General features: G+C 63.4%; 55 protein-coding genes and 1 tRNA gene (1 of these 56 only partly in view). 34 read left to right on the forward strand and 22 right to left on the reverse strand.

The annotated features are described in order from the left end of the window. The 11 genes from M3P36_RS12200 to radC all read right to left on the reverse strand — a co-directional run. Nucleotides 1-520, reverse strand: partial view of a bifunctional folylpolyglutamate synthase/dihydrofolate synthase gene (locus tag M3P36_RS12200; protein WP_249703879.1) — the beginning only. The gene continues 818 nt to the left of window position 1, outside the view; only the first 520 of its 1,338 coding nucleotides appear in the window; its start codon is at nucleotides 518-520; the stop codon falls past the left edge of the window. A gap of 5 nt (nucleotides 521-525) precedes the next feature. Continuing rightward, on the reverse strand, nucleotides 526-1,374 hold the full coding sequence (accD, locus tag M3P36_RS12205; RefSeq protein WP_249703881.1) for an acetyl-CoA carboxylase, carboxyltransferase subunit beta: 849 nt from the start codon (nucleotides 1,372-1,374) through the stop codon (nucleotides 526-528). A 160-nt stretch (nucleotides 1,375-1,534) separates the two neighbouring features. Continuing rightward, entirely contained in the window at nucleotides 1,535-2,317 is a 783-nt protein-coding gene (trpA, locus tag M3P36_RS12210) for a tryptophan synthase subunit alpha (RefSeq protein WP_249703883.1), read from the reverse strand. A gap of 3 nt (nucleotides 2,318-2,320) precedes the next feature. Next, complete coding sequence (locus tag M3P36_RS12215; protein WP_249703885.1) at nucleotides 2,321-2,713, reverse strand: endonuclease domain-containing protein; 393 nt, start codon at nucleotides 2,711-2,713, stop codon at nucleotides 2,321-2,323. 47 nt (nucleotides 2,714-2,760) lie between these two features. Then, complete coding sequence (gene trpB / locus M3P36_RS12220; RefSeq protein WP_249703887.1) at nucleotides 2,761-3,975, reverse strand: tryptophan synthase subunit beta; 1,215 nt, start codon at nucleotides 3,973-3,975, stop codon at nucleotides 2,761-2,763. Between the two features lie 10 nt (nucleotides 3,976-3,985). Next, complete coding sequence (locus tag M3P36_RS12225; protein ID WP_249703890.1) at nucleotides 3,986-4,627, reverse strand: phosphoribosylanthranilate isomerase; 642 nt, start codon at nucleotides 4,625-4,627, stop codon at nucleotides 3,986-3,988. Between the two features lie 9 nt (nucleotides 4,628-4,636). Then, the gene (locus tag M3P36_RS12230; RefSeq protein WP_249703892.1) at nucleotides 4,637-5,008 is read right to left on the reverse strand and encodes a bleomycin resistance protein; all 372 of its coding nucleotides are present in this window, start codon (nucleotides 5,006-5,008) and stop codon (nucleotides 4,637-4,639) included. 1 nt (nucleotide 5,009) lies between these two features. Further along, nucleotides 5,010-5,684 (reverse strand): orotidine-5'-phosphate decarboxylase, encoded by a 675-nt coding sequence (gene pyrF, locus M3P36_RS12235; RefSeq protein WP_249703894.1) that lies wholly within the window; start codon nucleotides 5,682-5,684, stop codon nucleotides 5,010-5,012. Beyond that, nucleotides 5,681-6,037: a DUF1049 domain-containing protein gene (locus M3P36_RS12240; RefSeq protein WP_249703896.1), complete on the reverse strand. Its 357-nt coding sequence runs from the start codon at nucleotides 6,035-6,037 to the stop codon at nucleotides 5,681-5,683. The genes pyrF and M3P36_RS12240 overlap by 4 nt, the downstream gene beginning before the upstream one ends. A gap of 101 nt (nucleotides 6,038-6,138) precedes the next feature. Further along, nucleotides 6,139-7,449 (reverse strand): adenylosuccinate lyase, encoded by a 1,311-nt coding sequence (purB, locus tag M3P36_RS12245; protein WP_249703898.1) that lies wholly within the window; start codon nucleotides 7,447-7,449, stop codon nucleotides 6,139-6,141. Between the two features lie 98 nt (nucleotides 7,450-7,547). Next, a complete protein-coding gene (gene radC, locus M3P36_RS12250; RefSeq protein ID WP_249703900.1) occupies nucleotides 7,548-8,267 on the reverse strand; it encodes a RadC family protein in 720 nt (239 codons plus the stop codon). Between the two features lie 68 nt (nucleotides 8,268-8,335). On the opposite strand from radC, the gene M3P36_RS12255 reads away from it, so the two are divergent. The 8 genes from M3P36_RS12255 (at nucleotide 8,336) to M3P36_RS12290 (ending at nucleotide 14,948) form a co-directional block, all read left to right on the forward strand. Beyond that, nucleotides 8,336-11,554, forward strand: a complete 3,219-nt coding sequence (locus M3P36_RS12255; RefSeq protein ID WP_249703902.1) for an intermembrane phospholipid transport protein YdbH family protein — start codon at nucleotides 8,336-8,338, stop codon at nucleotides 11,552-11,554. A 47-nt stretch (nucleotides 11,555-11,601) separates the two neighbouring features. Further along, complete coding sequence (locus tag M3P36_RS12260; RefSeq protein ID WP_249703904.1) at nucleotides 11,602-11,796, forward strand: YnbE family lipoprotein; 195 nt, start codon at nucleotides 11,602-11,604, stop codon at nucleotides 11,794-11,796. A gap of 8 nt (nucleotides 11,797-11,804) precedes the next feature. Beyond that, nucleotides 11,805-12,203, forward strand: coding sequence for a YdbL family probable chaperone protein (locus M3P36_RS12265; RefSeq protein ID WP_249703906.1), 399 nt, complete (start codon nucleotides 11,805-11,807; stop codon nucleotides 12,201-12,203). Between the two features lie 138 nt (nucleotides 12,204-12,341). Next, complete coding sequence (locus M3P36_RS12270; protein WP_249703908.1) at nucleotides 12,342-12,659, forward strand: AtpZ/AtpI family protein; 318 nt, start codon at nucleotides 12,342-12,344, stop codon at nucleotides 12,657-12,659. A gap of 81 nt (nucleotides 12,660-12,740) precedes the next feature. After that, nucleotides 12,741-13,499, forward strand: coding sequence for a F0F1 ATP synthase subunit A (locus M3P36_RS12275; RefSeq protein WP_249703992.1), 759 nt, complete (start codon nucleotides 12,741-12,743; stop codon nucleotides 13,497-13,499). Nucleotides 13,500-13,546: 47 nt separating this feature from the next. After that, nucleotides 13,547-13,771 carry a F0F1 ATP synthase subunit C gene (locus tag M3P36_RS12280; RefSeq protein WP_048885460.1) on the forward strand — a complete coding sequence of 75 codons (225 nt, stop codon included), beginning with the start codon at nucleotides 13,547-13,549 and terminating at the stop codon, nucleotides 13,769-13,771. Nucleotides 13,772-13,870: 99 nt separating this feature from the next. Continuing rightward, nucleotides 13,871-14,365, forward strand: coding sequence for a F0F1 ATP synthase subunit B family protein (locus tag M3P36_RS12285; RefSeq protein WP_249703910.1), 495 nt, complete (start codon nucleotides 13,871-13,873; stop codon nucleotides 14,363-14,365). Continuing rightward, a complete protein-coding gene (locus M3P36_RS12290) occupies nucleotides 14,358-14,948 on the forward strand; it encodes a F0F1 ATP synthase subunit B family protein (RefSeq protein WP_249703913.1) in 591 nt (196 codons plus the stop codon). Before M3P36_RS12285 ends, M3P36_RS12290 begins: the two co-directional genes overlap by 8 nt. Before the next feature lie 17 nt (nucleotides 14,949-14,965). Here M3P36_RS12290 and gloB read toward each other — a convergent pair whose 3' ends face one another. From gloB to rpsA, 3 genes are all read right to left on the reverse strand, one after another. After that, nucleotides 14,966-15,727, reverse strand: a complete 762-nt coding sequence (gene gloB / locus M3P36_RS12295) for a hydroxyacylglutathione hydrolase (protein ID WP_249703915.1) — start codon at nucleotides 15,725-15,727, stop codon at nucleotides 14,966-14,968. Nucleotide 15,728: 1 nt separating this feature from the next. Further along, complete coding sequence (locus M3P36_RS12300; protein WP_249703917.1) at nucleotides 15,729-16,133, reverse strand: GFA family protein; 405 nt, start codon at nucleotides 16,131-16,133, stop codon at nucleotides 15,729-15,731. Nucleotides 16,134-16,234: 101 nt separating this feature from the next. Then, nucleotides 16,235-17,953 (reverse strand): 30S ribosomal protein S1, encoded by a 1,719-nt coding sequence (gene rpsA / locus M3P36_RS12305; RefSeq protein ID WP_249703919.1) that lies wholly within the window; start codon nucleotides 17,951-17,953, stop codon nucleotides 16,235-16,237. 288 nt (nucleotides 17,954-18,241) lie between these two features. Here rpsA and M3P36_RS12310 point away from each other — a divergent pair, with 288 nt between their 5' ends. After that, the gene (locus tag M3P36_RS12310; RefSeq protein WP_249703922.1) at nucleotides 18,242-18,766 is read left to right on the forward strand and encodes an Mpo1 family 2-hydroxy fatty acid dioxygenase; all 525 of its coding nucleotides are present in this window, start codon (nucleotides 18,242-18,244) and stop codon (nucleotides 18,764-18,766) included. Here the strand turns inward: M3P36_RS12310 and M3P36_RS12315 are convergent. Further along, on the reverse strand, nucleotides 18,732-19,367 hold the full coding sequence (locus tag M3P36_RS12315) for a (d)CMP kinase (RefSeq protein WP_249703924.1): 636 nt from the start codon (nucleotides 19,365-19,367) through the stop codon (nucleotides 18,732-18,734). The two genes, M3P36_RS12310 and M3P36_RS12315, sit on opposite strands and share 35 nt — an antisense overlap. A 144-nt stretch (nucleotides 19,368-19,511) precedes the next feature. Between M3P36_RS12315 and M3P36_RS12320 the strand changes: the two genes are divergently transcribed. Further along, on the forward strand, nucleotides 19,512-19,832 hold the full coding sequence (locus tag M3P36_RS12320; RefSeq protein WP_249703993.1) for a DMT family transporter: 321 nt from the start codon (nucleotides 19,512-19,514) through the stop codon (nucleotides 19,830-19,832). On the opposite strand, the gene aroA is transcribed toward M3P36_RS12320, so the two are convergent. Continuing rightward, a complete protein-coding gene (aroA, locus tag M3P36_RS12325; RefSeq protein ID WP_249703926.1) occupies nucleotides 19,829-21,169 on the reverse strand; it encodes a 3-phosphoshikimate 1-carboxyvinyltransferase in 1,341 nt (446 codons plus the stop codon). The genes M3P36_RS12320 and aroA overlap by 4 nt on opposite strands. A gap of 223 nt (nucleotides 21,170-21,392) precedes the next feature. Here aroA and M3P36_RS12330 point away from each other — a divergent pair, with 223 nt between their 5' ends. The 10 genes from M3P36_RS12330 to M3P36_RS12375 all read left to right on the forward strand — a co-directional run bounded on the left by M3P36_RS12330 (nucleotide 21,393) and on the right by M3P36_RS12375 (nucleotide 28,102). Next, a complete protein-coding gene (locus M3P36_RS12330) occupies nucleotides 21,393-21,719 on the forward strand; it encodes a TIGR02300 family protein (protein WP_249703928.1) in 327 nt (108 codons plus the stop codon). A 114-nt stretch (nucleotides 21,720-21,833) separates the two neighbouring features. Further along, nucleotides 21,834-21,909: transfer RNA gene (locus tag M3P36_RS12335), tRNA-Ala, on the forward strand. A gap of 119 nt (nucleotides 21,910-22,028) precedes the next feature. Next, nucleotides 22,029-23,498 carry a signal recognition particle protein gene (gene ffh, locus M3P36_RS12340; RefSeq protein WP_249703930.1) on the forward strand — a complete coding sequence of 490 codons (1,470 nt, stop codon included), beginning with the start codon at nucleotides 22,029-22,031 and terminating at the stop codon, nucleotides 23,496-23,498. A 35-nt stretch (nucleotides 23,499-23,533) separates the two neighbouring features. After that, a complete protein-coding gene (gene rpsP, locus M3P36_RS12345; RefSeq protein ID WP_249703932.1) occupies nucleotides 23,534-24,058 on the forward strand; it encodes a 30S ribosomal protein S16 in 525 nt (174 codons plus the stop codon). A 5-nt stretch (nucleotides 24,059-24,063) separates the two neighbouring features. Further along, the gene (gene rimM, locus M3P36_RS12350; protein WP_249703933.1) at nucleotides 24,064-24,570 is read left to right on the forward strand and encodes a ribosome maturation factor RimM; all 507 of its coding nucleotides are present in this window, start codon (nucleotides 24,064-24,066) and stop codon (nucleotides 24,568-24,570) included. Nucleotides 24,571-24,575: 5 nt separating this feature from the next. Continuing rightward, nucleotides 24,576-24,860 (forward strand): hypothetical protein, encoded by a 285-nt coding sequence (locus tag M3P36_RS12355; protein ID WP_249703935.1) that lies wholly within the window; start codon nucleotides 24,576-24,578, stop codon nucleotides 24,858-24,860. After that, a complete protein-coding gene (gene trmD, locus M3P36_RS12360; protein WP_249703937.1) occupies nucleotides 24,857-25,567 on the forward strand; it encodes a tRNA (guanosine(37)-N1)-methyltransferase TrmD in 711 nt (236 codons plus the stop codon). Before M3P36_RS12355 ends, trmD begins: the two co-directional genes overlap by 4 nt. A 243-nt stretch (nucleotides 25,568-25,810) precedes the next feature. Beyond that, a complete protein-coding gene (gene rplS, locus M3P36_RS12365; protein ID WP_249703938.1) occupies nucleotides 25,811-26,182 on the forward strand; it encodes a 50S ribosomal protein L19 in 372 nt (123 codons plus the stop codon). Between the two features lie 125 nt (nucleotides 26,183-26,307). After that, nucleotides 26,308-27,333, forward strand: a complete 1,026-nt coding sequence (locus M3P36_RS12370) for an aspartate-semialdehyde dehydrogenase (protein WP_249703941.1) — start codon at nucleotides 26,308-26,310, stop codon at nucleotides 27,331-27,333. A 19-nt stretch (nucleotides 27,334-27,352) separates the two neighbouring features. Beyond that, on the forward strand, nucleotides 27,353-28,102 hold the full coding sequence (locus M3P36_RS12375) for an alpha/beta fold hydrolase (protein WP_249703942.1): 750 nt from the start codon (nucleotides 27,353-27,355) through the stop codon (nucleotides 28,100-28,102). Nucleotides 28,103-28,188: 86 nt separating this feature from the next. Here the strand turns inward: M3P36_RS12375 and rplI are convergent, their stop codons facing one another. The 3 genes from rplI to rpsF are packed head-to-tail and all read right to left on the reverse strand — an operon-like array spanning nucleotide 28,189 to nucleotide 29,403. Then, nucleotides 28,189-28,800, reverse strand: a complete 612-nt coding sequence (gene rplI / locus M3P36_RS12380; protein WP_249703944.1) for a 50S ribosomal protein L9 — start codon at nucleotides 28,798-28,800, stop codon at nucleotides 28,189-28,191. 13 nt (nucleotides 28,801-28,813) lie between these two features. After that, the gene (gene rpsR / locus M3P36_RS12385) at nucleotides 28,814-29,038 is read right to left on the reverse strand and encodes a 30S ribosomal protein S18 (protein WP_249703946.1); all 225 of its coding nucleotides are present in this window, start codon (nucleotides 29,036-29,038) and stop codon (nucleotides 28,814-28,816) included. Continuing rightward, nucleotides 29,038-29,403, reverse strand: coding sequence for a 30S ribosomal protein S6 (gene rpsF, locus M3P36_RS12390; RefSeq protein ID WP_249703948.1), 366 nt, complete (start codon nucleotides 29,401-29,403; stop codon nucleotides 29,038-29,040). The genes rpsR and rpsF overlap by 1 nt, the downstream gene beginning before the upstream one ends. Before the next feature lie 195 nt (nucleotides 29,404-29,598). Here rpsF and M3P36_RS12395 point away from each other — a divergent pair, with 195 nt between their 5' ends. Next, nucleotides 29,599-30,120, forward strand: a complete 522-nt coding sequence (locus tag M3P36_RS12395; protein ID WP_249703950.1) for a DUF3237 domain-containing protein — start codon at nucleotides 29,599-29,601, stop codon at nucleotides 30,118-30,120. A gap of 73 nt (nucleotides 30,121-30,193) precedes the next feature. Then, entirely contained in the window at nucleotides 30,194-31,150 is a 957-nt protein-coding gene (locus M3P36_RS12400) for a DUF808 domain-containing protein (protein ID WP_249703952.1), read from the forward strand. Here M3P36_RS12400 and M3P36_RS12405 read toward each other — a convergent pair. Then, nucleotides 31,147-31,449 (reverse strand): hypothetical protein, encoded by a 303-nt coding sequence (locus tag M3P36_RS12405; RefSeq protein ID WP_249703953.1) that lies wholly within the window; start codon nucleotides 31,447-31,449, stop codon nucleotides 31,147-31,149. The genes M3P36_RS12400 and M3P36_RS12405 overlap by 4 nt on opposite strands. An 81-nt stretch (nucleotides 31,450-31,530) precedes the next feature. Further along, complete coding sequence (locus tag M3P36_RS12410; RefSeq protein WP_249703956.1) at nucleotides 31,531-32,952, reverse strand: glutamate ligase domain-containing protein; 1,422 nt, start codon at nucleotides 32,950-32,952, stop codon at nucleotides 31,531-31,533. A 55-nt stretch (nucleotides 32,953-33,007) separates the two neighbouring features. Between M3P36_RS12410 and M3P36_RS12415 the strand changes: the two genes are divergently transcribed. From M3P36_RS12415 to dnaN, 5 genes are all read left to right on the forward strand, one after another. Then, the gene (locus M3P36_RS12415) at nucleotides 33,008-33,826 is read left to right on the forward strand and encodes an LD-carboxypeptidase (protein ID WP_249703958.1); all 819 of its coding nucleotides are present in this window, start codon (nucleotides 33,008-33,010) and stop codon (nucleotides 33,824-33,826) included. Between the two features lie 45 nt (nucleotides 33,827-33,871). Continuing rightward, nucleotides 33,872-34,807 (forward strand): ACP S-malonyltransferase, encoded by a 936-nt coding sequence (gene fabD, locus M3P36_RS12420; protein WP_249703960.1) that lies wholly within the window; start codon nucleotides 33,872-33,874, stop codon nucleotides 34,805-34,807. Between the two features lie 48 nt (nucleotides 34,808-34,855). Continuing rightward, nucleotides 34,856-35,245 carry a GxxExxY protein gene (locus M3P36_RS12425; RefSeq protein ID WP_249703962.1) on the forward strand — a complete coding sequence of 130 codons (390 nt, stop codon included), beginning with the start codon at nucleotides 34,856-34,858 and terminating at the stop codon, nucleotides 35,243-35,245. A gap of 58 nt (nucleotides 35,246-35,303) precedes the next feature. Further along, complete coding sequence (gene fabG, locus M3P36_RS12430; protein WP_249703964.1) at nucleotides 35,304-36,068, forward strand: 3-oxoacyl-[acyl-carrier-protein] reductase; 765 nt, start codon at nucleotides 35,304-35,306, stop codon at nucleotides 36,066-36,068. A 283-nt stretch (nucleotides 36,069-36,351) separates the two neighbouring features. After that, nucleotides 36,352-37,479 (forward strand): DNA polymerase III subunit beta, encoded by a 1,128-nt coding sequence (dnaN, locus tag M3P36_RS12435; RefSeq protein ID WP_249703966.1) that lies wholly within the window; start codon nucleotides 36,352-36,354, stop codon nucleotides 37,477-37,479. Between the two features lie 164 nt (nucleotides 37,480-37,643). Here the strand turns inward: dnaN and M3P36_RS12440 are convergent, their stop codons facing one another. After that, nucleotides 37,644-38,963, reverse strand: coding sequence for an FAD-dependent oxidoreductase (locus M3P36_RS12440; RefSeq protein WP_249703995.1), 1,320 nt, complete (start codon nucleotides 38,961-38,963; stop codon nucleotides 37,644-37,646). Between the two features lie 202 nt (nucleotides 38,964-39,165). On the opposite strand from M3P36_RS12440, the gene M3P36_RS12445 reads away from it, so the two are divergent. The 7 genes from M3P36_RS12445 (at nucleotide 39,166) to M3P36_RS12475 (ending at nucleotide 50,403) form a co-directional block, all read left to right on the forward strand. After that, complete coding sequence (locus tag M3P36_RS12445; RefSeq protein WP_249703968.1) at nucleotides 39,166-42,033, forward strand: EAL domain-containing protein; 2,868 nt, start codon at nucleotides 39,166-39,168, stop codon at nucleotides 42,031-42,033. A gap of 83 nt (nucleotides 42,034-42,116) precedes the next feature. After that, nucleotides 42,117-44,282: a putative bifunctional diguanylate cyclase/phosphodiesterase gene (locus M3P36_RS12450; RefSeq protein WP_249703971.1), complete on the forward strand. Its 2,166-nt coding sequence runs from the start codon at nucleotides 42,117-42,119 to the stop codon at nucleotides 44,280-44,282. Nucleotides 44,283-44,335: 53 nt separating this feature from the next. Then, nucleotides 44,336-46,156 carry a translation elongation factor 4 gene (gene lepA, locus M3P36_RS12455; RefSeq protein ID WP_249703973.1) on the forward strand — a complete coding sequence of 607 codons (1,821 nt, stop codon included), beginning with the start codon at nucleotides 44,336-44,338 and terminating at the stop codon, nucleotides 46,154-46,156. 387 nt (nucleotides 46,157-46,543) lie between these two features. Then, a complete protein-coding gene (locus M3P36_RS12460; RefSeq protein WP_249703975.1) occupies nucleotides 46,544-47,464 on the forward strand; it encodes an IS1595 family transposase in 921 nt (306 codons plus the stop codon). A 543-nt stretch (nucleotides 47,465-48,007) separates the two neighbouring features. Then, entirely contained in the window at nucleotides 48,008-48,640 is a 633-nt protein-coding gene (locus M3P36_RS12465; protein WP_249703978.1) for a hypothetical protein, read from the forward strand. 64 nt (nucleotides 48,641-48,704) lie between these two features. Then, nucleotides 48,705-49,553 carry a hypothetical protein gene (locus M3P36_RS12470; protein WP_249703979.1) on the forward strand — a complete coding sequence of 283 codons (849 nt, stop codon included), beginning with the start codon at nucleotides 48,705-48,707 and terminating at the stop codon, nucleotides 49,551-49,553. Further along, a complete protein-coding gene (locus M3P36_RS12475) occupies nucleotides 49,540-50,403 on the forward strand; it encodes a hypothetical protein (protein ID WP_249703981.1) in 864 nt (287 codons plus the stop codon). Before M3P36_RS12470 ends, M3P36_RS12475 begins: the two co-directional genes overlap by 14 nt. The last annotated feature ends 5 nt before the right edge of the window (nucleotides 50,404-50,408 follow it).

Genomic DNA, 50,408 nt, shown 5'->3' on the forward strand with positions numbered 1-50,408 from the left:
GATCCACCCCAAGGCTGGCGATCCCGCAGGCGGCGGGGCGCACCATCACGTTGGTGGCATCGAACCGGCCGCCAAGCCCTACCTCGATCACGCAGGCATCGGCGGGGATGCGGGCGAAGGCGAGCAGGGTGGCGGCGGTCGTCACCTCGAAGAAGCTGGGGCCAAGGTCGGCTGACAGGTCGAGCACTTCCTTGAGCAGTTCTGCCAGCAAATCATCGGAAATCAGCGAACCGCTCACACGAATCCGCTCGTTATAGCGGACAAGGTGCGGCTTGGTGGCGACGTGGATCGTCAGGCCCTGGGCCTCCAGCATGGCCCGCAGGTAGGCGCAGGTGGAGCCCTTGCCGTTGGTGCCCGCCACATGGAACACCGGCGGGAGGCTGCGTTCCGGATTGCCGAGGCGGCCCAGGATCTCGTGGATCACTTCCAGCCCGATGCGCCCCTGCGGCAGGGACAGGGTGGACAGCCGGTCGAGTTGCGCCTGGACCGCAGGATCGCCGGACGAAGCGAAGTCTTTCACGGGTGTTAGGCCGCTTTCGCCGGGCTCAGGTAATCGAGCAAACGGCCCAGCGTATCGCGCAGGTCCTTCCGGTGCACCACCATGTCCACCATGCCGTGCTTGTGCAGGTATTCGGCGCGCTGGAAGCCTTCGGGCAGCTTCTCGCGGATGGTTTCCTGGATCACCCGCTGGCCGGCAAAACCGATCAGGGCGCCGGGCTCGGCAATGTGGACATCGCCCAGCATGGCATAGCTGGCGGTCACGCCGCCGGTCGTAGGATCGGCTAGCACGACCACATAGGGCAGGCTCGCTTCCTTCAGCCGCCGCGTCATCACCGTGGCGCGGGGCATCTGCATCAGCGACAGGATGCCCTCCTGCATCCGCGCACCGCCGGCAGCGGTCACGCAGATGAAGCCGCAGTTTTCATCCAGCGCGCGGCTTGCGGCGGCGACAAAGGCATTGCCCACGGCCATGCCCATCGATCCGCCCATGAAAGTGAAGTCCTGCACGCCCAGCACGGTCTTGTGCCCTTCTATCCGACCAAGGGCAGCGGTGAAGGCATCGGTGTGCGTGCTGGCGGCGCGCGCGGCTTTCAGCCGGTCAGCATAGCGCTTGCTGTCGCGGAACTTCAGCGGGTCTTCCGCCACCACCGGATCGGGCAGCAGGGTGAAGCCGGGGTCGAGCAACTGGTCGAGCCGCACGTCGGCACCGATGCGGCCGTGATGGTCGCACCGGGTGCAGACGCTGAGATTCGCCTCGTACTCGCGGGTGAACAGCATTTCCTGGCACCGGGGGCACTTCACCCACAGGTTGTCAGGGGTTTCGCGCTTGGTGCCGAAGGGCAGGGCGCTGCGGACGCGGGATAGCCAACTCATGAGGGGCCTTTAGCCGAGATTCGGGTGAATTCCATCCCCTCCCGCCTGCGGGAGGGGCAGCGAAACTTGCCAGCTTGCTGGCTAGTCGCAGCGGGTTGGGTTGGGACGCAGCGGCGCAGGCCCACCCCCGGCCCCTCCCGCAGGCGGGAGGGGAGATTGCCTACTTGCGCGCGCCGTGCACGGCATTGGCAAGACTGGTGGTGAGTTCTTTCAGGAATTGCGGCGCGTGGTTGCCGTGCTCGCCGATCAGATCGACGAAGGCGGAGCCGACCACCACGCCGTCTGCTACCCGCGCGATGGCCTCGGCCTGATCAGGGCGACGCACGCCGAAGCCCACCACGATGGGCAGGTCGGTGGACTGGCGGATGCGCGCGACATTTTCCTCGATCGATTCGAGTGCGGCTTCCTGCTTGCCGGTGATCCCCGCCACGCTGACATAGTAGAGAAAGCCGGACGAACCATCGAGCACCGTGGGCAGCCGCGCGGCATCGGTCGTGGGCGTGGCAAGGCGGATGGGCGAGATACCCTTGGCGCGCAGTGCGGGGCCGAGGTCAATGTCCTCCTCCGGCGCGAGGTCCACGCAGATCACGCCATCGACACCTGCAGATGCGGCGGCATCGGCAAACCATTCGGGCCCGCGCCGCACCATCGGGTTGGCATAGCCCATCAGCACCAGCGGAATGGTCGGGTGCCGCTCGCGAAAGTCGGTCGCCATGCGCAGCACGTCGGCCGTCTTGGTGCCCGCGCCAAGGCTGCGCAGGTTCGCCGCCTGGATGGCCGGGCCATCGGCCATCGGATCGGTGAACGGCATGCCGAGCTCGATCACATCGGCGCCGCCCTCGACCAGCGCATCGAGATTGGCAGCGGTATCGCCATCGCCTGCGGTAATGAAACACACGAGCGCGGGACGGTTGGCAGCAAAGGCGGTTTGGAAGCGGGTCATCACTTAAGCCCTCTCACCTTTAGGGGAGAGGGTTGGGAGAGGGGGCTGTACACGCAGCCTGGCCAGTGTCTCCGAAATCCTGATCAAAACGCCATCCATATTCGTCATCACATCCCGATTTGCAAAGCGCAGCACCGCATAGCCTTGCTGCTCAAGAAAGCGAGTCCTAGCCGCGTCATAATCGATCGTGGTCGCGTGAGTGTCACCATCCAGTTCGATGACCAGCTTGGGATCATTGCCGGCAAAATCGGCGATATAGGTGCCAATCACCTTTTGTCGGCGGAACTTGACGGTCTCGAAGCGCTTGGCTCGGAGTGCGAGCCACAGGCGGGTTTCCGGTTCGGACATCTGCTTGCGATTCTCGCGAGCCCGCTTCGTGAGTTCTCCGTCGCGCATTTTCCCCTCTCCCAACCCTCTCCCCTGAAGGGGAGAGGGCTATTGGATCACATCTCCACTCCCAGTGCCTCGGCCACGGTAAAGATGTCCTTGTCGCCGCGCCCGCACAAATTCGCGCATATGATCGCGTCTTTGGGCATGGTCGGCGCAACCTTCGCAACCGCCGCGATGGCATGGCTGGGTTCCAGCGCGGGGATGATGCCTTCGGTGCGGCACAGCAGCTTGAAGCCTTCCAGCGCCTCCATGTCGGTGATCGAGGTGTATTCCACGCGCCCGGTTTCCTTCAGCCAGGCATGTTCGGGGCCGATACCGGGGTAGTCGAGACCCGCCGAAATCGAGTGGGCTTCAGCGATCTGGCCGTCTTCATCCTGCAGCAAGTAGGTCTTGTTGCCATGGAGGATGCCGGGGAACCCGCCCGCCAGGCTGGCGGCGTGCTGCTTGTCCAGCCCATGTCCCGCCGCTTCCACGCCGAGCATCTTGACGTCCGCATCATCCAGGAACGGGTGGAACAGGCCGATGGCGTTCGATCCGCCGCCGATTGCTGCCACCAGCAGGTCGGGCAGGCGGCCGGTGCGTTCGAGCAATTGCTCGCGCGCTTCCTTGCCGATCACGCTCTGGAAATCGCGCACGAGTTCGGGATAGGGGTGCGGGCCTGCCGCCGTGCCGATGATGTAGAAGGTGTCGTGCACATTGGCGACCCAGTGGCGCAGCGCCTCGTTCATCGCGTCCTTCAGCGTGGCTGCCCCGCTGGTGACGGGGACAACCTCTGCCCCCAGCAGCTTCATGCGGAACACGTTGGGCGCCTGCCGCGCCACGTCGGTCGCGCCCATGAAGATGGTGCAGGGCAGGCCGAACCGCGCGCAGACGGTGGCCGTGGCCACGCCGTGCTGGCCCGCCCCGGTTTCGGCGATGATGCGCGTCTTGCCCATGCGGATGGCGAGCAGGATCTGGCCGACGCAGTTGTTGATCTTGTGCGCGCCGGTATGGTTGAGCTCGTCGCGCTTGAACCAGACCTGCGCGCCGCCGAGTTCTTCCGTCAGCCGGGGCGCGAAATACATCGGGCTGGGGCGGCCGACATAGTGCGCCAGCAGGTCGTCGAATTCCGCCTTGAACGCCGGGTCTTTCTTGGCGGCGGTATATTCGCGCTCAAGATCGAGGATCAGCGGCATCAGCGTTTCGGCGACATAGCGTCCGCCGAACTGGCCGAAATGGCCGCGCTCGTCGGGCTGGTTGCGGAAGGAATTGGGTTTCTGCTCGGTCATGTCATCAACTCTATAGGGCGCGGGCGGCTTGGCAGAAGGCCTCAATCTTGTCGATATCCTTCACGCCGGGCGCGCTTTCTACCCCGCTCGACACATCGACAAGCGGGGCTTTGGTCTGCCGTGCGGCCTCTGCCACATTGATCGGGTTGAGCCCGCCCGCAAGGCCCCAGGGCAGGGGACCCCGGTAGGCAGCAAGCAGCGACCAGTCGAAAGAAAGGCCCATACCGCCCGGCATCTGGCCCTTGGGCGTCTTGGCATCAAACAGCAGGAAATCCGCTGCCTCGTAAAAGGCCGAGGCGCGGGCGACGTCCGCCGCTTCGGATACGGAAAGCACCTTCCACACCGGCAGGCCGAATTGAGCGCGCACCTCTGCCGCCCGCTGCGGGGTTTCGTGGCCGTGGAGCTGGATCGCATCGAGCCTGCCCGCCGCCACGGCTTCTGCCAGCACGGCATCGCTTGCATCGACGAACACGCCAGCCTTGCGGATTGCCGGACCGGCCTGCGCGGCGAGGCGCGACACCTGTTCCGACGAAACGAAACGCGGCGAGGGGGCATAGAAATTGAACCCGCACCACTCCGCCCGCGCAGCCAGGCAGGCGGCGAGCGTGTCGGCAGTGGAAATGCCGCAGATCTTGATCAGGGGCGAGTGCATCGGCGCGCCCTACAGGCTTGAGGGGTTCTGCACCAGCCGCAGCAGCGTGCCATCGGGATCAATCAGATAGGCGATGGTGAGCCCGCTGATATCGCGCTGTGGCGGGACGAGGCGGGGTATGCCTTCGCGCGCTTCCGGCAGCCCGGCGGCGCGGATATTCTCCACCATCGCGTCCAGGTCATCCAGCCTCAGGCAGCAGGAGTGGTTGTTCTGCTCAGGGACCAGATCGGGCCAGGGGAAAAACTCCAGCGTCATCCCGCCACTTTCAAGGATCAGCCAGTGGCCCGAACGGTAGGAGGCAGCAAAGCCGAGCTTGCTGTAAAACCGCTCGGTCTTGAGGAAATCGCGGCTCGGCAGGTTGGGTGTGGCATGGTCGGCCACGTCAAAGCGTCGCCTCGATCTCCCGCGCGGCCTGCACCGGGTCCTCGGCGCGGCTGATCGGGCGGCCGATGACCAGGACGCTGGCGCCATCATCACGCGCTGCACGCGGGGTGACGACGCGCTTCTGGTCACCCACGGCGGAACCGGCTGGGCGCAAGCCGGGGACGACGAAATAGCCCTTTTTCCACTGGCGATGGACTTCGCCGATCTCGTGGCCGGAACAGACAATGCCATCAAGCCCGGCAGCCTCGGCCAGTTCCGCCAAGCGCAACACGTGGTCGTGCGGGGTGCCGGAAACACCCGTGCGCTGCAGGTCGCGCTCGTCCAGGCTGGTAAGCATGGTCACGGCCACGACCTTGCAATGCTCGCCCGCAGCAGCCTTGGCATCTTCCATCATCGCACGTCCGCCCGAAGCGTGGACGGTAACGATGGCGGGTTCGAGCACATGGATCGCCTGCATGGCACCGGCCACGGTGTTGGGAATGTCGTGCAGCTTCAGGTCGAGGAAGATCGGCAGGCCCACGCTGGCGATTTCATGCACGCCGTGGTGGCCGTGGGCGCAAAAGAATTCCAGCCCCAGCTTGAAGCCGCCGACGTGGCCCTTGACCTTTTCGGCCAAGGCTTTGGCGGCATCGAGCCGGGGCAGGTCGAGCGCGAGATAGACCGGGTTGCTCATGGCAGCGGAGCGCCGGGGTGCGGGGTGGGTGTGGGCGGCGCGGTTGGTTCAGGGTCAACCACGGCCACTTCATCCACCACGACAGTGGGCTGCTGCACCGGCGTGGCGGCAGCCGTGCGCGAGGCAACTTCAAGCGCGGCGATCCGGCGATGAAGCTGCCACTTTGCTGCCCGGTGATAGAGCCACATGGGCACGAACCCGATCGCAAACGACAGCATGACGATGGCGGGCAGCATCGTATCGACCAACAGGTTGTCCCAGATGCGGACCGTGACCGGCACCCAGTTGGCATAGGTGAAAATCGCCAGGGCAACCAGCAGCAGCACCCAGATGACCGTTCGCACGACTTGCATGGCGGATTCCCTCTTGTCTTTTGCGGGTTCGTTCTTCTGGCGCGATGCTAGGCCCTAAGGCTGCGCCTGTGAAGCGGTTTGGTTTTTGGCCAAAAACCCAGTTATCCGAAGACTCTGGCGAAGATCGTATCCACCGCCTTGAAGTGGTAGTCGAGGTTGAACTTTTCCTCCAGCTCGGCCTCGATCATCGCGGCGCGGACTTCCTCGTCGGCCTTGAGCAGTTCGAGCAGTGACAGCGCGCCATCCGATTCCCACACCTTCATCGCGTTGCGCTGGACCAGCCGATAGGCGTTGTCGCGGGTGATGCCCGCTTGCGTCAGTGCCAGCAGCACCCGCTGCGAGTGGACAAGGCCGCCCATCTTGTCGAGGTTCTTCTGCATCCGCTCGGGGTAAACCAGCAGCTTGTCCACCACGCCGGTGAGGCGGGCGAGGGCAAAATCAAGCGTGATCGTGGCATCGGGGCCGATGAAGCGCTCGACACTGGAGTGCGAGATGTCCCGCTCATGCCACAGCGCCACGTTCTCCATGGCAGGCAGGGCATAGGCGCGGATCATGCGGGCTTGCCCGGTCAGGTTCTCGGTCAGGATCGGGTTGCGCTTGTGCGGCATGGCACTGGAACCCTTCTGGCCGGGTGAGAAATATTCCTCGGCCTCCAGCACCTCGGTGCGCTGCAAGTGGCGCACTTCAACCGCCAGCCGCTCGATCGAACTGGCGACCACGGCCAGCGTGGCGAAATACATGGCGTGACGATCGCGCGGAATAACCTGGGTCGAAACCGGCTCAACCGCCAGGCCCAACTTTTCGGCGACATATTCTTCCACCGCAGGATCGATATTGGCGAAAGTGCCGACCGCGCCCGAAACGGCACAGGTGGCAATCTCGGCGCGGGCATTGATCAGCCGGGTGCGGCAGCGGGCGAATTCGGCATAGGCCTGGGCCAGCTTGAGGCCGAAGGTCGTCGGCTCGGCATGGATGCCGTGGCTGCGGCCGATGGTGGGGGTGTACTTGTGTTCTTCGGCCCGGCGACGGATCGCGGCGAGCAGCGCGTCCATGTCTTCCAGCAGCAGGTCGGTGGCGCGGGCAAGCTGCACCGCCAGCGTGGTGTCGAGCACGTCGGAACTGGTCATGCCCTGGTGCATGAAGCGCGCTTCCGGCCCGACCTGTTCTGCTACCCAGTCGAGGAAGGCGATGACATCGTGCTTGAGCACTGCTTCCTTGGCATCGATCGCGGGCACGTCGATCACCGGATCGGTCTGCCACCAGTCCCACAGCGCCTTGGCGGCAGACTGTGGCACCACGCCAAGGTCGGCCAGCTTCTGCGTGGCATGGGCCTCGATCTCGAACCAGATGCGGTAGCGGGCTTCCGGCTCCCAGATCGCGGTCATGGCGGGGCGGGCGTAACGGGGGACCATGGGCGGGGCCTTCTTGCAAGCGTCTATCGGATGCGGCGCGGCTAGGGCGAGAGGCGGCGCTTGGCAAGGGGGCGGGGAGGCATTGTGGCCGATGTCCCCTAGATCAGCCCCTTGGCTTTCAGCGAAACCTGACCTTCGCGACCGACGATCACATGGTCGTGTACGGTGATGCCGAGCAGGCGTCCGGCCTCGGCGATGCGGTTGGTCACCTGGATTTCGGCGCGGCTCGGCTCCGGGTTGCCGCTGGGGTGGTTGTGGACCAGGATCAGCGCACTGGCCCCGATGTCGAGGCCACGCTTGATCACCTCGCGCGGGTGGATCGATGCCTCGTCGATCGTCCCGTCGTGCGCCACGTGGTCGAGCAGCAGGCGGTTCCTCACATTGAGATAAAGCACGCGCACCCGTTCGTGGGTCAGGTGCGCCATGTCGATGGTGAGATAGTCCATCAGTGCCTGCCACGATCCCAGCACCGGCTGCTGCTGCACTTCGCTGCGGGCCATGCGGCGGGCGGCGAGGCCGGCAATCTTGATCGCGCCGACGCCGGCATCGGACAGGCCCTTGACCTGCTTCAGCGCCGCCGGTTCGGCATTGAGCACGCCCGACAGCGAGCCGAAGCGGGCGAGCAGGGTCTTGGCCATCGGCTTGGTGTCGCCCCGCGCATTGGCCCCGAACAGCAGGTATTCGAGCACTTCGTAATCGGCCAGGGCCTCCGGTCCGCCAGTCAGCATCCGTTCGCGCAGGCGGGCGCGGTGGCCCGATCCGCCGTGCTGCACGGGCGGGCCTGCATTCTCGAAAAGATCCCCGTCGCCCGCGTCCAACCGCTTGCCCCCCGATGTCTGCCAAATCCATTGCCTTTGCCGTGCCCCTCGCGCAAGTGTCCCGACGAATGGCGCGTGAATTGGATCAGGAAGGCGAGCAGGCCCCGCGGCGGCGCGGACGGCGGATCGCGCGGCGCATGGCGCAGGCGCTCGGCGTTGTGCTTGCCATGGCTGTGGCGGGCGTTGTCTTGCTGTGGAGCCAGCGTGAGACCCTGGCCGACGATTATATCGAGCAGGCGCTGATCGAATTCGGAGTGGAGGCGACCTACGAGGTCGAGAGCATCGGACCCGAAACGCAGGTGTTGCGCAATATCGTGGTGGGTGATCCGGACAGACCGGATGCCACCATCGACCGTGCAATTGTGCAAATACGCCTTACCTTCGGCTTACCGCAGATCGCGTCGGTCACGCTGGACACGGTGCGGCTGTGGGGGCGGGTGGTTGACGGGCAGCCCAGCTTCGGCGCGCTCGATCCGCTGATCTTCACCGACAGCGATGAACCGTTTGCCTTGCCGGACCTCGACCTGACAGTGATCGACGGTCATGCGCTGATCGAGGGCGATTACGGCCCCATCGCGCTCTCGCTTGACGGCTCGGGGCATTTGCAGGGCGGGTTTGGGGGTGAACTTGCTGTAGTTGCTCCCCGCCTTGCCTTGGCTGGATGCACGGCAGAGCAGGCTACGCTCTACGGCAGCGTGGCGATTACCGACCGGCGGCCGGGTTTTGCCGGACCTCTGCGGTTCGATCAGCTCGACTGCGCCGGGCAGGGGGTTTCCGTTGCCGGCGGGGCGGCCGAACTGGAGCTGACTGCAGATGCCGAGCTTACGGCAATCGACGGCGAGGGCAGCCTGCGGTCTGGCGCTGTGACAGCTCCTTCAGCCCGCCTCGCCGCACTGGAGGGCGACCTGCGCCTCGCCCTGCGCGATGGCAATGTCACCAGCACTTTCGACCTTGAAGGGCGCCAGATTGAAACCTCCGCATTGCGCCTGGCCACGCTGGCAATTGAAGGCACCTTGCGAAGCCGCGATGCGTTCGAACGGATCGAACTGGAAGCGAGCCTGGATGGCCGCAACCTGCAACCGGGCTCAGACATGGCGGCCATACTGGATGATGCCGCAGGTGCTGCCGAAGGAACACTGGCGGCCCCGCTGCTCGCCCGCATGCGCCAGCAACTGGCGGTGCAGATACAGGCCAGCCGCCTGACCGGGAACTTCACCCTGCGGCAGGATCGCGACCGCCTTGCCGTTGTCGTGCCCGAGGCGCGGCTGCGTGGGCGCGGGGGTGATGTCCTGCTGCTGCTCAGCCGCGCGCAGCTTGGCTTCACCGATAGTGGCGTGCCGCTGTTCTCGGGCAATTTCTCCACCGGCGGGGCGGGCCTGCCGCAGATCGCCGGACGGATGGAGCAGGACGAAGGCGGCGCGCTCGAACTGCGCGCGCGGATGGCGGAGTATACCGCAGGCGATGCCAGTCTTACCGTGCCCGACCTGCGCGTCAGCCAGCGCAGCAACGGGGCCCTGGCGCTGGACGGGCGGATCGAGGCGAGCGGGGCCTTGCCCGGCGGTTTTGCACGCGGGCTGGAACTGCCTTTGTCGGGCACCGTCTCGCCTTCCGGCGCTGTTGCGCTGTGGAGCGCCTGCACCGCAGTGCGGTTTGACCAGTTGCAGCTATCCGGACTGCTGCTCGAAGGCCGCGCGCTGACCCTGTGTCCACCCACCGGCTCTTCCATCCTGCGCTATGATGCCGGGGGACTCAGCGTGGCGGCAGGGGTGCCCTCGCTGCAATTGACCGGCACTCTGGGCGAGACCCCCGTGCGCCTGTCGAGCGGCGCGGTTGGCTTTGCCTGGCCGGGGGCGCTGTCGGCCAAGGCAATCGCAGTGGAACTGGGCGAGCCTGTAACAGCCACCCGCTTCACCATTGCCGACCTCTCGGCCCGCCTGGGTGACGAGATCGCCGGCACCTTCACCGGCACCGACGTCCTGCTCGCTGCCGTTCCGCTCGACATCCTGCAGGCGGGCGGCGACTGGCGCTTTGCCGGGGGCGAGTTGCAGCTCACGAACGTGGCCTTCCGGTTGGAGGACCGGCAGGAGACCGACCGTTTCAAGCCGCTCGGCGCTCAGGGCGCCGTGCTGACGCTGGCCGACAATGCGATCCGCAGCCGGTTCGATCTCGCCCATCCTGCCAGCGGTACGAAAGTGGCCGGGATCGACCTTACGCACGATCTCGGCAGCGCCATCGGCCATGCGGACATCGCCGTGCCTGGCGTAAGCTTCAGCCCTGCTTTCCAGCCACGGGACATTACCGAACTTGCCTATGGCGTGGTCAGCGTTGTTGAAGGCACGGTCACGGGCAGCGGGCGCGCGGGCTGGTCGCCCGAGGCAATCACCAGCAGCGGAACCTTCTCGTCCGACGGCATCAACCTTGCCGCTGCCTTCGGCCCGGTACAGGGCGCGCGCGGCACTGTCGCGTTCACCGACCTGATCGGCCTTACCACGGCGCCCGCCCAGCGCATCGCCATCGACTCGGTCAATCCTGGCATTGAGGTAAACGACGGCGTAGTGCTGTTCTCGCTGACCGGGGGAACCCAGCTGGACCTGGAAAGCGCGCAGTGGCCGTTCCTGGGCGGGCAGCTTTCGATGCAGTCGCTGGTAATGAACATCGGGGTGGCCGAGGTACGGCGCTATGTGTTCCAGATCGAAGGGCTGGAGGCCGCCCGCCTGGTCGAGCGGATGGAACTGGCCAATATGTCGGCCAGCGGGACCTTCGACGGGATATTGCCGATTGTGTTCGACGAGATGGGCAACGGCAGGCTGGAGGGCGGGATGCTCTCGGCCCGGCCGCCCGGCGGACATGTATCCTATGTCGGGCAACTGACATATGAAGACCTGTCGCCGATGGGCAACATGGCTTTCCAGGCCCTGCGCGATCTCGACTACAATACGATGGAAGTGGGCCTCAACGGCCCGCTGACCGGCGAACTGGTGACCCGTGTCCGGCTCGACGGGGTGCGCCAGGGTGCCACTGCGCAGACCAATTTCATCACCCGCCGCATTGCCCAGTTGCCGATCCGCGTGGTGGTGAACCTGCGCGCGCCGTTCTACCAGATGATCTCGTCGATGCGGTCGCTCTACGATCCATCCTCGGTGCGTGATCCTCGCGGGTTGGGCCTGATGACCGACGACGGCCAGCGCCTGCGCAGTGCCATTCGCGGCGAGGATGTGCCGCCGGAAGCGGATCCCGATTTCGATGAACCCTCTATTCAGCCCCCCGAAAGCGAGGCCCAGCCATGATTGCCGCGAAATTGACCAAGGGCCCTGCTAGAGCCCATAAGGCTGCCATGAGGGGCAGGCTGATGGACAGGGCAAGGCTGGTGGTGTTGCTGGGGGCGATCCCGTTGGCTGGGTGCATCACGCTTGAAGCGCCCGACCAGCCGATCGTGATCGAACTCAATATCAACATCACGCAGGAAGTGATTTACCGCCTGGCGGACGATGCGAACAATGCGATCGACGAGAACGCCGACATATTCTGATGGAGCATATGATGATCATCGACAGCAAGTACCGCAAGGTTCTGGGAACGGCCGCCACCGCACTTCTGCTGGCGGGCCTTGCTACCCCCGTGCTGGCGCAGCGCGATCCTGCCTATGCCGCCGCGCGCGAAGCGGGCCAGGTGGGCGAGCGGGTCAACGGCTATCTCGGTATTGTCGGCAATGCGACGCCGGAACTGCAGCGTGTGGTGGACGATATCAACAACCAGCGCCGCCAGGTCTATACCCAGCGCGCCCAGGCCGAAGGGGCCACGCTGGAGCAGTATGCGCTGACCGCGGGCTGCCTTGCGATTGCCCGCACGACGCCCGGAGAAAAGTACCAGGCACCCGATGGCACCTGGCAGACCCGCACTGCGGCTGCGCCCGTTCGCGATCCCCGCTGCCCCTGATCTGGTTACGATTTCCCGCTAACCGCGCCTAACTCGTCCCCACCCGGTTGACTTGGATATGCCCCCCGCCTAAGGGGGCGGCGCCCATGGCAGGGTGCTGGTTTGCCCATGCCAAATCCTTCGTTTAAGGGACTTGGCATGAGCGACGAGAAACCTGTCCGGGAACCCATCGAGGAGGATGCGCGAATCGACGCGCTCGAGGCGCGGCTCAAAGCCGCCCAGGGCCGCGAGGAGGAGCGCAACCGTCCGCAGATGACGGGGGCCGATGCGAATTATCGCAGCGGCAACCGCGCATTGGCGGATCTTCTCGGAGGGCTCCTGGGGGGAGCGGTGATCGGTTATGCCATTGGCTATCTGACCGGAACCAACCCATGGGGCCTGTTGATCGGCCTGTTCCTCGGAATTGTGGTCGCCTTCAGGAATATCATCCGGATTTCGAGCCGACCCTCCGAATAGGGGGAGCCGGTTTTGCGAGTTTAAGGAAGCGAAGAACAAGTGGCAGCGCAACTGGCTCCTGAACCGGCGAAAGTCGATCCGATGCACCAGTTCACCGTGGAGCCGATGTTCGGTTCCGCGGGCTGGGAAGCCGCAGGCTTCAACATCGCCTTCACCAATTCGGCCATGTGGATGGTGATCGCCGCGGTCGTGCTGTGGATGTTTATGCTTGGCGGCATGAAGCGCCAGCTCGTCCCCGGTCGCTGGCAGATGGCGGTGGAGAGCTTCACCGGCTTCATCGACAACCTGGTCGAAGCGAACATCGGCAAGGAGGGCAAGAAGTATGTGCCCTATGTCTTCAGCCTGTTCATGTTCATTCTGTTTGCCAACCTGCTCGGCCTGATGCCGCTGGGCCTGGTGGGCGTGCACCCCTTTACCTTCACCAGCCACTTCACCGTAACCGGCGTGCTCGCGATCATGAGCTTCGCCATCGTGCTGATCGTGGGTTTCTGGAAGCACGGCCTGCACTTCTTCAGCCTGTTCGTGCCCAAGGGTACGCCGCTGGTCATGGCGATCATCATCGCGCCGATCGAATTCATCTCGTTCCTGTTCCGCCCCTTCAGCCTGGCCCTGCGACTGTTCGTGGCGATGATGGCCGGGCACGTGCTGCTGGAAGTGCTGTCCAGCTTCGTCATCAGCGGGTGGGGTGCGGGCCTTGGTTTCGGCGTGTTGGTCGGCATCCCCAGCTTCGTCCTGATGATCGCCATCTGCGCCCTCGAAATCCTGGTTTCCGGTATCCAGGCATATGTCTTTGCGCTGCTGACGTCGCTCTACATCAACGACGCCGAGCACCTGCACTGAGTTTCTCAACATCTACTTCCAACGAATTCACTTGAAAGGATAATCTCATGGATCTCGAAGCTGCCAAGATGGTCGGTGCGGGCCTCGCCGCAATCGGTGCCGGCATGGCCGCGCTGGGCGTGGGCAACGTTTTCGGCTCGTTCCTGGAAAGCGCGCTGCGCAACCCGGGTGCTGCCGACGGCCAGCAGGGCCGCCTGTTCATCGGTTTCGCCGCGGCGGAACTGTTGGGCCTGCTCGCCTTCGTCGTCGCGATGATCATCCTGTTCGTCTGACGATTGCTTTTCCCGACCGGGCGCTTGGCAATTTGCTGAGTTGCCCGGCCGGGCCAGACCTGCCGCCACTCTTTTCGCGCTGACAGACGGAATCCGTCCATGCCACAGATCGCCCAATTGCCCGAAATCTGGTCCAGCCAGCTGTTCTGGCTGCTGATCATTTTCGGCCTCGTCTATGTCGTGGTCGGCAAGACCATGCTGCCTAAGGTCATGGACACCGTGGGCCAGCGCGACAGCCAGATCGCCAGCGACCTGGCTGCGGCTCAGGCTGCGCGCGATGCGGCTGACGAGCAGGAAGCGGCATGGCGTGCTCGTGAGAACGCCAACCGGGCTGCGGCGCAGGGCGTGGTAGCGGAGGCCAAGGCCAAGGCCGCCTCTGCAACCGAAACCCGCCTCAAGACCGCGCAGGTTTCAATCGACGCGATGTCGGCCGAAGCCGAGGCGCGGATCGAAGTTGCCCGCAATGAAGCGGCTGTGGAGATTGAAACAGTAGCTGCCGAAGCCGCACAGGATATCACCGCGCGGCTTGCCGGGGTGAAAGTGACCAAGACTGCGGCAGCAGCCGCCGTGAAGAAGGCGATGGCTCATGGCTAATCTGTCCGACACCCCCGTCGCCGGTCCCCAACAGTCCGAACTGCAGGAAAGCGAGGCCTTCACCGGCGTCGCTTCCGATCCGGCTATTGCGCATCCCCAGCCAGAACTGCTCGGCCTCCAGCCCTACCAGTGGGTTTCGCTGTCGATGGCAGCCCTGTTGCTGATCGCCTTTGCCGGCCTCAAGGTCCACAAGACCATTGCTGGCGGTCTCGACGGCAAGATCGCCGAGATCCGTCGCAATCTCGATGAAGCCAAGGCCCTGCGCGCTGAGGCCGAAGCACTGCGCGCCGAATATGCCGCAAAGATCGCGGGCGCGGAAACCGATGCTGCGGCAATGCTCGACAATGCGCGCGTCGAAGCCGATGCCATCGTGGCCAAGGCCGAAACCGATACAGCCGCGATGATCGCGCGGCGCGAACAGATGGCCCGCGACAAGATCGGTGCAGCTGAACGCCAGGCCGTGGCCGACCTGCGCGCCCGCGCTGCCGACGCTTCGACCGCTGCCGCCGCTGCCCTTATCGCCGAGCGCCACGATGCCGCCGCCGATGCCGCCATGGCCGACAAGGTGATCGCCGCGATCTGACGTTTTGGCGGACGGCGCTAGAAGCTGTCTTTCGCCGCCCTAAGCTTGGCAAACGTCTCCTCTGCCGAAGCCCCACCCCAGCGGTTGCGCATGTCCTCGTTGTCGGCGCGCAGGAAGGGGTTAGTCTCCAGCTCGCGGGCGAGCGGGAAGGGCACGGTCGGCTGGTGCCGGGCGCGGGCCGACGCGATGTCATCGGCGTAGAGTTGCAGGGCCACGTTGTCGGGATCGGCATGGAGTGCGAAGCGGGCGTTCGCCTGGGTATATTCGTGCGCGCAGTGCATCATCGTTTCCGGCGGCAGATCGCGCAACCGCCTGAGCGACTTCCAGAACTGCTGCGGCGTGCCCTCGAACATCCGCCCGCAACCCAGCGCGAACAGGGCATCGCCCACAAAGGCCAGGCCAGCGTCGGGCAGGTGATAGGCGATATGGCCCATGGTATGCCCGCCGACATTCAGCACTCGCGCTTGGTGCTCGCCAAGCATGACCGTGTCGCCCTGGTCCACCGTGCGGTCGATCCCTTCGATCTTCGCCGCATCGCCAGCAGGCGCGGTGATGGTGCATCCGGTCGCGGCCTTGATCGCCGCGTTGCCGCCCGCATGGTCAGGGTGCCAGTGGGTGTTCCAGATCTGCGTGATGCGCCAGCCCTTCATATCCGCTTCGAGCATGCAGGCCTTGGCATCGGGGGTATCGATGCACACGGTCTCATGGCTGTCGGTATCGTGCAGCAGGTAGCCGTAGTTGTCGGACAGGCAGGGGAACTGGTGGACGGATAATGACATTCTAGCCTTCCCTTCCGGCTTGAAAATGCGCCATTTCTACCGGCAGGTCGATCCAGTGATGGCGGCTCTGCTCATAGACCGAACGCAACGGTTGGCCCAGCGCGGGGTTGGCAAAGGCTCCGGCCATCACCCCGATTCTGTCGGGCGTGCGGCTGGCGCGGGCGTAGACCGAACTGCCGCAAAGGGGACAGAACCCGTTGGTGAAACTGTAGCCGTTGTCCGTCGGGCGGGTGAATTCGCGCGCCTCGCCAGACAGTGTCACTGCCTGTGCGGGATAATAGGCGATCGATCCGAATTGCGATCCGCTGCGCCGCTGGCAATCGACGCAATGGCACATGACCAGCGCACCTTCCGCGCCGGGGGCAATTGTGGCTGTGAGGGCGCCGCACTGGCATTGGGCAATCATGCCGTCATCTTATACGCGGACCGGCCCCCAAAAGAAAAGGCCCGCCCGCTCTGTTGAGCGGACGGGCCATATCCTTGTGCCGCAAGTGCGACGGGTCGGGCTTACTCGCCCTTCTTGAGCGCGGCGCCCAGGATGTCGCCCAGCGAGGCACCCGAGTCGGACGAACCGTACTGTTCCACGGCCTGCTTCTCTTCGGCGATCTGGCGCGCCTTGACCGAGAAGTTCGGCTTCTTGGAACGGTCGAAGCCGATCACCAGGGCATCGAGCTTCTGGCCGACCTGGAAGCGGTCCGGACGCTGTTCGTCACGGTCGCGGCCGAGGTCCGAGCGCTTGATGAAGCCGGTCGCGCCGTCATCACCAACCTGCACTTCGAGCCCGCCATCGCGCACTTCGAGAACGGTGACAGTGACGACCTCGTTCTTCTTCACGCCGCCAGCGCCGCCGCCAGCAGCCGAAGTCGCGCCGCCGGCTGCCGGAGCACCCTTTTCGAGCTGCTTCATGCCGAGCGAGATGCGCTCCTTCTCGATATCCACGTCGAGCACGATGGCGTTGACCATCTCGCCCTTGCGGTGAAGGGCGAGGGCGTCTTCACCCGAAATGCCCCAGGCGATGTCGGACATGTGGACCATGCCGTCCACGTCGCCCGGCAGGCCGATGAACAGGCCGAATTCGGTGGCGTTCTTGACTTCGCCTTCGACCTGGCTGCCCACGGGGTGCGTTTCGGCGAATTCTTCCCACGGATTGCGCTGGGCCTGCTTGAGGCCGAGCGAAATGCGGCGCTTGTCGGAATCGACCTCCAGCACCATCACTTCGACTTCCTGCGAGGTCGAGACGATCTTGCCCGGGTGGACGTTCTTCTTGGTCCAGCTCATTTCCGAAACGTGGACCAGGCCTTCGATGCCCGCTTCCAGTTCCACAAAGGCGCCGTATTCAGTGATGTTGGTCACCACGCCGCTGATCTTGGCGCCGACCGGGTACTTGGCGGCAACGCCTTCCCACGGATCCGATTCCAGCTGCTTCATGCCCAGGCTGATGCGCTGGGTATCGGCATTGATGCGGATGATCTGGACCTTCACGGTCTGGCCGATCTCGATCACTTCGCTCGGGTGGTTGACGCGCTTGTAGCTCATGTCGGTGACGTGAAGCAGGCCATCGATGCCGCCCAGGTCAACGAAGGCACCGTAATCGGTGATGTTCTTGACCACGCCATCGGTGATCTGGCCTTCGGCCAGGCCTTCGATCAGCTCGCTGCGCTGTTCGGCGCGGGTTTCTTCCAGCACGGCGCGGCGCGAAACCACGATGTTGCCGCGGCGGCGATCCATCTTGAGGATCTGGAACGGCTGCGGCATGTCCATCAGCGGGGTGACATCGCGCACGGGGCGGATATCGACCTGCGAACCGGGCAGGAAGGCCACGGCGCCATCGAGATCGACCGTGAAGCCGCCCTTGACGCGGCCGAAGATGCGGCCTTCGACGCGCTTGCCTTCGCCGAATTCGTTTTCGAGCTTGTCCCAGGCGGCTTCGCGGCGGGCGCGATCGCGGCTGAGCATTGCTTCGCCGTCGGCGTTCTCGACGCGGTCAACGAAGACTTCGACTTCGCCGCCGACAACCAGGCCATGCTCGTCTTCGCCGCGCGAGAATTCGCGCAGGGAGATGCGGCCTTCGGACTTGAGGCCCACGTCGATGACGGCAAAGCCGTTTTCAATGGCGGTGACAGTGCCCTTGACTACGCGGCCTTCGAAGCCGCCCTCGGCGCCGCCGAGCTGCTCATCAAGGAGAGCCGCGAAATCATCGCGGGTGGGGTTGGCAGTAGATGCCATAAGGTTGGAATTCCCGTATCATCAATTTACCGGCCAGGCGGTTGTATCCGCCGGTCTTTCTCCGCCTGTCGCACCATTGCGAAGGGCGGGCCAAGAGGCCGAACTGCCGCGAAGACCGAATGCCTTTCGCGGCATCCCGCGAGCCAGCCGGTAAAAGCGGGCCCAATGGACAGGCGCGCGCCTAGGCGAAAGGGGGCGCGAAAGCAAGGGAAAGCGGTCGATATTGCCTCGTACGGTTGACTTGGAAGCCGCGCTGGCCTGTTCTGCGGGATGAAAGAGGACCTGCCGATGTCACCCCTTGCCAAATGCCTCGTCCGCTATGGCGAATTCCACCGCGATGGCCGCAATGTTCTGACCCATGCCCTGGGCATACCCATGATTGTGCTCGCAATTACGGTGCTGCTTGCAAGACCGGCTTTCGAAATGCCGCTGCTGGGCTTTGCCGCAAGTCCTGCCATCGTTGCGGCCGCGCTCGCCGCGCTGTGGTATCTGCAACTCGATACCAAGTTCGGCCTGCTGATGACAGTGCTGCTCGCGGTGTTCATCTCGCTGGGCAAGGCGATTGCTGCCATCTCTGACGCCGCATGGCTGGGCGGCGGAATTGCCCTGTTCGTGGCGGGTTGGGCCTTGCAGTTCCTTGGCCATCACTACGAGGGAAGGAAGCCTGCTTTCGCCGACGATCTTCGCAGCTTCCTTGTCGGCCCGCTGTTCATGGTGGTGGAAGCTCTTTTCGCGCTGGGATTGGCAAAAAACTCAAGTGCGAGGTCGAGGCTACCGGCTAGGGGCAGGGCTGCTGCCCGGTGGCGGCGTTGACCGCTTCGATCGCCGCCGCAATCGCCTGGTCCTTGTCCAGTTCGGACGTATCGAGAACCACGGCATCTGCCGCCGCCACCAGCGGAGCTGTCGCACGGGTCCGGTCGCGTTCGTCCCGCTTCCTCAGGTCGGCTTCGATCTCGGCCAAGGTGTGGCTTTCACCGCGCTGCTGCATTTCGCTCCACCGGCGCAGTGCCCGCGCCTCCACACTGGCGGTGACGAAAAGTTTTACCTCGGCAGCGGGGCAAATCACCGTGCCGATGTCGCGCCCGTCGAGCACCGCTCCGCCGGGCAGGGCGGCATAGTCCCTCTGCCGCGCCAGCAGCGCCGCGCGCACTGCCGGATGGACCGAAACCCGGCTCGCCAGCCCGCCGGTCGCTTCGCTGCGCAGATCGGGATGGCCGAGCAGTTCCTCCGGAAAATTGCAGGCGGCCAGGGCATCGGCTTCGCTGTCCGGATCGCCGCCATTCAGCGCGACCTGATAACCGACCGCGCGATAGAGCAGCCCTGTGTCCATGTGCGGCAGGCCGAAATGACGCCCGAGCGCCTTGGCTATGGTGCCCTTGCCCGAGGCGGTTGGTCCGTCGACTGCGATGATCATCGTACGGCCTCTAGCGGGCAAATGCCGGGTTGAGAACAGCCAAGGCCCACCCTATCTGTCCGGCCAGAGGCCACGTCCTCTCGCGCAACCATTCGCGATCAAGTCCGGGACGGCCCGGCAGCAATCTTTCACAAGGAGGCTGTCCTGGCCTGGATATTCTTGTTTTTCGCCGGCCTGCTGGAAGTGGTCTGGGCCTATTCGATGAAGCTGTCCGACGGCTTCACCAAGCCGGGACCGGCCGTGGTGACGATCGTGGCGATGATATTCAGCTTCGGCCTGCTGTCGCTGGCGATGCGCTCGCTGCCGCTGGGCACGGCCTATACGATCTGGACCGGAATCGGCGCGGTCGGGGCCTTTATCGTCGGCATCGTGGTGATGGGCGAGGCCCTGACCGCCACGCGCGTGCTTGCCGCCTTGCTGATCGTTTCGGGGCTGGTGCTGATGAAGATATCAAGCCCCGTTTAGGCGCCGAGGCTTTCCATTAAGGCGATGAAGTTGGGGAAGCTCGTCGCGATGGGGCGGATGTCGTCAACCAGCACGCCTGCTTCGCTGGCCATGCCGGCAACCGCCATCGACATGGCGATGCGGTGATCGAGGTGGGTCTTGGCACGGCTGTTGGCGCTGCCGCGCAAGGGGGAGCCACCAGTCCCGTGAATGACCAGCCCGTCCTCGCGCTCTTCCACGCGGGCACCAGCGCCGGTCAGCGCCTCGGCCATGGCAGTGAGCCGGTCGCTTTCCTTTACGCGCAGCTCGTCGAGGCCGCTCGTCGTGGTCGTGCCCGATGCTAAGGCTGCAGCGACGAATAGCACGGGGAATTCGTCGATCATGCTGGGCGCAAGTTCGGGATCGACCGCGATGCCGGTCAGCGCCGAGTGCCGCACCCGCAGGTCGGCCACCGGCTCGCCGCCCACTTCACGCGGGTTCACTTCCTCGATGCTGCCTCCCATCTGTCGCAACACTGCGAACAGCCCGGCGCGGGTGGGATTGAGGCCGACATTCTCGATCAGCACGTCGCTGCCGGGGACGATCAGCGCAGCAACCACGAAGAAGGCGGCCGACGAGGGATCGCCCGGCACCACGATTGTCTGCGGCTTGAGCTCCGCCTCGCCCCGCAGGGTGATGATCCGCTCGCCATCCACCTCTTCTACAGTCAGGTCCGCACCAAACCCCTTGAGCATCCGCTCCGAATGGTCGCGCGTGGGCACGGGCTCGATCACCGTGGTTATCCCGGCGGTGTTGAGCCCGGCCAGCAGCACCGCGCTCTTCACCTGGGCACTGGCTACCGGCAGGCGGTAGGTGATCGGCACTGCGGGGCAGATACCGCGCAGGGTCAGCGGGAGGCGGCCGCCTTCACTTGCGTCGAATTCCGCGCCAACCATGGTCAGCGGCTCGATCACCCGGCCCATCGGGCGCTTCGACAGGCTGGCGTCACCAACGAAAGTGGCAGTAATCGCGTGGCTGGCAACAAGGCCCATGAGCAGGCGCGTGGAGGTGCCGGAATTGCCCATGTCGAGCGGCTCGGCCGGTTGCAGCAGGCCGCCCACGCCAACGCCGTGGATCGACCATGTACCGTCAGCCTCGCGGTTGATCGTTGCGCCCATCGCCCGCATGGCGGCGGCCGTGGCCAGCACGTCCTCGCCTTCCAGCAGGCCCGACACCCGCGTCTCCCCCACGGCCAGCGCGCCCAGCATCAGCGATCGGTGGCTGATCGACTTGTCACCCGGCACACGGATCGTGCCCGTCAGCGGACCGGTGGCATTGAAACGGCGCGGTTGCGGGGAGGTGGAAGACGAAGCGGACAAGGCGTGGACTTTCGCAACAGAGCGGGGCGCGGCGTCCTTGCCAGCGCCATGTCCCCATGGCAAGGCGCGCGACCTGTGCCACATGCTGCCCCATGCTGGAGGGCCTGCCCCGCGATGCGCCACTTGATTTCGGGTGGCGAATCGGGAAAGGGGCGCTTCCAGCTTATTGCATCGACATTTCCGCCTCCCACTTACGCGGCGGGCGACACTGAGGATTTTTAACATGGTCAAGCCAGAGTGGGGCGCCAAGCGCAGCTGTCCCAAGTGCGGTGAACGCTTTTACGACCTGGGCAAGGAAGACCCGGTAACCTGCATCGAATGCGGCAACCAGTGGACGCCGGAACCGGTGCTCAAGTCCAAGCAGCCCATCCCCTTCGAGGAAGTGAAGAAGGAGAAGGAGCTGGAGGAAGCCGATTCCGACCTGGCCGATGATGATCTGGAAGACATCGACGATGGCGAGGATTCGCCCGACAACGATGTTGACCTTGGTGGTGACGATGACCTCGGCGTCGATACCGGCAAGGGCGAGGACGGCGACGACGACGTTTGATCGCTATAGTTGCACGGCGAAGCGCGGGTGGTGAAAATTTGCCCTTGCGCTTCGTCCGGAACGGCCATATTGGGCCGCTTCCTCACCTCCCAGGGTGAGGAACAAGAATGGAACGGGGCCTTAGCTCAGCTGGGAGAGCGCTACAATGGCATTGTAGAGGTCAGCGGTTCGATCCCGCTAGGCTCCACCATTCGTTGAATTGAAAGACATCGCGCCCCCTTGGGCACGTTGACCGAATTAACCGCTGGCTGACGAGTATCGTCCGCCGGCGTTTTTGGCATTTGGCCGATTGGAGCAAAGGCAAAGCGCATGTTCGATACGCTGTCTGGCAATCTCGGATCCGTCTTCGACCGCCTGCGCGGCCGGGGGGCGTTGAGCGAGGCCGACGTGCGCGAGGCCATGCGCGAAATCCGCGTTGCCCTGCTCGAAGCAGACGTGGCCCTGCCTGTCGCCCGCGACTTCATCAACAAGGTGACCGAAAAGGCCGTTGGTGCCGCGGTCCTGAAGTCGGTCAAGCCGGGCCAGCAGGTCGTCAAGATCGTCAACGACGAACTGGTCGCCATGCTTTGCGGCGAGGATGCGGGCGGCGAGGAATCGGACCTGCACCTCGATGTGCGGCCGCCTGCCGTTATCATGATGGTCGGCCTGCAGGGATCTGGCAAGACCACCAGCACCGCCAAGATCGCCAAGCTGCTGCGCGAAAAGCACGGCAAGAAGGTCCTGATGGCCTCGCTCGACGTCAACCGTCCGGCGGCGCAGGAACAGTTGAAGGTGCTGGGCGAGCAGGTCCAGGTTGCCACCCTGCCGATCGTGGTGGGCCAGCAGCCGGTAGATATTGCCCGTCGCGCTCTCGAATCCGCGCGGCTGCAGAATGTCGATGTGCTGATGCTCGACACCGCCGGTCGCCTCCACGTCGATGCCGCGCTGATGGCCGAGATGAAGGCTGTTGCCTCGGTCTCCACCCCAGCTGAAGTGCTGCTGGTGGTCGATGCCCTGACCGGCCAGGACGCGGTCAACGTGGCGCAGAGCTTCAGCGGTGAAGTGCCGCTGACCGGCGTGGTGCTCACCCGCATGGACGGCGATGCCCGCGGCGGCGCGGCGCTGTCGATGCGTGCCGTCACCGGCAAGCCGATCAAGTTTGCCGGCACCGGCGAAAAGCTCGACGCGATCGAGCGCTTCCACCCGGCCCGCGTGGCCGACCGGATCCTTGGCATGGGCGATGTCGTGTCGCTGGTGGAACGCGCCGCCGAGGTCATCGACAAGGACGAGGCCGACAAGGTCGCGCAGCGCATGATGAAGGGTCAGTTCGACATGAACGACCTGCGCATGCAGCTGAACCAAATGCAGAAGATGGGCGGCCTCGGCATGCTGGCGGGCATGATGCCCGGCATGAAGAAGGCCAAGGCGGCGATGGATGCCAGCGGGGTGGACGACAAGGTCCTGCTGCACATGGATGCCATCATCGGCTCGATGACACCGAAAGAGCGCGCCAAACCCGAATTGCTCAATGCCAAGCGCAAGAAGCGCGTGGCGGCAGGCTCGGGCACATCGGTGCAGGACATCAACAAGCTGCTCAAGATGCACCAGGAAATGGGTCGCGCGATGAAGCAGATCCGCAAGATGGGCGGCATCAAGGGCCTCGCCTCGCTGTTCGGCGGTGGCGGCGGAATGGGCGGCGGTGGTGGCATGCCCGGCGGCGGGGGCGGGCTCCACGGCCTGCCCGGTGGCGGCCAGGGCGGACTTCCGCCAGACCTGCAGAATTTTCTCAAGAACAAATGATATTTCAGATAATTGAATTGGAAAGGTAACACATCATGGCAGTTTCTCTTCGGCTTTCGCGCGGTGGCGCCAAGAAGCGTCCCTATTACCGGATCGTGGTTTCGGACAGCCGCAGCCCGCGCGATGGCAAGTACCTCGAGCAGGTCGGCACCTATAACCCGATGCTCGCCAAGGATGACGACAACCGTGTCACCCTGAAGGAAGACCGCATCCGCTACTGGCTGGGCGTTGGCGCGCAGCCGTCGGACCGCGTGGCGCGTTTCCTCGACGTGGCTGGCATTCGCGAGCGCGATGCCAAGGTGAACCTCAAGAAGGGTGAGCCGGGCGCCGCTGCCAAGGCCCGCGCTGAAGACCGCGCTGCCAAGGCTGCCGAAGCCGAGGAAGCCGCCAAGGCCGCCGAGGAAGAAGCCGCTGCTGCTGCCGCTGCACCGGCCGTGGAAGAAGAAGCTCCTGCTGCTGAAGAAGCTCCTGCAGCCGAGGAAGCTCCTGCTGCTGAAGAAGCTGCAGCCGAGGAAGCACCCGCTGCCGAGGAAGCCACCGAAGAAAAGCCGGCGGAGTAATCCGTTTGGCCAAGGATACGCCCGTTACGCTTGCTGCCATCAGTGGCGCGCATGGCGTGACGGGCGAGGTTCGCCTCAAGCTGTTTGCCGATGGCGTCGCCTCGTTGAAGCCGCACAAGGTGTTCAACGGCGGCGCCCTCACGCTGCAGAATCTGCGCGATGATACCAAGGGCGGGGCCATCGCCCGCTTTGCCGAGATCGCCGATCGCAACGCGGCGGAAAAGCTGCGCGGCACCACGCTCACCGTCCCGCGCACCGCCTTGCCGCCCCTGGCCGAGGGCGAGTATTACCACGCCGACCTGCTCGGCCTGGCCGCCGTATCGGATGCCGGCGAGCACTTGGGCAAGGTCATCGCCATCGACAATTACGGCGCGGGCGACGTAATCGAGATTGAGCGTCCGGCGGCAGAGGGCGAAAAGCCCAAGCGCTTCATGGTGCCCATGCGTGCCGATGCCGTGCCCGAATGGGATGAAACGCGGCTTGTGATCGTCGCCGCTTTCGCTGAAGACTGACAGCGATGGGTTCGACACTCGCCTGGATTGCGCTCGCTTTCGCGCTGCCCTTGCTGGCAGGTTTTGCGTTCGCCCGCCTGCGCCCGGCCATGCCCGCGCCATTTGCCGCCATGCTCGCCGCAGTGCCCATGCTGGCAGCCTTCGGACTGCTGGTCGCCGTGCTGCACGCGAGCGACAGCGCCGCGCCGTTCGGTACGCTGGCAGTAGTTGTGTTCGGGTCGATGGCGCTGCTGTGCGGGTTCGGCCTTGGCATGGTGGGCCACCTGCTTGGCGCGCGTCGGCGCAAATGACTTTCTCCGCCACCGTCCTTACCCTTTACCCCGAGATGTTTCCCGGCCCGCTTGGCCTGTCGCTGGCCGGGCGAGCACTGGAAGAGGGCGCGTGGTCGCTCGACACCGTGCAGATCAGGGACTTTGCGACAGACAAGCACCGCACCGTCGACGATACGCCGGCGGGCGGAGGTGCGGGGATGGTGCTCAAGGCAGATGTGCTGGCCGCTGCCATCGATCATGCACGGGCGGCCAATCCCGGCGTACCTGTTCTGGCGATGACCCCGCGCGGCAAGCCGATCACCCAGGCGCGCGTGCGCGAACTGGTGGCAGGGGGCGGGGCAATCCTGCTGTGCGGCCGGTTCGAAGGGTTCGACGAACGGATCTTCGCCGGGCGCCAGGTCGAGGAAGTGAGCCTGGCCGATATCGTCCTGTCCGGCGGGGAGCCTGCCGCGCTGGCCATTCTCGATGCCTGTGTGCGCCTCCTGCCCGGCGTGATGGGGTCAGGCCACAGCGGGGTGGAGGAAAGCTTCGAGGGCGGACTGCTGGAATATCCGCAATATACCCGGCCTGTCGAATGGGAAGGTGAAGCCATTCCCGACGTGCTCCGGTCGGGCGATCACGCCAAAATAGCCGCCTGGCGCAAGGCGCGGGCCGAGGCGGATACGCGAGCGCGCCGACCTGACCTATGGGATCGCGCGAAGGCGTCGAAACCAGGTCTCGAGTGACGCAGTTCGCCCTTGCATCGCGGGCCGTTCCAGCCTAGGGCGCGCCTTCCAAAACGGACCGGGCAACCGGCTCCGTACTTGGCGCTGTTCCCTTAAGTGCTGCGATCGGGGGAGCAGGCTATCAGACGCATCGGCATGGGCCGGGCGCTTCAACGGTCACGCAGGCCGGTCTTTCAGGAACGCCAACGGGGCGTTCTGGGCCAGCCTGCCTCTGGTGCGCGGCGAAAAATAAGGATTGGGACCATGGGTCTTATTCAGGAGCTCGAGGCAGAAGCCATCAGCGCGCTCAGCGAAGGGAAGGACATTCCCGATTTCCGCGCCGGCGATACCGTGCGCGTGGGTGTGAAGGTTGTCGAAGGTACGCGCAGCCGCGTGCAGAACTTCGAAGGCGTGGTGATTGCCCGCTCGAACCGCAGCATCAACAGCAATTTCACCGTCCGCAAGATGAGCTTCGGCGAAGGCGTGGAGCGCGTGTTCCCGCTCTACTCGCCCAGCATCGATGCGATTACCGTGGTGCGCCGCGGCATCGTGCGGCGTGCCAAGCTCTATTACCTGCGCGGCCGCACCGGCAAACGCGCTCGTATTGCGGAGCGTCGCGATACCGTTAGCCAGTAATCGCCTGAATTCGCGCTTCGGCGCAGGAAATCAAAGGGGCGGTTCCGTGCTGACGGAGCCGCCCCTTTTGCATGTCCCGGGCCCATTGCGCCCGGTCGAACAGTTATCCGAGAATGGAGAAACAAGTGGGTTATCGAGTTGCAGTAGTAGGCGCGACAGGCAACGTGGGTCGCGAGATGCTCGCCATCCTGGCCGAGCGCGCCTTCCCGATTGACGAAGTGGCGGCGGTCGCCTCGTCGCGCAGCCAGGGCAGCGAAGTCGAGTTCGGCGAAACCGGCAAGATGCTCAAGTGCCAGAACCTGGAGCACTTCGACTTTGCCGGATGGGACATGGCCCTGTTCGCCGTTGGTAGCGATGCCACCAAGGTCCACGCCCCGCGTGCGGCAGCCGCAGGCTGCGTGGTGATCGACAACTCGTCGCTTTATCGCATGGATCCCGACGTGCCGCTGATCGTGCCCGAGGTGAACCCCGATGCGATTGACGGCTATACCAAGCGTAACATCATCGCCAATCCCAACTGCTCCACCGCGCAGATGGTGGTGGCGCTGAAGCCGCTGCACGATGCGGCGAAGATCAAGCGCGTGGTCGTGTCCACCTACCAGTCGGTTTCCGGCGCGGGCAAGGCGGGCATGGACGAGCTGTTCGAACAGAGCCGCGCGATCTTCGTGGGAGACCCGGTCGAGCCGCGCAAGTTCACCAAGCAGATTGCCTTCAACGTGATCCCGCATATCGACGTGTTCCTTGATGACGGTTCCACCAAGGAAGAGTGGAAGATGGTGGTCGAGACCAAGAAGATCCTCGACCCGAAGATCAAGATCCAGGCCACCTGCGTGCGGGTGCCGGTGTTCGTGGGCCACTCGGAATCGATCTCCATCGAATTCGAGAACGAGATTTCGGCCAAGCAGGCGCAGGATATCCTGCGCGAGGCCCCGGGCATCATGCTCATCGACAAGCGCGAGGACGGCGGATACGCCACCCCGGTGGAATGCGCGGGCGACTATGCCACCTTCGTTTCCCGCGTGCGCGAGGACCCGACGGTGGAGAACGGCCTGGTGCTGTGGTGCGTGAGCGACAATCTGCGCAAGGGCGCGGCGCTGAACGCCGTGCAGATCGCCGAACTGCTGGGCCGGCGGCATCTCAAGAAGGGCTAGGACTCTCCTGCAAGTGGAAATGATCGACAGCTTCGACGGCACGCCCCTCGCCATTCACCGGATTGGTCCGAAGGATGGCGGGGGGCGGCCGGTGCTGTTGCTCCACGGCCTCTTCTCCAGTGCCGATATGAACTGGATCCGCTTCGGCCATGCGAAGGCCATGGCCGATGCCGGGTTCGAGGCGATCATGCTGGATCACCGCGCCCACGGTGACAGCGGTGCGCCGCAGGATCCGGCGGCCTATCCGGCGGGAGTTCTGGCGCGCGATGTCGAGCATGTGGTCGGCGCGCTTGGCCTTGATGATTTCGACCTTGTCGGCTTTTCGATGGGCGGGCGGACGGCGGCGGCGGCAGTGATTGCCGGACTCGTGCCGCGCAGGCTGGTGCTGGCGGGGATGGGGCTGGAGAGCCTCGACAACTGGGCGCGGCGCGCGGCCTTCTTCATCGATGCCATCGATCGATTCGAGGAGGTGAAGCAGGGCGATCCGGCCTTCTTCACCGTGCAGTTCATGAAGACCATGAAGATCGACCGGGTGGCGGCGCGGCTGCTGCTGGAATCGGACATGGAAATCGATCCGACTGGCCTGTCGCGCATCACCATGTCCACGCTGGTACTATGCGGCGAGGATGACCGCGACAACGGCTCGCCCCATGCTCTGGCCGAGGCGCTGCCCGATGCCCGCCTCAAGCTGATCCCCGGCACCCATATGAGCAGCGTGACCAAGCCCGACATGGGGCAGGCGATCGAGGAGTTTCTGTCAGAAGATTAGGCCGCAACACGGGCCTGATGCGAAAAGGGGCGCCGTCCGGTGTGGATGGCGCCCCTTTTGCGTTTGTTTCCCGGGAGGGAAGCGGATCAGGCCTGCTCTTCGGCCGCCGCTTCTTCTTCCTCTTCCGCGGGGGGCAGTTCGCCCAGTTCGCGGTTGGGATCGAGTTCTTCGGTGAAGCCTTCGGTTTCTGAACGCTCTTCCTCGGCCTGGTTGCCGATCACGTCGACACCCTGGCGCTGGAGTTCGGCTTCATCGTCCGAGCGGGCGACATTGGCTTTCACCGTCACCTGCACTTCAGGGTGAAGCTGCACGGTCACGTCGAACATGCCCAGCGTCTTGATCGGCGCGCCCATGATGACCTGGCGCTTGTCGACCTTGTGACCAAGGGCAACGAGACCATCGGCCACGTCACGCACGTTGACCGAACCATAGAGCTGGCCGGAGTTCGACGAGGAACGGATCAGCACGATTTCAGCACCGGCAACAGTCTCGCCCTGCTTTTCGGCAGCGGCGCGACGGTCGGCGTTTTCCTTTTCGAGGCGTTCGCGGTTGGCTTCGAACACCTGGCGGTTGGCATCGTTGGCGCGCAGCGCCTTCTTCTGCGGCAGCAGGAAGTTGCGGGCGTAGCCGTCCTTGACGGATACGACATCACCGATGGTGCCGAGGTTCTCGATGCGTTCGAGGAGGATGATTTGCATTGGACCTATCCCCTCACTTCACGATGTAGGGCAGCAAGCCCAGGTGGCGTGCGCGCTTGATGGCACGGGCCAGTTCGCGCTGCTTCTTGGCAGAAACGGCGGTGATGCGGCTCGGCACGATCTTGCCACGCTCGGACATGAAGCCCTGCAGCAGGCGCACGTCCTTGTAATCGATGACAGGAGCGTCCTTGGCCGCGAACGGGCAGGACTTCCGGCGACGGAAAAACGGGCGGGCCATCAGTTACGCTCCTCACGCGGGTCGCGGCGCTTACGCTCGCGGTCAACCTTGCGCATCATGGCCGAGGGGCCTTCTTCCAGCTCGTCCACCGCAATGGTGAGCCAGCGGATGATGTCTTCGTTGATGCGGTTCTGGCGCTCGAGCTCGGCGACCAGGGTGCCCGGGCCATCGATGTTGAGCAGCACATAGTGCGCCTTGCGGTTGCGGTCGATCTTGTAGGCGAGGCCCTTCAGGCCCCAGGTTTCGGTCTTGACGACCTTGCCACCCATGCTTTCCACGATTTCCGTGGTGCCGGCAGCCAGCGCATCGACCTGAGCCTGGCTCAGATCCTGACGCGCGAGAAACACGTGCTCGTAAAGAGCCATGTCACGCTTCCTTTCATGTCCATGCCGATCGCTGGCTTATCCCGCGCGGATCGCGGGGGCCCCTCCGGCTTTCTTCTTTCCCGGTAAATCCGGTTTCCACGGGGCCCGTCGGCCCCGCGGAAGAGGGGCACATAGACGATTTGCCCACGAACGCAAGCCGCGCTAGCAAGTGGGCGACATTGTGGAGAGATCAATATGCTGCGTGCCCTGTTCGCTACGACCGGAATGCTCCTTTTGGCAAGCGGTGCGTCCGCGCAGCCGGGGCCGCCCCCGCCGCCCGCCGAACCCGGCCTCGAACTGCTTTACCGTTCCACCGTTACCCTGGGGCAGGCGCTCACGGTGGGTGAGACCTCGCGCGGTACCCGCCGCATCATCCCGATCACCGGCGGCACCTTCGAAGGGCCGGGCATCCGCGGCGAAATCCTGCCGATGGGCTGGGACTGGCAGCTCGATCGTGCCGATGGCTGTACCGAGATCATCGCCGACTATTTCCTGCGGACCGACGATGGCGTGGTGATCAACGTGGTCAATTCGGGCGTGCTGTGCGGCGGACCTGCCGCCGATGGCACTCCGCGCCCGGTCCGTACCAGCCCGGTGTTCGAAGCGCCGCTGGGCAAGTACGAATACCTGTCGCAGGGCGGCTATATCGGTACGCTGGGTTTCGACCCGGCGGCGCAAGTCCCGGCGGTGGTCATCACGGTTTACCGGTCGAACTGAGCGGGGCGCCTTGCCGTGGGGCTCGCTTCACGGCAAGGCTGTTGCCGGATAACTTTTCCCCCGAGGTATTGTAATGGCTACCGGCCTCGTCGCGCTGCTCGACGACATTACGGTGATCGCCCGCGTGGCGGCGGCATCGGTTGACGATATCGGCATGGCCGCGGGCCGGGCGGGGTCCAAGGCGGCCGGCGTGGTGATCGACGATGCGGCGGTCACCCCGTCCTATGTCACCGGTTTCACGCCCGATCGCGAGCTGCCGATCATAGCCAAGATCGCCAGGGGTAGCCTGATCAACAAGCTGGTCTTCCTGCTTCCGGGTGCCCTGCTGCTGAGCGAGTTCCTGCCCTGGGCGATCATCCCGCTGCTGATGCTGGGCGGCCTGTTCCTGTGCTATGAAGGCGCGGAAAAGGTGATCGAGAAACTCGGCGGCGTAAAGCACGGGCAGACGCTTGAAGATCCCATTACCGATGTCGCGGCCTTCGAGAAGGCGCGGGTATCCGGCGCGATTCGCACCGATCTGATCCTCTCGGCTGAAATCATGGCCATCACCCTGAGTGAAGTGGCGGCGGAAACTCTGGTGACGAGGGCTGGTGTACTGGCGGTGGTCGGCATCGTGATCACGGTGCTCGTCTATGGTGTCGTCGCGCTGATCGTTAAGATGGACGATGTCGGCCTGCACCTGGCCCGGAAGCCTTCACCCGCAGCGCAGGGCACGGGGCGCGCGCTGTTGTTGGCAATGCCCAAGCTGCTGGTCGCGCTGTCGGTGATTGGCACCGTAGCCATGCTGTGGGTCGGGGGCGGGATCGTGCTGCACGGGCTGGAGGAGCTGGGCCTGGGCGGGCTGACGCACCTGGCGCACGATATTCAGCACGTTGTGGAGGCTGCCACCGGCGCGCTTGGCGCTGTGCTGGGCTGGCTGACCTATGCTGCGCTGTCGGGCATAGTCGGGCTGGCGCTGGGCTCGATCATTGCCCTGTTGCTGCACAAGGTGTTCCACCTCGGCGGAAAGAAGGCGGAACAGGGCGCCTAGGCCGCGTTGCGGCGCAGGCGGCGCTCCTCGCCGACCCATTGTTCGAGCGAATCCCAACAGCGCCCGTCGCTCGCTTCCACGCGGCCATCTGGATGGGCGACGAACCACGGTTCCACGTCGGCGGCGCGTGGATCGACCACCAGCGGGGTGAGCGCGCGTTCCGAGCTGACCTGCCAGCCGAGCACGTTTGCCTTTACCAGATCGACCTGGTTATCGTCGAAATAGGCGCTGAGCAGGTAGGTGCCCGCTTCCGCCGGAACCATCCCCACGCCCGCCGGGCGGTAGCTTTTCACCATCATGCCAGCTCCCTTGCCTTGACCCGTGGCTAGGGCAGGGGCCTGAAAGCAGGGCGAACGAGCAGGGTAAATGCGCAGGTAAGGCTAGAGCCGCGAAAGCAGGTCTTTCGCGAACTGGCTCAACGTATCGTCACGCGCACCCATGATGACCACGCGGTCGCCCGGTTGGCTCAGCTCGACAATCCGGTCACCGCAAGCCTCGCGGGTGGGCAAGTGTTCGGCATTTCCGCCATGATCGCGGATCAACGAAACGATGCGTTCGGTCCCTTCGGTCCTGTCCGTCGTTCCGCCGAAATAGACCGGATCGCACATGATGGTCACATCGTCCGGGCCGAGTTCGCGGGCGAAAGTCTGCGCCAGTTCGCGGCCCATCTGGCGCAAGGGGCCATAGCCGTGGGGCTGGAAGAAGGCGATTACCCGGCCGGGCTGGCCCTTCAGTGTGCGCAGGGTCGCGCGGCACTTTTCCGGATTGTGGCCGAAATCGTCGATCACCGTCACGCCTTTGGTACTGGTGCCGACAATGTCGAACCGCCGCGCCAGACCCTTGAAGCCCGACAGCGCCGTGGACGCATCATGCAGCTCGACACCCGCCGCCACGGCCCCGGCAATGGCGGCGAGGGCATTGGACAGGTTGTGCAGGCCCGGCATGGGCAGGCGCAGGGAATGGGCCGTGTCGGTCCGACGGTCCACCAGGATGGCGCTGATACTGCGGGCATCCTGCCGGATGGTCCCCGGTTCGATTCCGATGTCGGCGCGGGGATGATCGATGGCGAAGGAAATTCGCTTCTTCGCCCGCTCGCCCAGGAAGCGCGCGTCCTCGTCGTCCCAGTTTACCGCCGCCGTGCCGCCGCGCGCCACGAAATCGCCGAACAGGCGGCGCAGTTCCTCGATGCTCTTGTGGTCGAGGCTGACGTTGAGCAGCACCGAGACGCCGGGGTTGTAGAGGTCGATCGACCCGTCGCTTTCGTCCACCTCGGCCACGAAGGTGCCGTGATAGCCGACCCTGGCGCTGGCGAAGGGATTGGCGGCATCGGTGAAGTTCTTCATCACCGCACCATTCATTATCGTGGGATCGCGGTCATCGCATTCCAAGATCCAGCCGATCATGCCGGTCACCGTGCTTTTCCCGCTGGTCCCGCCTACTGCGATGGAATGGGGCGCGGCGTTGAACAGGCGGCTGAGCAGTTCGGCGCGGGTGAGGCGCGGGCAGTCGAGAGCTATGGCGCGGGCGACTTCGGGCACGCTGTCCTCGATCGCGGCACTGGCCACCAGCACCTGCCGCGGTGAGACAACACCGCTGCCGTCCTGCGGGTGCAGGACGATGCCCTGCGACTGGAGCCAGGCGAACTTCTCCGGTGTGCGGCCCTGGTCGAAGCTGCGGTCCGATCCGGCCACTTCTGCCCCCATCCCGCGCAAGATCATGGCGAGGGGCAGCATGCCCGATCCGCCGATGCCGACGAAGAAGAAGGGATGGGTGAGCAGGGTTTCGTCTGGGATGGCGATCATGCCTTACGCCTATTCTGGCAGTGGCGCTTTGTGAAGCGGATGTTAGGGATGGGGCATGGTGACGACGACAATTGCTCTCTGCTGTCCGGGAAAACCGCTGCTGCGCGAACGGGCCGATGCGGTGCTGGACCTGGCGGCGCGCGAGTTTCCGCAGGTGGAACTGCACTTTCACGAGCAATGCTTTGCCGAACACGGCCACTTTGCCGGGGACGACGCGACCCGGCTTGCCGCCCTGCTCGAAGTGGCGAACGATCCTGCGGTCGATGCGGTGTGGTTCGCCATGGGCGGCTATGGCTCCAACCGCATTGTGGGCGAGGCGATTGCCGGGATGGGTCCGGCGGCGCGGGACAAGACGTTCCTCGGATATTCGGACTGCGGGACCTTGCTTGGCGCGTTTTTTCGCCATGGCATCGGCAGGCCGGTGCACGGACCTTTGGCTGGCGATATCCGTCGCGAGGGTGGCGAGGATGCGGTGCGGCGCGTGCTGGGCTACTTAACCGGGGACCCGTCCGGCCTTGAGCCCGGGCTGGACGAGCGCCCTGCGGTGGCTTTTAATCTTATGACCCTGGCCATGCTGGCGGGTACTGAATTAATGCCCGACCTTACTGGTCACGTGGTGCTGGTGGAGGAAGTTGCCGAGCATCTTTACGCCGTGGACCGCCTGTTCTTCCACGTGACCCAGCACTTGCGGACAGTGGCCGGCATCAGGCTGGGACGCATATCGGAGGTGCCTGAGAACGACCGCCCCTTCGGCTATTCGGACGAGGAGATCGCCCGCTACTGGTGTGCCAAGTCGGGCATTTCTTACCTCGGACGCGCCGACATCGGGCACGATGCTGCCAACAGGATTGTCCCCTTCGGTCTTGCCCGATAGCCCGAGCAATCCTAGGCGCTCGCCCTGATAACGAGGAGTTTGGCAATGATCGCATTCGTCTTTCCCGGCCAGGGCAGCCAGAAGGTGGGCATGGGCGTGGAACTGGCCGCTGCCAGCGCCGCCGCCCGCGCCGTGTTCGAGGAAGTGAACGACGCGCTGGGCCAGGACCTGTTCGCCGTGATGCGCGAAGGGCCGGAAGATGCGCTGACCCTGACCGAGAACGCCCAACCTGCCATCATGGCCCACAGCCTCGCCATTGCCCGCATCCTGGAACACGATTTCGGCCTGTCGCTGGCGGCAAAGGGCGAAGCGGTGGCAGGCCATTCGCTGGGTGAATACTCGGCATTGGCAGCAGTCGGCGCGTTCAGCCTGGCCGATACGGCCCGCCTGTTGAAACTGCGCGGCCGCGCGATGCAGGCCGCAGTGCCGGTGGGCGTGGGTGGAATGTGCGCGCTGCTGGGGGCCGATCTGGAGAAGGCGCAGGCCCTCGCCGAAGCCGCTGCGCAAGGTGAAGTCTGCGAAGTCGCCAATGACAACGATCCGGGGCAGGTCGTCCTGTCGGGCCACGCAGGCGCAATCGCCCGCGCGGTCGATCTGGCGAAGGAGTTCGGCTGCAAGCGCGCCGTGCCGCTGCCGGTGTCCGCACCGTTCCATTGTTCACTGATGCAGCCCGCCGCCGACGCCATGGCCGAGGCGCTGACGCGCACTCCGCCGCGGCCCATGGCGTTGCCGGTCTATTCAAACTTCACCGCCACGCTCACCAGCGATCCCGCCGCGGAGCTGGAGCTGCTAGTGAAACAGGTGACAGGCCGCGTCCGCTGGCGCGAATCCATGGAAGCGATGGGCGCTGCCGGGATTACCCATTTCGTGGAACTGGGCGGCAAGGTCGTCGGCCCGATGATCCGCAAGATCGTGTCCGAAAGCGAGCAGACGAGCCTGGTGACAATGGCGGAACTGGAAGGGTTCGCCAAGGAGCTATAAAAGCTTCGCTCGCAGAGGCGCAGAGGCGCAGAGGGGTCGATAAATCAGATGCTTCGGATCGACGAGATCAGCGGAATCGTGGTTGACAACTCTATCCGGATTCATCGTGATCTGGGGCCTGGACTGCTTGAGAGCGTCTATGAAACTGTGCTTGTGGGAAGTCTTCAGCGTCAGGGAATGAAGGTTGACCGGCAATTGCCGGTCGCTATTCAATTCGATGGCATGGTGTTTGATTGCGCTTTCAAAATGGATTTGTTGGTGGACGACCAACTCGTCATCGAGATCAAATCGGTCGAACGCCTTGCCAACCTTCATGCAAAGCAACTCCTCACATATCTGCGTTTAGCGGGGCGAACCGTCGGGTTGTTGCTCAATTTCTCGGGTGAAACCATGAAGGAAGGGATCAGGCGGGTGGTGAACAATCACCCATCACGGTAATCCTCTCTGCGCCTCCGCGCCTCTGCGAGCGCCCCCTTTTTTTTGCAAGGATAGTGCAATGTTCGACCTTACCGGAATGAATGCCCTGGTAACCGGTGCTGCCGGCGGGATCGGTTCTGCCATCAGCCGCGCGCTGGCGGCACAGGGTGCGCGGGTGGCGCTGTCTGGCTCCAACGGGGCCAAGCTGCGGGCCTTTCGCGAGGAACTGAACGAGACCTATGCCCACCACGATCATGATGGCCATGTCGAGATTACCTGCGACCTGTCCAACACCACGCAGGTGGAAGAACTGATCCCCGCCACAGTCGATACGCTTGGCGGGATCGACATCCTGGTGAACAATGCCGGCATCACGCGTGACAACCTCGCGATGCGGATGAAGGACGAGGAATGGTCGCAAGTCATAGCGATCAACCTCGAAAGCACCTTCCGCCTGATGCGCGCCGTTGCCCGGCCGATGATGAAGGCGCGGTTCGGGCGGATCATCACCATCACCAGCGTGGTTGGCGCCACCGGCAATCCAGGCCAGATGAACTATTGCGCCGCCAAGGCCGGGATCACCGGCATGACCAAGAGCTTCGCGCAGGAAGTGGCGAGCCGCGGCATCACCGCCAACTGCGTCGCTCCCGGCTTCATCCGCACGCCCATGACCGAAGTCCTGACCGACGACCAGAAGGCGGCGATCAATGGCCGCATCCCGATGGGCCGCATGGGTGAGGGTGAGGATATCGGCGCTGCCGTGGCCTTCCTGGCCAGCAGGCAGGCCAGCTACATCACCGGCCAGACGATCCATGTGAACGGCGGCATGGCGATGTTGAGCTGATCCTCCTCCGAAGGGGGAGGGGGACCATGCGAAGCATGGTGGAGGGGCGCCAGACCTGTCCGCCCCTCCACCGTCCTGCGGACGGTCCCCCTCCCCGTTCCGGGGAGGATAGGTTTTATCCCCAAGGAATCACCCTTTGCTGGCAGGAATTGCGACTGAATCCTTGCCCCATGGTGCCCCCCGGTTAAGACTGGCTGGAACATTTCCGGCGCCTGCGGGCGATTCCGGCCTATTCCGGTCAGGACGCTGATCTGCTGGGCACCAAGAGGGGTTAGTAAACGCGATGAAGGCCACCATCGAACGCGCAAAGCTGCTGCGCTGCCTGTCCCACGTGCAATCGGTGGTGGAGCGGCGCAACACGATTCCGATCCTGTCCAACGTGCTGATCGAGGCTTCGGCCGACAGCACGGTGCGCATCATGGCGACGGACCTTGACCTCCAGGTCACCGAAAGCCTCGATGCCGCCAGCGTGGAAAGCGCCGGTTCGATCACCGTTTCGGCCCACCTGCTGTTCGATATCGCCCGCAAGCTGCCCGATGGATCGCAGGTCAGCCTCGAAACCGCCGACAACCGCATGGTGGTCAAGGCGGGCCGCAGCCGGTTCCAGTTGCCCACCCTGCCGCGTGATGATTTCCCGGTGATTGTGGAAGGCGACCTGCCGACCAGCTTCGAGATTGCCGCCGCGACCCTCGCCGAACTGATCGACCGCACGCGGTTCGCCATCAGCACTGAGGAAACGCGCTATTACCTGAACGGCATCTTCCTCCACGTGGCGGACGACGATCGCCCCGTGCTGAAAGCCGCCGCGACCGACGGCCACCGCTTGGCGCGCTTCACCATCGACCGTCCTGCCGGTGCAGAGGGCATGCCCGATGTTATCGTGCCAAGGAAGGCCGTGGCCGAACTGCGCAAGCTGCTGGAAGAATCGCTTGATTCCAACGTGCTGGTGGACCTGTCGCCCTCAAAGATCCGGTTCTCGCTCGGCGGGTCGGGCGGGGTGGTGCTGACTTCTAAGCTGATCGACGGAACCTTCCCCGATTACAGCCGCGTGATCCCGACCGGCAACGATAAGCTGCTCCGGCTCGATCCGAAAAGCTTCTATGCCGGCGTTGACCGTGTGGCGACCATCGCCACGGAAAAGACCCGCGCGGTGAAGATGGGCCTTGAGACTGACAAGGTCACCCTGTCAGTCACCAGCCCCGACAACGGCAACGCGGCCGAGGAAATCGCCGCCGACTACCGCTCGGACCCGATCGAGATCGGCTTCAACGCCGCCTACCTCAAGGACATCCTCGCCCAGATCGACGGCGACACGGTGGAACTGCACCTGGCCGACGCCGGCGCGCCGACCCTGATCCGCAAGGATGAGAAGAGCCCGGCGCTGTATGTACTGATGCCGATGCGGGTCTAGGCTGTATCGATATTCAGTCCATAGCGGCCTGCAAATGGCGCCATGCTGCGCTTCCGGTGCTCACGACCATAGAGGTCGCTCCGCGCCGGTTCTCGCCCGGCACCATTTTCGGCTCACTCTGAACGGAATCTCGACACAGCCTGCGAGGTTCATGCAACCGGCGGCTAACCCTTAGCCCGGATCATCGCTGCCACATCGACGAACTTCTCCCGCGGCGCGCCTTCGCGGGCGGCTTTTTCCTCAGCCTCCTCGATCTTCTTCCAGTCGCGGAAGGTGACTACGTGGAGCTGGCGGGTTTCTGCCAGTTCATCAAAGCCTTGGCGGCCTTTCCTGTCACCATGGCCCAGAGCGCCGGAGGCTAGGTCCTCGGCGATCTTCTCGACCACTGAGTAGCCATCGGGCCGGTTGGTGCCGATCGTGCCCGATGGGCCGCGCCGTGCCCAGCCGACGCAATAGAGGCCGGGCATGATGCGCCCTTCGTCGTTGGCGAAACGGCCTTCGCGTTCCTCGAACGGGACACCGGGAATGGGCACGCTGCGATAGCCGATGCAGGCCACCACCAGGTCGGCGGGCAGGACATCGCGTCGCCCGGTGCTGACAGCCTTGCCGCGCACGACTTCGGTCTCCTCGACCACCACGCCGGTCACCTTGCCATCACTCCCTTGCAATTCAACGGGTTGGGCGAAGAAAGCGAATTCGATGGCGACCGGTTTTTCGGCCCGGATATCTTCGGGGATGGCGGCGAACTGGCGCAGCAGGGTCACGCTCTTGCGCAGGCCCGGTTCGAGCAGCGCGTCCTCGCCCTCTGGCGGCAGGTCGCCGCGGTGGACGTGCGGGCTGGCGCGTTCCAGCTTGCCAAGCTCGCCCAGTTCCTTCGGCGTCATCATGATCTGGTGCGGCCCGCGCCGGCCCAGCAGGACGACGCGCTCGATATTCGACGCTGCCAGCAGGTCGAGCGCGTGGGCAACGATGTCGCTGCCGGCAAATTCCTGCGGCGTTTTCGACAGGATGCGCGCCACGTCCAGCGCCACATTGCCCATGCCGATGACCACCGCCGTGCGGCCTGACAGGTCGGGATCGAGCGCGGCGAACTGCGGGTGGCCGTTGTACCAGCCGACAAAGGCGGCACTGCCAAACACGTTGCCAAGGTCAGCGCCGGGAATGCCCAGGTCGCGGTCTTTGGGCGCGCCGGTGGCGAGGACGACCGCATCGTAAAGGCCCTTCAACTCCTCAATCGAGATATCCTTGCCCACGGTCACATTGCCGACAAAGCGCACGTTGTCGGTCAGCGCGACCTGTTCATAGCGACGGGAGACGCCCTTGATCGATTGGTGGTCGGGCGCGACACCGCTGCGGATCAGGCCGTAAGGCACTGGCAGGCAATCGAAAATGTCCACCCGGACATCGTCGCCGAAGGACTTCTGCGCGGCTTCGGCGGTGTAGTAACCCGCCGGTCCCGAACCGATGATCGCGATATGCCGCATGGCCATCTGGCTGTTCCCTCTCGTTGATCATGGAGTGTAACCCAACCACGCCGCCGCTCAAGCACAACCGTGCTATGCCGGAGTGGTTAATTTGGGCATGAAATTGTCGCAGATTTCGCTGCACAATTAACGGTTTTTCAAACGCATGAAGCGCATTGGCCCAAGGATGAACGCGGTCCGCAAGAAACTCGGGTTAGAGCCCGTGCCACAGGCCGAGAATTCCCGCACCGCCGAGCCGGTCCTCGAGCGGGGCGAGGGCCTGCGCGCGTCGCCCACGGATGATACTTCCGGGGTGGATGTTGCGGCACCCCCCGAAGCGACAGCGGACCGGCGGTCGGGCACCCGGCGTGAGCTTTCGGCTGATCGTGCATTTGCCCCGTTGGACACCGAAGCAGGAGAGATTGCCGGATCGGGCTGGAGCACCTGGCCGATCCTGACCCTGAGCATGACGCTATCCACTTTGGCGGCGCTCTTGCTTACTGGCACATGGCCCGGACCCGCTGCTGCGGTTGCGCTTGTCGCAGCATTGCTGGCGGTCGCGCTGGCCGACCTGCAACGCAAAAGAAACCGGAAAGGCCGCTCGGCCGATGCCATAAATGTTTCACTGGCGCTGCCGCTGGTGCCGCTGTTCCTGTTCGGACTGGGCATCGGTGGCTGGGTCGCCCATGGCAGCCTGGGATGGGACGCGGCAGGGGCCTTCCTGTCGGTCACTGCGATCATCTCGGCTGTCTATCTGCGCAAGCAGCCTGGCCTCAGCCTTGCCGGCCCGTGGTTCCTGTGGCTCGGCGCGGTGCTGGCCGATGTCTGGAGTGGCGGCATTCTGGGACTGGCCGGCGCGGGGCTGGTGGCAGGCCTTGCGGCACGCGAGCAAATCCGCGTGCAGAAACACGAAGACAGCCTTCGTGCCGCGCAGATGAGGGCACAGAACCGGGCGCGGGACATCCTGTCCGAATATGAGGACACCGGGCAGGGCTGGTTCTGGGAAACCGACCGGCGCTCGCAACTGACATATGTCTCCGATGCAGTCGCCCGGGTGCTGGGAACCGAGGCAGAGGCCTTGATGGGACGACCGCTGGTAGCCCTGTTCGACCTGTCCGATGCCAGCGAGGCGAGCGAGCGCACCTTGATGTTCCACTTGTCCACCCGTTCCGCCTTCAAGGAACTGCCGGTGCGCGCTGCTACGGCGGGGGGGGACCGGTGGTGGTCGATCAGTGGGCGACCGATCTATGACGGGTTCAACAATTTCATCGGTTTCCGCGGTTCGGGCACCGACCTGACCGAACGCAAGCGCAGCCAGGAAGAGGTCTCGCGCCTCGCCAATTTCGATTCGCTCACCGGCCTGGCCAACCGCTTCAAGATTACCAAGGTGCTGGAGAAGATCCTCACCTCGCAGCAGGAGGCGAACCGCGCCTGCGCGATCTTCCTGCTCGACCTCGACCGCTTCAAGCATGTCAACGATACCATGGGCCACCCGGCAGGCGATGCCTTGCTCAAGCAGGTGGCGCAACGGCTCGAACGGGCAGTGGGCAAGCTCGGGCAGGTCGGGCGGCTGGGCGGTGACGAATTCAAAGTCGTTATTCCCGGCCGCCAGACCAAGCAGCTGCTCGGCGAACTTGCGCTCGAGATCATCCACTCGCTGTCGCAACCCTATGCCCTGGAAGGGCAGCGGGTGATCATCGGGGCGTCGATCGGCATTGCCATGGCCCCGCAGGATGGCGACAACTCCGACGATCTGGTGCGCAACGCCGATCTGGCGCTCTATGCCGCCAAGGACGGCGGGCGCGGGCGGCACCATTTCTATGCCGAGGATCTCCACGCCGAAGCCGAGGCGCGCGCGCAACTGGAAGAAGACCTGCGCGATGCGATCACCAAGGGCGACCTGCAGCTGTTCTACCAGCCGGTCATTTCCATCGCGACCGAGAAGATCGAGGGCTTCGAGGCGCTGCTGCGCTGGCAGCATCCGGTCAAGGGCTGGATTCCGCCGGACCGCTTCATCGCCACGGCCGAAGATACCGGCATGATCACCCAACTGGGCGAATGGGCCTTGCGCACCGCCTGTGCCGACCTTGCGGAGATGCCCGAGAACGTGCGCGTTGCCGTCAATGTCTCGCCGCTGCAGTTTTCCAGCCCGCAACTGCCGGTGGTGGTTGCCCAGGCCATTGCCCAGGCAGGTATCCGGCCCGACCAGCTCGAACTGGAGATCACCGAGAGCGTGTTTCTGTCCGACGACAAGGGCACCGATGCCATGTTCAAGGCGCTAAAGCGGGTCGGAGTGCGCCTTGCGCTCGACGATTTCGGCACGGGCTACTCTTCGCTCGGCTATCTCAAGAAAGCGCCGTTCGACAAGATCAAGATCGACCAGAGTTTCGTGCGCGGCGCCACCCAGCCGGGTAGTCGCAACGGGGCGATTATCGCCTCGATCACCAGCCTGGCCAAGGCTTTGGGCATGGAAACCACGGCCGAAGGCGTGGAAACGCTCGACGAGCTCGATCTCGTCCGCCGCCATGGCTGCAGCCATGTGCAGGGCTATATCTACGAGCGCCCGCTGGACAAGGCCGCTACCCACGCCCGTCTCGCCTCGGGACTGGCAGCAGTGGCGCGCGGCCCGCGCTCGGCCCGGGCTCCGCGCCAAACGATGTTGCGTAAGGTTATCCTCGATCACCAGGGCAAGCTTTACGATGGCACCATCCGCAACATCTCGACCAGCGGGGCACTGATCGAGGGGCTGTGGAACGTGCCCGTGGGGACCGTATTCAAGCTCCAGATATCGCAGGATTTCTTCGTCGGCTGCACCACGCGCTGGACACTTGATGACCGCATGGGAGTGGAGTTTTCCAATCCGCTGCAACGTGATGAAGGCGGGCAGATTCTTGCCGTGCAGGGCCCGCCGCCGAGAAAGGCCCCGGCACCAAGACTCGCAGCGGCTGCAGCACAATCGCCGGCAAGACCTCCTATGGCGTCGCCTGCTGTCTCTGCTGCTGCCTCTCCGGCCGTCTCTCAGGCCACCTCTCCGGTTCAGCCACAGGCTGCAAGCCCGGCCCGGCCCGCGCCGCGAGCCGCCGCGCGTTAGGGAATTATCAAGGCTGTTGCTTTACATTTCCTTGAAAGCAGACAGGGGATTTTCCTGTTGGCAGCTTCAAGGCTCCAGACACCATGGCGATGCGCGACATGTTGAGGAAGGTCACCGGTGAAAGTACCGGGCCCATTGCTTCGGACAGGTCCGACGTGCTGACGCCGCTTACCGACACTGATCGCCTGGCCTTGCTGGAAACGCTTGAGAGCAGCGGTCTTGGATGGTTCTGGGCCACCGATCCCAGCGGGCGCCTGACCTACCTTTCGCCGGGAGCCATCGCGCAGATCGACAGGTACGGGCCGGTGCTGGGAGCGCCGCTGACCGAACTGGTCGAGACCATCGGCGAGGATGGCGAGGTCGGCGGTGAACGGCCGCTTGGCTTTGTCCTGGCAGCCCATGGCAAGTTCCGCGATCTCGCTGTGCGCTTGCAAGGTAGCGGTCATGACCAGTGGTGGTCGCTCACCGGGCATCCGCACATCGATGAGCAGGGCGAGTTCCAGGGTTTCCGGGGTAGCGCGCGGGACATTTCGGCCCAGTTCTCGCTTCGGCGAGACGAGGAACGGCTGGCGCAGTACGATACGCTGACAGGGGCGGCCAATCGCTATCGCATGGCCAACCGGCTCGATGCGTTCCTGGGCGCCTTTCGCTCTGCTAATCGCAGTTGCGCCTTGCTGCTGATTGATCTCGATCGGTTCAAGCAGGTCAACGACAGCCTGGGGCACCAGGCGGGCGACGAGGTGTTGCGTCAGGTCGCCCAACGGCTGGAGCGGATCGGCGTCAATGGCGCCGAAGTGGGGCGCCTGGGAGGCGACGAGTTCCAGATCATCCTGCCCGATATCGATGATCGGGGAATGCTAGGTGACATCGCCCTGAAGATCATCCAGCTCGTTTCGCAGCCCTACGCTACCTGTAGCGGCCGGGCATTGATCGGCGCTTCTGTGGGTATCGCGGTGGCCCCATATGACGGGATGACCCGCGATGAACTGGTCAAGAGCGCCGACCTTGCGCTCTATGCAGCAAAGGGCGGGGGGCGAGGGCAATACCGCTTCTACGCCAGCGACCTTGCCAGCGCGGCCGAAAGCCAGCGCATGATCGGCGAGGAACTGCGCGAGGCGTTGGGATCGGACGAACTCGACATGCATTACCAGCCGATCGTACGGGCTAGCGACAATGCTGTGGTAGCTTTCGAGGCGCTGATGCGCTGGGACCACCCCGGCCTCGGCGCGGTTGGACCGGACACCTTCATCCCGATTGCCGACGACCTGGGCCTTTCTGCGAGGCTCGGTGAGTGGGCGCTCGAGCGGGCTTGCCGCGATGCCGCCAATTGGCCGGGTGAGATCCGCGTTTCCGTCAATGTGTCCGCACAGCACTTCTTTTCCGGCACGCTTGCAGATACGGTCGAAGACGTACTCGAACGTACGGGCCTGAAGTCCAGCCGGCTCGAACTGGAAGTGACCGAATGGGTGTTTATGGGCGACCAGCCGATGGTCGATGCCACTTTCGCCCGGTTGCGCAAGACCGGCGTGCGGCTCTCGCTCGACGATTTCGGCACAGGCAGCTCGTCTCTTGCCTTCCTGCGGCGCGGGCCATTCGACAAGATCAAGATCGACCGGAGCTTCGTGCGGGGGTGCTCCGATCGGGACAATCCCAACGCCGCAATCATCACGGCCATCGTCAGCCTGGCCAGCGCTCTCAACATGGAGACGATTGCCGAGGGCGTCGAGGCGATGGACGAGCTGGAGCTGGTGCGTGACCCGGGCGTGGCGATGATCCAGGGCTTCATCTTTTCACGGGCCGTTCCCAACGATGTGGTGATGGCGCGCCTAGCTTCGGGCGACTTTACCTACGAGCCGGTCGGTCCGGTAAGGCACCGCGCCGAACGCCGAACGCAATTCCGCCGGATCGGGGTGATCCACGAAAACCACCGCTATGATGCCATGCTGCGCAACCTGTCGCGCACCGGGGCGCTGATCGAGGGGCTGCTCGACGTGCCGGTGGGCACCGAGCTGGTGATCGACCTGGGCGGCGGGCAGCTGGCTGTGGCCGTCGTGCGGCGGTCGCAAGATGCCACCCAGGGTGTCGAATTCGAGACTCCGCTGGTGAGCGACGGTGCCCAGGGCCTGTGTACCCGCCACCGCGTTTCGCCCCACCAGCTGGCAGCCGTTGGCGCGCAAGTCATCGATGCTGCAAGCGGGCGGCGCTTCATGCAGGTGGACGTTTCCGCCCGCTCAAGCAGAGCCGTCTGAGCACGACTTCAACACTACATGACAGCGGCCCAAACGCCCGCTAGAGGCGGGGAATGTCTACTGAACTGTCGCTGATTAGAAATTTCAGCATCATCGCCCATATCGATCACGGAAAGAGCACGCTGGCGGACCGCCTGATTCAGGCGACCGGCGGCCTGACCGCCCGCGAGATGTCGGAGCAGGTGCTCGACAACATGGATATCGAGCGCGAGCGCGGGATCACCATCAAGGCGCAGACCGTGCGCCTGTCCTATACGGCCAACGATGGCCTGACCTATGAGCTCAACCTCATGGACACGCCGGGCCACGTCGACTTCGCCTACGAAGTCAGCCGCAGCCTGGCGGCCTGCGAAGGCGCGCTGCTGGTGGTCGATGCCGCACAGGGCGTGGAGGCGCAGACGCTGGCCAACGTCTACCAGTCGATCGAGCATGACCACGAGATCGTGCCCGTCATCAACAAGATCGACCTGCCCGCCGCCGAACCCGAAATGGTGAGGAAGGAGATCGAGGACATCATCGGCCTCGATGCTTCCAACGCCGTCCTTACCAGCGCCAAGTCCGGCATCGGCATTGCCGACGTGCTGGAAGCCGTGGTCCAGCGCATCCCCCCGCCAAAGGGTGACGCCAAGGCCCCGCTGAAGGCCATGCTGGTCGACAGCTGGTACGATCCCTACCTCGGCGTGGTGATCCTGGTGCGGGTGATCGACGGGGTCCTGAAGAAGGGTCTCAACGTCAAGTTCATGCAAGGCGGCACCGAACACCTGGTGGACCGCGTCGGCTGCTTCACCCCCAAGCGGGTCGAGCTGCCCGACATCGGCCCGGGCGAGATCGGCTTCATTACCGCGCAGATCAAGGAGGTCGAGCAGGCCCGCGTCGGCGACACCATCACCACGGTCAAGGGCGGCGCCACCCAGGCGCTGGCCGGCTACAAGGAAGTGCAGCCGGTAGTGTTCTGCGGCCTGTTCCCGGTGGACGCGGCGGACTTCGAGAAGCTGCGCGAGTCCATCAGCCGCCTGCGCCTCAACGATGCCAGCTTCAGCTTCGAGATGGAGAGCAGCGCCGCGCTGGGCTTCGGCTTCCGCTGCGGGTTCCTTGGGCTGCTGCACCTCGAGATCATCCAGGAACGCCTCAGCCGCGAGTATGACCTCGACCTCATCACCACCGCGCCATCGGTGGTCTACCGCATCCAGCTCGGCAAGAGCCGGACCGACGATGCCCGCGAGATCATGCTGCACAACCCGGCCGACTACCCCGATCCCAGCCGCATCGAGAGCATCGAGGAACCGTGGATCAAGGCGGTGATCTACACCCCCGATGAATACCTCGGCTCGATCCTCAAGCTATGCCAGGACCGGCGCGGCATCCAGACCGACCTGACCTACGTCGGCGGCCGGGCCCAGGTGACCTACGAGCTGCCGCTGAACGAGGTGGTGTTCGACTTCTACGACCGCCTGAAAAGCATCAGCCGCGGCTATGCCAGCTTCGATTACGAACAGATAGGCCTGCGCGAAGGCGACCTGGTGAAGATGAACATCCTGGTCAACAACGAGCCGGTCGACGCCCTGTCGATGATCGTCCACCGCAACGTCGCCGAGGAACGCGGCCGCGGCATGTGCGAGCGCCTTAAAGACTTGATTCCACGACATTTATTCAAGATTCCGATCCAGGCCGCGATCGGCGGAAAAGTCATCGCCCGCGAGACCATCGCCGCCCTGCGCAAGGACGTGACCGCCAAGTGCTATGGCGGCGACATCAGCCGCAAGAAGAAGCTGCTCGACAAGCAGAAGAAGGGCAAGGCCCGGATGCGGGAATACGGGAATGTGTCGATCCCGCAGGAGGCGTTTATTGCTGCGCTGCGGATGGGGGAGGAGTAAATCCTCCCCGAAGCGGGGAGGGGGACCACCCGCAGGGTGATGGTGGGGCGCACCCGCCTGGCCCCATTCGCTTTCAGATTTCGCGCAAAGCCACTAAGCAGCTAAGAGGATGCGGGAACGCCACAGGCGGCCTGTCCCCGCGTAGGCGGGGAGCAACGTGTCGATCCCGCAGGAGGCGTTTATTGCTGCGCTGCGGATGGGAGTGGATTGAGGCGTTCGGAAGCAAGTAATGCTTCGCCCCGTCACTTGACAAAGCGCTTCTTTTCACATCACTCTCGATATCAAATTCAGGAAACGCCGGATGAGTAACGCATGGATCGATTGGCAATTATATACTTTACTTAGCAGGCCGGTTCAGGCATAAGCTTCCTTACAAGGAAAGCAGCCATGAACCTCAATATCACCAACCCCATCTTTCACGACGAAGCCAAGGCCATTGCGCACCTCGAAGGCTCGCGCTGGCCCGATGGGGCGACCTGCCCGCATTGTGGCAGCGATCACGTCACCAAGATGGGCGGCAAGACGCAGGCTGGTATGTTCCTCTGCAATGACTGTCGCGACAAGTTCACCGTCCGCACTGGCAGCGTTATGGAGCGTAGCCACGTTCCGCTGCACAAGTGGCTGCTGGCAACGCACATCATGGCCGCTTCCAAGAAGGGCATGAGCGCCGCACAGATGGCCCGCATGATCGGCGTTACCTACAAGACCGCTTGGTTCCTCTGCCACCGTATCCGCGAAGCCATGGAAGGCGCTAACGCTGCTGACAGTGGCCCCATGGGCGGCAAGAATGAAGTTGTCGAAGCCGACGAAACCTATGTTGGCGGCAAGGCCCGCAACCGCGCCACTCGCAAGCCTGCCAAGAAGAAGGCTGTTGTGGCCCTCGTCCAGCGAGACGGTAAGGCCCGTTCGTTCCATGTAGCCAACGTCAATGCCAAGGACGTTCGCGCCCTTGTCGTTACCAATATCGACCGCGCTTCCACCCTCATGACGGATGAAAGCCCCATCTATTACCGCATGGGCAAGGAGTTCGCGAGCCACTACGCCGTGAACCACAACGCCAAGGAGTTCGTGACCTACGGCGGGTTCAAGCACTCCAATACCGCCGAGAACTTTTTCTCGATATTCAAGCGCGGTGTTATCGGAACTTACCACCACATGAGCGAAGCCCACCTTGGCCGCTACTGTGCCGAGTTCGACCTTCGCTACAACACCCGCGAACTGTCGGACAGCGACCGCGCCAGCGAGATTATCAAGGGCGGCATTGGTCGCCGCCTGACCTATCGGCGGACTGATACAGTCGCCGCCTAAGGTTGCGAAGATACCCCGCCAACGAGGCGAGAAGTGCAAGCGCTGGACTCGACTCTAAACAAAGTTTGCCCCACCATCCATGAGCAATCCGGAGCCAACGTCAGTTGGCCCACCGGCTCTGGCCCGCCGTCCGACAAACCTGCGTCGCCGCGTCTGGCACTTAGCAGGGATCGGGTGACAGCGGCGGCCCATCTAGCGGTCTAGAACGTGATGGTGGGGCCGATATTCCACGAACGGCGGTTAAACCGTAACGTGGGACGTTTTCGCCTCCCTCTAAGGGCTGCGAGCGCTCAAGGCCTTGGGAATCAGAGATGAAGTCCAAGTCCCAAAAAACGGTAACGTGGAGTGTGGAGATTGTTGCTCACAAATGCCTTTGGCCTTTGGTCGCCTTAATCGCCCTTTTTGCGTGAAGTTCCCCGATGGGGCCTCGGCTCCATCGGGGTTTTATGCGGCTTGTGCGGGGTCGCCAGCATCCGCTTGAGCGCTGCCTCTCGGCGCGCTTCAGTTTCCGCTTCGGTGTAGGTTTCAGGATCGGATTTTGGCATGAAAGACCCTCACGAATTTGTTCCGCCGTTCCTGTCACCACTAACGCATGATGAACATGCGACGCTAGGCAGGATCGCAATATTGTGGGGGCAGGTCGATATGGTGCTCGACCTACTCCTAGAGGCAACCCTGGGCATTAGCGGAAAGCAGCGGCAAGCCCTGTTGGGTGAAAAGCCCATCGGTGCCAAGCTAGACATTCTAAAGCCGCTTATTGCCGACATCGCGTCGGCGGAAACAAAGCGCACAGCCTTGCAGTTTTGGGATTTTGCCAGCCAAACAAAAACCCAACGCAACCGCATCTTTCATGGCGTGTGGGGCATCCGATGCGACGGGCCTCAAAAGATCCAGCCAGCGGCCACGCATTACAAAGATAAAGGCAACACGACAAAAGCCAGCCAGCTACCCGAGTTGGAGCGAAAGCTCTGCAAAACAGCCAGACTGGGCGCGATAGCGGCCTACAGCCTCCACAATCTCGGGGGCATTGAGGGTGGCGCTAGTCGCCTGTTTCACGGGTCAGGCCCACCGCCCCCATGGCTTCAAGAATGGAAAGAACAACATCCCGTGGATGATGATGCTCTGGATCATAGGTACAAAGAAGGTCAATTGCCGTTTCTAACGAACCCTGTGTGATCCTAAAGGTATCGGCCTGTCGCGACTCAAATGGCATTTGTGACCTGCTAACTCAAGTATATAATTGCCGATCGATTTTGCATCGGACTCTGATATTCGCCAAGGCGATGTATTAAGATCATTTAGTGATGCAGGTCGGGATACCGATTATGGGATCGTAATAACTGCCGATTGTGACATAGCTCAGAAAAAATCCAACAACAGGATAACGATCGTTCGAGCGGTGCCTGCTGACCATTTTGTTTCCCATTATTGGTCTGTCTGGGAACTGGAAAAAATTGCTGAACGCCAAATCAGATCACTCATTCCATTTGTCAATGGTGCTATAAGAAGGACTGAATTGGCTTTAGATCAATTAACAGCGGTTGGATTGAGATCTTGGGTTATATCTCGATCGCCTGAGGAAATATTCCGGATACTGGACATCAGAGTTGATAAATATAATAAAGAATACAGTTCTTTGGTTGCGTTATCCCAGTGGCTTTCATTTGCCAATGATGTTGAAAAGAAGGATGGCTTCAAGTGTCTAAAGTCTGTGAGTCAAAGCCTTGGTAGGCCAGAAAGTGAGTTGAGAGAGCGAGTTCGTGAAGCTCTTTTAACAAGCGGAGGGTTCCAAGATTACTTAATAGTTCCGAATTTACCTCAATCGTCGCATGATGGGATGGCTGTCCTTATGGGGGAGTTGGTTACGGTCCCCGTTGCTGAAGTCCATGGAAGCGCTTACGCAGCGCGTGTTTGTGACGCTGATAGCGGTTACGTCCGGTTCGGCAGGCTTGCTGATCGAGTGAGGTTCGCAATTGCTCAAAGGATTTCTTTCGTGTTCTCCCGGATAGGTATGGAAGAAAACTATGAAGACGATTGCAGAATTCTAGCAGATCTTGTTTCCTCTGAGGTGGCAAATGCACAAAATTGAACCACAGTGTCCAGTATCCACACTCGTCTTAGATGAGGAAGCAGTTAAGATTTTGGATTCCGCCTTGATTGAAGACGAATGGTTTGAGTCTTTCGAAATTCCTCCTGATTCTCCTGGAATCCGGCGCGTAAAGTTTGGCGATGTTGTTTACATTATTTCGCGATTGGAAGATATTTCACGTGTTCTGATAATCAATGTCGGAGATAAGGGGGTATTTCATGATGGTGGCAGTAAAAGGACAACCCTAAGTCGTATTTTGAGAGTCGCGACGCGGCACTTCGATAGGGGGGTCAATATCCCTTCTGCTTGGCAGGTTTATCATGATGGGTCTAGGCTATCAATTTATGCTGCCACACTCTATAAGTCATCGTTTAATAGAATATATTTCGAGCAGAGTCCGCGAGGTGATGACAATATATATGCATTCACGCAGACAGAGCGGCCTGAGGATCTCGATAAGGTGGGCATCGATTATAAAAATTATGATGATGCAATAGAGAAGTATTTGGATGCAGTTGGAAGTGTAGAAGAGTTTTCGCCTGAAGTTGGCATGTACGGTATTTTGTTAACCGAGCCACTTGGTAAAAGGCTTAGCACGCCCGGTACTTTGACGGATTGGCATGAGCGCTTATTGAGTCCTGAACAGAGGGATTTCGTCAATCGGGATCACAAAAGTCCGGTTAGGCTTCGTGGCGCTGCAGGAACCGGCAAGACACAAGCAATGGTTGTGAAGACCCTCTGGGACTTATATCAGGCCAGAGCGTTCGATCAGACCGTTGCGTTTCTGACCCATAGTTCAGCTCTTGCGCACGATGTAGGGTCAGGACTCATTGCGGCAGCCAGAAGATAACGGTG

It is taken from the genome of Altererythrobacter sp. KTW20L, assembly GCF_023501975.1.
Taxonomy (GTDB): domain Bacteria; phylum Pseudomonadota; class Alphaproteobacteria; order Sphingomonadales; family Sphingomonadaceae; genus Alteraurantiacibacter.

Excerpts from the sequence above, each read along its gene's own strand:
- accD (WP_249703881.1), bottom strand. The coding sequence starts at position 1,374 with ATGAGTTGGCTATCCCGCGTCCGCAGCGCCCTGCCCTTCGGCACCAAG.
- trpA (WP_249703883.1), bottom strand. The coding sequence starts at position 2,317 with ATGACCCGCTTCCAAACCGCCTTTGCTGCCAACCGTCCCGCGCTCGTG.
- M3P36_RS12215 (WP_249703885.1), bottom strand. The coding sequence starts at position 2,713 with ATGCGCGACGGAGAACTCACGAAGCGGGCTCGCGAGAATCGCAAGCAG.
- trpB (WP_249703887.1), bottom strand. The coding sequence starts at position 3,975 with ATGACCGAGCAGAAACCCAATTCCTTCCGCAACCAGCCCGACGAGCGC.
- M3P36_RS12225 (WP_249703890.1), bottom strand. The coding sequence starts at position 4,627 with ATGCACTCGCCCCTGATCAAGATCTGCGGCATTTCCACTGCCGACACG.
- pyrF (WP_249703894.1), bottom strand. The coding sequence starts at position 5,684 with ATGAGCAACCCGGTCTATCTCGCGCTCGACCTGCCCCGGCTCGATGCC.
- M3P36_RS12240 (WP_249703896.1), bottom strand. The coding sequence starts at position 6,037 with ATGCAAGTCGTGCGAACGGTCATCTGGGTGCTGCTGCTGGTTGCCCTG.
- purB (WP_249703898.1), bottom strand. The coding sequence starts at position 7,449 with ATGGTCCCCCGTTACGCCCGCCCCGCCATGACCGCGATCTGGGAGCCG.
- M3P36_RS12255 (WP_249703902.1), top strand. The coding sequence starts at position 8,336 with ATGGCGCGTGAATTGGATCAGGAAGGCGAGCAGGCCCCGCGGCGGCGC.
- M3P36_RS12260 (WP_249703904.1), top strand. The coding sequence starts at position 11,602 with ATGAGGGGCAGGCTGATGGACAGGGCAAGGCTGGTGGTGTTGCTGGGG.
- M3P36_RS12265 (WP_249703906.1), top strand. The coding sequence starts at position 11,805 with ATGATGATCATCGACAGCAAGTACCGCAAGGTTCTGGGAACGGCCGCC.
- M3P36_RS12270 (WP_249703908.1), top strand. The coding sequence starts at position 12,342 with ATGAGCGACGAGAAACCTGTCCGGGAACCCATCGAGGAGGATGCGCGA.
- M3P36_RS12275 (WP_249703992.1), top strand. The coding sequence starts at position 12,741 with ATGCACCAGTTCACCGTGGAGCCGATGTTCGGTTCCGCGGGCTGGGAA.
- M3P36_RS12280 (WP_048885460.1), top strand. The coding sequence starts at position 13,547 with ATGGATCTCGAAGCTGCCAAGATGGTCGGTGCGGGCCTCGCCGCAATC.
- M3P36_RS12285 (WP_249703910.1), top strand. The coding sequence starts at position 13,871 with ATGCCACAGATCGCCCAATTGCCCGAAATCTGGTCCAGCCAGCTGTTC.
- M3P36_RS12290 (WP_249703913.1), top strand. The coding sequence starts at position 14,358 with ATGGCTAATCTGTCCGACACCCCCGTCGCCGGTCCCCAACAGTCCGAA.
- gloB (WP_249703915.1), bottom strand. The coding sequence starts at position 15,727 with ATGTCATTATCCGTCCACCAGTTCCCCTGCCTGTCCGACAACTACGGC.
- M3P36_RS12300 (WP_249703917.1), bottom strand. The coding sequence starts at position 16,133 with ATGATTGCCCAATGCCAGTGCGGCGCCCTCACAGCCACAATTGCCCCC.
- rpsA (WP_249703919.1), bottom strand. The coding sequence starts at position 17,953 with ATGGCATCTACTGCCAACCCCACCCGCGATGATTTCGCGGCTCTCCTT.
- M3P36_RS12310 (WP_249703922.1), top strand. The coding sequence starts at position 18,242 with ATGTCACCCCTTGCCAAATGCCTCGTCCGCTATGGCGAATTCCACCGC.
- M3P36_RS12315 (WP_249703924.1), bottom strand. The coding sequence starts at position 19,367 with ATGATCATCGCAGTCGACGGACCAACCGCCTCGGGCAAGGGCACCATA.
- M3P36_RS12330 (WP_249703928.1), top strand. The coding sequence starts at position 21,393 with ATGGTCAAGCCAGAGTGGGGCGCCAAGCGCAGCTGTCCCAAGTGCGGT.
- ffh (WP_249703930.1), top strand. The coding sequence starts at position 22,029 with ATGTTCGATACGCTGTCTGGCAATCTCGGATCCGTCTTCGACCGCCTG.
- rpsP (WP_249703932.1), top strand. The coding sequence starts at position 23,534 with ATGGCAGTTTCTCTTCGGCTTTCGCGCGGTGGCGCCAAGAAGCGTCCC.
- M3P36_RS12355 (WP_249703935.1), top strand. The coding sequence starts at position 24,576 with ATGGGTTCGACACTCGCCTGGATTGCGCTCGCTTTCGCGCTGCCCTTG.
- trmD (WP_249703937.1), top strand. The coding sequence starts at position 24,857 with ATGACTTTCTCCGCCACCGTCCTTACCCTTTACCCCGAGATGTTTCCC.
- rplS (WP_249703938.1), top strand. The coding sequence starts at position 25,811 with ATGGGTCTTATTCAGGAGCTCGAGGCAGAAGCCATCAGCGCGCTCAGC.
- M3P36_RS12375 (WP_249703942.1), top strand. The coding sequence starts at position 27,353 with ATGATCGACAGCTTCGACGGCACGCCCCTCGCCATTCACCGGATTGGT.
- rplI (WP_249703944.1), bottom strand. The coding sequence starts at position 28,800 with ATGCAAATCATCCTCCTCGAACGCATCGAGAACCTCGGCACCATCGGT.
- rpsR (WP_249703946.1), bottom strand. The coding sequence starts at position 29,038 with ATGGCCCGCCCGTTTTTCCGTCGCCGGAAGTCCTGCCCGTTCGCGGCC.
- rpsF (WP_249703948.1), bottom strand. The coding sequence starts at position 29,403 with ATGGCTCTTTACGAGCACGTGTTTCTCGCGCGTCAGGATCTGAGCCAG.
- M3P36_RS12395 (WP_249703950.1), top strand. The coding sequence starts at position 29,599 with ATGCTGCGTGCCCTGTTCGCTACGACCGGAATGCTCCTTTTGGCAAGC.
- M3P36_RS12400 (WP_249703952.1), top strand. The coding sequence starts at position 30,194 with ATGGCTACCGGCCTCGTCGCGCTGCTCGACGACATTACGGTGATCGCC.
- M3P36_RS12405 (WP_249703953.1), bottom strand. The coding sequence starts at position 31,449 with ATGATGGTGAAAAGCTACCGCCCGGCGGGCGTGGGGATGGTTCCGGCG.
- M3P36_RS12410 (WP_249703956.1), bottom strand. The coding sequence starts at position 32,952 with ATGATCGCCATCCCAGACGAAACCCTGCTCACCCATCCCTTCTTCTTC.
- M3P36_RS12415 (WP_249703958.1), top strand. The coding sequence starts at position 33,008 with ATGGTGACGACGACAATTGCTCTCTGCTGTCCGGGAAAACCGCTGCTG.
- fabD (WP_249703960.1), top strand. The coding sequence starts at position 33,872 with ATGATCGCATTCGTCTTTCCCGGCCAGGGCAGCCAGAAGGTGGGCATG.
- M3P36_RS12425 (WP_249703962.1), top strand. The coding sequence starts at position 34,856 with ATGCTTCGGATCGACGAGATCAGCGGAATCGTGGTTGACAACTCTATC.
- fabG (WP_249703964.1), top strand. The coding sequence starts at position 35,304 with ATGTTCGACCTTACCGGAATGAATGCCCTGGTAACCGGTGCTGCCGGC.
- dnaN (WP_249703966.1), top strand. The coding sequence starts at position 36,352 with ATGAAGGCCACCATCGAACGCGCAAAGCTGCTGCGCTGCCTGTCCCAC.
- M3P36_RS12440 (WP_249703995.1), bottom strand. The coding sequence starts at position 38,963 with ATGCGGCATATCGCGATCATCGGTTCGGGACCGGCGGGTTACTACACC.
- M3P36_RS12450 (WP_249703971.1), top strand. The coding sequence starts at position 42,117 with ATGGCGATGCGCGACATGTTGAGGAAGGTCACCGGTGAAAGTACCGGG.
- lepA (WP_249703973.1), top strand. The coding sequence starts at position 44,336 with ATGTCTACTGAACTGTCGCTGATTAGAAATTTCAGCATCATCGCCCAT.
- M3P36_RS12460 (WP_249703975.1), top strand. The coding sequence starts at position 46,544 with ATGAACCTCAATATCACCAACCCCATCTTTCACGACGAAGCCAAGGCC.
- M3P36_RS12465 (WP_249703978.1), top strand. The coding sequence starts at position 48,008 with ATGAAAGACCCTCACGAATTTGTTCCGCCGTTCCTGTCACCACTAACG.
- M3P36_RS12475 (WP_249703981.1), top strand. The coding sequence starts at position 49,540 with ATGCACAAAATTGAACCACAGTGTCCAGTATCCACACTCGTCTTAGAT.